Origin of the sequence: Micrococcus sp. TCR-5 (assembly GCF_052220525.1) — a bacterium.
Lineage (GTDB): Bacteria > Actinomycetota > Actinomycetes > Actinomycetales > Micrococcaceae > Micrococcus > Micrococcus luteus.
Genome location: NZ_JBQPDO010000013.1, coordinates 1 through 56413, shown reverse-complemented (window position 1 = coordinate 56413; position 56413 = coordinate 1). Strand labels below are relative to the sequence as shown.

At 73.0% G+C, this 56413-nt stretch carries 49 protein-coding genes and 1 pseudogene (1 of these 50 cut by a window edge); 33 read left to right on the top strand and 17 right to left on the bottom strand.

Features of this window, described 5'->3' with window-relative positions:
• On the bottom strand, nt 1-650 hold the 5' portion of the coding sequence (locus tag ACTSKS_RS08520; protein ID WP_036315334.1) for an IMPACT family protein. Its footprint begins 52 nt before the window's first position; the window shows 650 of its 702 coding nt (coding positions 1-650); its start codon is at nt 648-650; the stop codon falls past the left edge of the window.
• A gap of 154 nt (nt 651-804) precedes the next feature.
• On the opposite strand from ACTSKS_RS08520, the gene coaE (ACTSKS_RS08515) reads away from it, so the two are divergent.
• The 7 genes and pseudogenes from coaE (ACTSKS_RS08515) (at nt 805) to ACTSKS_RS08485 (ending at nt 9627) form a co-directional block, all read left to right on the top strand.
• Nucleotides 805-3174: a dephospho-CoA kinase gene (gene coaE, locus ACTSKS_RS08515; RefSeq protein ID WP_041102705.1), complete on the top strand. Its 2370-nt coding sequence runs from the start codon at nt 805-807 to the stop codon at nt 3172-3174.
• On the top strand, nt 3171-3818 hold the full coding sequence (gene coaE / locus ACTSKS_RS08510) for a dephospho-CoA kinase (RefSeq protein WP_036315330.1): 648 nt from the start codon (nt 3171-3173) through the stop codon (nt 3816-3818). Before coaE (ACTSKS_RS08515) ends, coaE (ACTSKS_RS08510) begins: the two co-directional genes overlap by 4 nt.
• A gap of 37 nt (nt 3819-3855) precedes the next feature.
• On the top strand, nt 3856-5985 hold the full coding sequence (uvrB, locus tag ACTSKS_RS08505; protein WP_036315328.1) for an excinuclease ABC subunit UvrB: 2130 nt from the start codon (nt 3856-3858) through the stop codon (nt 5983-5985).
• Nucleotides 5986-6062: 77 nt separating this feature from the next.
• Nucleotides 6063-6701, top strand: coding sequence for a SatD family protein (locus ACTSKS_RS08500; protein ID WP_437367149.1), 639 nt, complete (start codon nt 6063-6065; stop codon nt 6699-6701).
• A complete protein-coding gene (locus ACTSKS_RS08495; RefSeq protein ID WP_036315322.1) occupies nt 6698-7462 on the top strand; it encodes a hypothetical protein in 765 nt (254 codons plus the stop codon). Before ACTSKS_RS08500 ends, ACTSKS_RS08495 begins: the two co-directional genes overlap by 4 nt.
• Before the next feature lie 49 nt (nt 7463-7511).
• A pseudogene (locus tag ACTSKS_RS08490) lies at nt 7512-8351 on the top strand (TerC/Alx family metal homeostasis membrane protein); the annotation flags it as partial.
• A gap of 16 nt (nt 8352-8367) precedes the next feature.
• Complete coding sequence (locus tag ACTSKS_RS08485) at nt 8368-9627, top strand: TerC family protein (RefSeq protein WP_049147868.1); 1260 nt, start codon at nt 8368-8370, stop codon at nt 9625-9627.
• Between the two features lie 52 nt (nt 9628-9679).
• Here the strand turns inward: ACTSKS_RS08485 and ACTSKS_RS08480 are convergent, their stop codons facing one another.
• Both ACTSKS_RS08480 and ACTSKS_RS08475 read right to left on the bottom strand, forming a co-directional pair.
• Nucleotides 9680-11146, bottom strand: a complete 1467-nt coding sequence (locus ACTSKS_RS08480; RefSeq protein WP_063189259.1) for an alpha/beta fold hydrolase — start codon at nt 11144-11146, stop codon at nt 9680-9682.
• Between the two features lie 32 nt (nt 11147-11178).
• Nucleotides 11179-13812 carry a DEAD/DEAH box helicase gene (locus tag ACTSKS_RS08475; protein ID WP_101967467.1) on the bottom strand — a complete coding sequence of 878 codons (2634 nt, stop codon included), beginning with the start codon at nt 13810-13812 and terminating at the stop codon, nt 11179-11181.
• Between the two features lie 42 nt (nt 13813-13854).
• Here ACTSKS_RS08475 and ACTSKS_RS08470 point away from each other — a divergent pair, with 42 nt between their 5' ends.
• A complete protein-coding gene (locus tag ACTSKS_RS08470; RefSeq protein ID WP_036382741.1) occupies nt 13855-14778 on the top strand; it encodes a methyltransferase domain-containing protein in 924 nt (307 codons plus the stop codon).
• 30 nt (nt 14779-14808) lie between these two features.
• On the opposite strand, the gene ACTSKS_RS08465 is transcribed toward ACTSKS_RS08470, so the two are convergent.
• Nucleotides 14809-15489: an MBL fold metallo-hydrolase gene (locus ACTSKS_RS08465; RefSeq protein ID WP_036315309.1), complete on the bottom strand. Its 681-nt coding sequence runs from the start codon at nt 15487-15489 to the stop codon at nt 14809-14811.
• A gap of 114 nt (nt 15490-15603) precedes the next feature.
• On the opposite strand from ACTSKS_RS08465, the gene uvrA reads away from it, so the two are divergent.
• The 11 genes from uvrA (at nt 15604) to secG (ending at nt 28605) form a co-directional block, all read left to right on the top strand.
• The gene (gene uvrA, locus ACTSKS_RS08460; RefSeq protein WP_036315307.1) at nt 15604-18588 is read left to right on the top strand and encodes an excinuclease ABC subunit UvrA; all 2985 of its coding nucleotides are present in this window, start codon (nt 15604-15606) and stop codon (nt 18586-18588) included.
• Between the two features lie 40 nt (nt 18589-18628).
• On the top strand, nt 18629-19300 hold the full coding sequence (locus ACTSKS_RS08455; RefSeq protein ID WP_095346652.1) for a lysophospholipid acyltransferase family protein: 672 nt from the start codon (nt 18629-18631) through the stop codon (nt 19298-19300).
• Entirely contained in the window at nt 19293-21218 is a 1926-nt protein-coding gene (gene uvrC / locus ACTSKS_RS08450; RefSeq protein WP_170747622.1) for an excinuclease ABC subunit UvrC, read from the top strand. The genes ACTSKS_RS08455 and uvrC overlap by 8 nt, the downstream gene beginning before the upstream one ends.
• Nucleotides 21215-22111 (top strand): RNase adapter RapZ, encoded by an 897-nt coding sequence (rapZ, locus tag ACTSKS_RS08445; protein ID WP_070709578.1) that lies wholly within the window; start codon nt 21215-21217, stop codon nt 22109-22111. Before uvrC ends, rapZ begins: the two co-directional genes overlap by 4 nt.
• Nucleotides 22108-23154: a gluconeogenesis factor YvcK family protein gene (locus tag ACTSKS_RS08440; RefSeq protein ID WP_049147872.1), complete on the top strand. Its 1047-nt coding sequence runs from the start codon at nt 22108-22110 to the stop codon at nt 23152-23154. The genes rapZ and ACTSKS_RS08440 overlap by 4 nt, the downstream gene beginning before the upstream one ends.
• Nucleotides 23155-23185: 31 nt before the next feature.
• A complete protein-coding gene (gene whiA, locus ACTSKS_RS08435; protein ID WP_036315298.1) occupies nt 23186-24151 on the top strand; it encodes a DNA-binding protein WhiA in 966 nt (321 codons plus the stop codon).
• Nucleotides 24152-24300: 149 nt separating this feature from the next.
• On the top strand, nt 24301-24927 hold the full coding sequence (locus tag ACTSKS_RS08430; RefSeq protein WP_036315296.1) for a superoxide dismutase: 627 nt from the start codon (nt 24301-24303) through the stop codon (nt 24925-24927).
• Between the two features lie 185 nt (nt 24928-25112).
• Nucleotides 25113-26123, top strand: coding sequence for a type I glyceraldehyde-3-phosphate dehydrogenase (gene gap / locus ACTSKS_RS08425; protein WP_041105191.1), 1011 nt, complete (start codon nt 25113-25115; stop codon nt 26121-26123).
• Nucleotides 26124-26230: 107 nt separating this feature from the next.
• Nucleotides 26231-27478 carry a phosphoglycerate kinase gene (locus ACTSKS_RS08420; RefSeq protein ID WP_049147874.1) on the top strand — a complete coding sequence of 416 codons (1248 nt, stop codon included), beginning with the start codon at nt 26231-26233 and terminating at the stop codon, nt 27476-27478.
• Between the two features lie 2 nt (nt 27479-27480).
• On the top strand, nt 27481-28272 hold the full coding sequence (gene tpiA, locus ACTSKS_RS08415; RefSeq protein ID WP_036315288.1) for a triose-phosphate isomerase: 792 nt from the start codon (nt 27481-27483) through the stop codon (nt 28270-28272).
• 81 nt (nt 28273-28353) lie between these two features.
• Complete coding sequence (secG, locus tag ACTSKS_RS08410; protein ID WP_036315286.1) at nt 28354-28605, top strand: preprotein translocase subunit SecG; 252 nt, start codon at nt 28354-28356, stop codon at nt 28603-28605.
• A gap of 93 nt (nt 28606-28698) precedes the next feature.
• Here secG and ACTSKS_RS08405 read toward each other — a convergent pair whose 3' ends face one another.
• Genes ACTSKS_RS08405 through tkt form a run of 5 tightly spaced genes read right to left on the bottom strand, consistent with a single transcriptional unit; the run spans nt 28699 to nt 36199 of the window.
• A complete protein-coding gene (locus tag ACTSKS_RS08405; RefSeq protein ID WP_036315284.1) occupies nt 28699-29640 on the bottom strand; it encodes a glucose-6-phosphate dehydrogenase assembly protein OpcA in 942 nt (313 codons plus the stop codon).
• The gene (zwf, locus tag ACTSKS_RS08400; protein ID WP_036315281.1) at nt 29637-31199 is read right to left on the bottom strand and encodes a glucose-6-phosphate dehydrogenase; all 1563 of its coding nucleotides are present in this window, start codon (nt 31197-31199) and stop codon (nt 29637-29639) included. Before zwf ends, ACTSKS_RS08405 begins: the two co-directional genes overlap by 4 nt.
• Nucleotides 31189-32790, bottom strand: a complete 1602-nt coding sequence (locus ACTSKS_RS08395; protein WP_036315278.1) for a glucose-6-phosphate isomerase — start codon at nt 32788-32790, stop codon at nt 31189-31191. The genes zwf and ACTSKS_RS08395 overlap by 11 nt, the downstream gene beginning before the upstream one ends.
• Before the next feature lie 56 nt (nt 32791-32846).
• Entirely contained in the window at nt 32847-33965 is a 1119-nt protein-coding gene (gene tal / locus ACTSKS_RS08390) for a transaldolase (RefSeq protein ID WP_063189246.1), read from the bottom strand.
• 59 nt (nt 33966-34024) lie between these two features.
• Nucleotides 34025-36199 (bottom strand): transketolase, encoded by a 2175-nt coding sequence (gene tkt / locus ACTSKS_RS08385; protein ID WP_036315272.1) that lies wholly within the window; start codon nt 36197-36199, stop codon nt 34025-34027.
• Between the two features lie 262 nt (nt 36200-36461).
• Between tkt and ACTSKS_RS08380 the strand changes: the two genes are divergently transcribed.
• Complete coding sequence (locus tag ACTSKS_RS08380; RefSeq protein WP_060973634.1) at nt 36462-37445, top strand: heme o synthase; 984 nt, start codon at nt 36462-36464, stop codon at nt 37443-37445.
• 87 nt (nt 37446-37532) lie between these two features.
• Here ACTSKS_RS08380 and ACTSKS_RS08375 read toward each other — a convergent pair whose 3' ends face one another.
• From ACTSKS_RS08375 to ACTSKS_RS08365, 3 genes are read right to left on the bottom strand one after another with little or no spacing between them, the layout of a single operon-like run.
• Nucleotides 37533-38549 carry a COX15/CtaA family protein gene (locus ACTSKS_RS08375; protein ID WP_036338548.1) on the bottom strand — a complete coding sequence of 339 codons (1017 nt, stop codon included), beginning with the start codon at nt 38547-38549 and terminating at the stop codon, nt 37533-37535.
• 42 nt (nt 38550-38591) lie between these two features.
• On the bottom strand, nt 38592-39368 hold the full coding sequence (locus ACTSKS_RS08370) for an ABC transporter permease (RefSeq protein ID WP_123243854.1): 777 nt from the start codon (nt 39366-39368) through the stop codon (nt 38592-38594).
• Entirely contained in the window at nt 39365-40330 is a 966-nt protein-coding gene (locus ACTSKS_RS08365) for an ABC transporter ATP-binding protein (protein WP_233569896.1), read from the bottom strand. The genes ACTSKS_RS08370 and ACTSKS_RS08365 overlap by 4 nt, the downstream gene beginning before the upstream one ends.
• A gap of 139 nt (nt 40331-40469) precedes the next feature.
• Here ACTSKS_RS08365 and ACTSKS_RS08360 point away from each other — a divergent pair, with 139 nt between their 5' ends.
• The 5 genes from ACTSKS_RS08360 to ACTSKS_RS08340 all read left to right on the top strand — a co-directional run bounded on the left by ACTSKS_RS08360 (nt 40470) and on the right by ACTSKS_RS08340 (nt 45093).
• Nucleotides 40470-41165 (top strand): helix-turn-helix transcriptional regulator, encoded by a 696-nt coding sequence (locus ACTSKS_RS08360; RefSeq protein WP_101962887.1) that lies wholly within the window; start codon nt 40470-40472, stop codon nt 41163-41165.
• Between the two features lie 76 nt (nt 41166-41241).
• Nucleotides 41242-42714, top strand: a complete 1473-nt coding sequence (gene sufB, locus ACTSKS_RS08355; protein WP_442927462.1) for a Fe-S cluster assembly protein SufB — start codon at nt 41242-41244, stop codon at nt 42712-42714.
• 1 nt (nt 42715) lies between these two features.
• A complete protein-coding gene (gene sufD, locus ACTSKS_RS08350) occupies nt 42716-43954 on the top strand; it encodes a Fe-S cluster assembly protein SufD (protein ID WP_123243851.1) in 1239 nt (412 codons plus the stop codon).
• Nucleotides 43955-44000: 46 nt separating this feature from the next.
• Entirely contained in the window at nt 44001-44765 is a 765-nt protein-coding gene (sufC, locus tag ACTSKS_RS08345) for a Fe-S cluster assembly ATPase SufC (RefSeq protein ID WP_036315253.1), read from the top strand.
• A gap of 1 nt (nt 44766) precedes the next feature.
• Nucleotides 44767-45093, top strand: coding sequence for a metal-sulfur cluster assembly factor (locus ACTSKS_RS08340; RefSeq protein WP_002855327.1), 327 nt, complete (start codon nt 44767-44769; stop codon nt 45091-45093).
• A 108-nt stretch (nt 45094-45201) separates the two neighbouring features.
• Here ACTSKS_RS08340 and ypfJ read toward each other — a convergent pair whose 3' ends face one another.
• The gene (ypfJ, locus tag ACTSKS_RS08335; RefSeq protein ID WP_442927461.1) at nt 45202-46149 is read right to left on the bottom strand and encodes a KPN_02809 family neutral zinc metallopeptidase; all 948 of its coding nucleotides are present in this window, start codon (nt 46147-46149) and stop codon (nt 45202-45204) included.
• Between the two features lie 122 nt (nt 46150-46271).
• On the opposite strand from ypfJ, the gene abc-f reads away from it, so the two are divergent.
• The gene (gene abc-f, locus ACTSKS_RS08330; RefSeq protein WP_144825459.1) at nt 46272-47870 is read left to right on the top strand and encodes a ribosomal protection-like ABC-F family protein; all 1599 of its coding nucleotides are present in this window, start codon (nt 46272-46274) and stop codon (nt 47868-47870) included.
• A 30-nt stretch (nt 47871-47900) separates the two neighbouring features.
• Here abc-f and ACTSKS_RS08325 read toward each other — a convergent pair whose 3' ends face one another.
• The 3 genes from ACTSKS_RS08325 to ACTSKS_RS08315 are packed head-to-tail and all read right to left on the bottom strand — an operon-like array spanning nt 47901 to nt 49650.
• A complete protein-coding gene (locus ACTSKS_RS08325) occupies nt 47901-48818 on the bottom strand; it encodes an SURF1 family cytochrome oxidase biogenesis protein (protein WP_063189228.1) in 918 nt (305 codons plus the stop codon).
• Nucleotides 48815-49186: a hypothetical protein gene (locus ACTSKS_RS08320; RefSeq protein ID WP_095695711.1), complete on the bottom strand. Its 372-nt coding sequence runs from the start codon at nt 49184-49186 to the stop codon at nt 48815-48817. Before ACTSKS_RS08320 ends, ACTSKS_RS08325 begins: the two co-directional genes overlap by 4 nt.
• Nucleotides 49183-49650 carry a DUF3099 domain-containing protein gene (locus tag ACTSKS_RS08315; RefSeq protein ID WP_095695712.1) on the bottom strand — a complete coding sequence of 156 codons (468 nt, stop codon included), beginning with the start codon at nt 49648-49650 and terminating at the stop codon, nt 49183-49185. Before ACTSKS_RS08315 ends, ACTSKS_RS08320 begins: the two co-directional genes overlap by 4 nt.
• Before the next feature lie 171 nt (nt 49651-49821).
• Between ACTSKS_RS08315 and ACTSKS_RS08310 the strand changes: the two genes are divergently transcribed.
• Together ACTSKS_RS08310 and ACTSKS_RS08305 are read left to right on the top strand one after the other, a co-directional pair.
• Nucleotides 49822-50568, top strand: a complete 747-nt coding sequence (locus ACTSKS_RS08310; protein WP_123243848.1) for a beta-ketoacyl-ACP reductase — start codon at nt 49822-49824, stop codon at nt 50566-50568.
• Between the two features lie 37 nt (nt 50569-50605).
• Nucleotides 50606-51364: an SDR family oxidoreductase gene (locus ACTSKS_RS08305; RefSeq protein WP_442927460.1), complete on the top strand. Its 759-nt coding sequence runs from the start codon at nt 50606-50608 to the stop codon at nt 51362-51364.
• A gap of 73 nt (nt 51365-51437) precedes the next feature.
• On the opposite strand, the gene serB is transcribed toward ACTSKS_RS08305, so the two are convergent.
• On the bottom strand, nt 51438-52274 hold the full coding sequence (gene serB / locus ACTSKS_RS08300) for a phosphoserine phosphatase SerB (RefSeq protein WP_442927459.1): 837 nt from the start codon (nt 52272-52274) through the stop codon (nt 51438-51440).
• Nucleotides 52275-52360: 86 nt separating this feature from the next.
• On the opposite strand from serB, the gene ACTSKS_RS08295 reads away from it, so the two are divergent.
• The 5 genes from ACTSKS_RS08295 (at nt 52361) to ACTSKS_RS08275 (ending at nt 56391) form a co-directional block, all read left to right on the top strand.
• Nucleotides 52361-53185 (top strand): ABC transporter ATP-binding protein, encoded by an 825-nt coding sequence (locus tag ACTSKS_RS08295; RefSeq protein ID WP_052520061.1) that lies wholly within the window; start codon nt 52361-52363, stop codon nt 53183-53185.
• On the top strand, nt 53182-54027 hold the full coding sequence (locus tag ACTSKS_RS08290) for a sulfite exporter TauE/SafE family protein (protein ID WP_387043901.1): 846 nt from the start codon (nt 53182-53184) through the stop codon (nt 54025-54027). Before ACTSKS_RS08295 ends, ACTSKS_RS08290 begins: the two co-directional genes overlap by 4 nt.
• Nucleotides 54020-54862 (top strand): TrmH family RNA methyltransferase, encoded by an 843-nt coding sequence (locus ACTSKS_RS08285; RefSeq protein ID WP_269295491.1) that lies wholly within the window; start codon nt 54020-54022, stop codon nt 54860-54862. The genes ACTSKS_RS08290 and ACTSKS_RS08285 overlap by 8 nt, the downstream gene beginning before the upstream one ends.
• Nucleotides 54863-54971: 109 nt before the next feature.
• Nucleotides 54972-55229, top strand: coding sequence for a type B 50S ribosomal protein L31 (locus tag ACTSKS_RS08280; RefSeq protein WP_002855042.1), 258 nt, complete (start codon nt 54972-54974; stop codon nt 55227-55229).
• 103 nt (nt 55230-55332) lie between these two features.
• Entirely contained in the window at nt 55333-56391 is a 1059-nt protein-coding gene (locus ACTSKS_RS08275; RefSeq protein ID WP_119217284.1) for a lipoate--protein ligase family protein, read from the top strand.
• Nucleotides 56392-56413 lie beyond the last annotated feature (22 nt).

Below are 56413 nucleotides of genomic sequence, written 5' to 3'. Positions count from 1 at the left end.
GCCGTGACGTCCGCGAGCCGCGCCGCGAACGCCGCGCGGGCCTCCTCGGTGTCCGGCACGCCGACCGTCAGGCGGACCCCCGCGGCGCCGTAGCTCGCCTCCAGCACGGACACGCCCGCCGCGCGCAGCTCGTTCTCCCACCGGCCGGCGTCGGTGTGGGGCGCCTCCACCGCGAGCAGGGCCAGCCGGGAGCGGGTGCGCAGCGGGGCGGCGTCGAGTGCCCCGGACACCGAGTCCGAGTAGGCGCGCACCAGGCCCCCGGCGCCCAGCTTGATCCCCCCGAACCAGCGCACGACGACGGCGCACACGTCCGTCAGGTCGGTCCGGCCCGGCGCGGTCTCGCGCTGGAGGACGGCCTCGAGCATGGGGACGCCGGCCGTGCCGGCGGGCTCGCCGTCGTCGCTGGAGCGCATCCGGTCCCGGGCGGGGCCGAGGACGAACGCGCTGCACACGTGCCGCGCGTCGTGGTGCCGGCGCCGCAGGACGGCGACCATCTCGCGCGCCTGCGCCTCGTCCTCGACGCGCCCGAGGTAGGTGAGGAAGCGGCTGCGGCGGATCTCCACCTCCCGTTCCAGCCAGCCGTCGGGGTCGCGGGCGGACGCCGGCAGGACCGTGCAGCGCGCGGTCGGGGCGGGGGCGGGATCGGGCATGACCCCACCCTAGGGGCTGGCCGAGGACGGGCACGCCGTCGAGCCCCGACGTGAGCTTCGGTACAGTGGAAGACCGTGCCACCCGGCACCGGCCCACCGGTGAGCGAGCACGCGTGCCGCCGCGGGCCTCCCATGACCCTGTCCCGGGAGACTCATGACTTCCCCGCTCACTCGCCTGCACGACACGTTGGGGCTCCGCACGAGTCCGGCGATCTTCTTCGGCTCGGCCGCCGCGGTCGTGCTCTTCACCGCCGCGATGGGCCTGTTCCCTGGCCCGGTCCAGGCGGCCTTCGGCGTGGTCTCGAGCTGGCTGCGCTACGACGTCGGCTGGATCTACACCCTCAGCCTGACCCTGCTGGTGGCGTTCCTGTTCATCCTCGCCGTGACCCGGTACGGCCGGGTCAAGCTCGGCGACGACGACGCGGTGCCGGAGTACTCCGGCCTGACCTGGTTCGGCATGATGTTCGCCGCCGGCGTCGGCGCGGTGCTGATGTTCTGGGGCATCGCGGAGCCGATGAACCACTACGCCAACCCGCCCATGGCGGGGACGGAGCCGTTCTCCGACCGCGCGGCCTCGGAGGCCATGGCGATCGCGAACTTCCACTTCGGCATCCACATGTGGGCGATCCTGCTCGTCCCGGGCCTGTGCTTCGGCTACTTCACGTACAAGCGCAAGCTGCCCCCGCGCGTGTCCTCCGCCTTCCAGCCCCTCCTCGGCGATCGCATCCACGGCCCCATCGGCAAGACGATCGACATCATCGCCGTGGTCTCCACCGTGTTCGGCCTCGGCGTGTCCGTGGGCCTGGGCGCCCTGCAGATCAACGCGGGCATGAACTACGTGCTGGGCACCCCCGTGGCCGGCTGGGTCCAGGCGCTCATCCTGGCCGTCGTCACCGCCGTGGGCACGGCCTCCGTGCTGGTCGGCATGGACAAGGGCGTCAAGCGGCTGTCCTACGCCAACATCCTGCTGGCGATCGCCCTGCTCGTGTACGTCCTGATGTGGGCCGTCTCCAGCATGGACGTCATCCGCGGCACCGTGCAGGCGATCGGCGAGTACGCCTCCATGCTGCCCGTGCTCTCCACCTACAACGACACGTACAACTCGGGCCAGTGGTCCGGTGACTGGACCGTTTTCTACTGGGCCTGGACCGTGACGTGGGCGCCCTTCGTGGGGATGTTCTTCGCCCGCATCTCACGCGGCCGCACCATCCGCTCCTTCATCATGGCCGGCCTCGGCCTGCCCACGGCGTTCGTCATCATCTGGATGGGCATCTACGGCTACTCCGCGTTCCAGTCGGACCGCGCCACCGCGCCGGCGCCGGGCCAGGGCGGTGACCTCACGCAGACGATCGTCACCGACGGCAACGTCCAGGCCGCCCTGTTCCAGCACCTGCAGGGCACGCCGCTCTACACGGTGGCCGCGGTCGTGGCGCTCGTGGTCATCACGCTGTTCTTCATCACCTCGATCGACTCGGGCGCGCTCGTGATGGACGCGATGGCCAATGGCCACGAGGATGCCGCGCCCCGCCGCCAGTCCGTGTTCTGGGCCGTGTCCATCGGCGCGGTCTGCGCGGCCATCATCCTCACCGCGGGCGAGAACGGCCTGGCGGCGCTGCAGGAGGTCATCATCGTGATCGGCCTGCCCATCCTGCTCATCACCGTCACGCAGGCCGCACTGCTGCTGCAGGCCCTGCGCGAGGACGCGGGTGCCGCGCGGCCCATGCGGACCCGCCAGTGGAAGCAGGTGCTGCCGGTCGAGGAGTACCGCCGCCGCGCCACCGAGGACGGCGTGGACGTCTCGGACTTCGTGATCCGCCCCGAGTTCGAGGTCGGCACCGAGCCGGAGAACGACACGCACACCCCGAAGACGTGGCACCAGCAGCGCATCGACGCGGCCAAGGCCCTCGTCACCGTCGGCCTGACCGGCGGCATCGCCGCGGGCCGCACCGAGGTCGGCGCGGAGCTCGAGCGGCTGGGCGCCGTCGTCGTGGAGTTCGACGACCTGATGGGGGAGATCCTCGTGCCCGGCAACCCCGTGCTCGAGGAGCTCCGCTCGGTCTTCGGCGAGGACATCGTCCGCGCGGACGGCACCCTGGACGCGCGCACCCTCAACCGGCTCACCACCGAGAGCTCGACCGCCCGGACGCGCATGTACGAGATCGTCTCCCCGGCGGTGCGCGACGAGGCGAACCGCCGGGCCCGCGAGATCGGCGAGGACTCCGTGCTGGTGGTCGACCTGGCCCTGCTGGCCGAGACCGGCTCCGGACAGGACTTCGACCAGGTGCTGGCCGTCTCCGCTCCCGCCGAGGTGCGCGTCGCCCGGCTCATGGAGTCCCACGACATGACCCGCGAGCGGGCCTGGGCCTTCATCGACGAGGAGGCGGCGGACGAGGAGCGGGCCGAGATCGCGGACACCGTGATCGAGAACGACGGCTCGCTCGAGGACCTGCAGGAGGCCGTCCGGGCATACTGGGAGGCCAAGATCCAGCCTCAGCTCGAGGCCGCCCGAGGAGAGCGCGTATGACCGAGACCGACCCGGTGGCCGAACGGCCGCGCGTCCATGTGGGCCTGACCGGCGGGATCGCCGCCGGCAAGTCCGCGGTGGCCCGTGTCCTGCAGGAGCGTGGCGCGCTCCTGGTGGACTCGGACGCCCTCGCCCGGCTGGTCCTCGAGAAGGGCACCGACGGGCTGGCCGCCGTCCAGGACGAGTTCGGGGACCGCGTCATCACCGCGGACGGTGAGCTCGACCGCGTCGAGATGGCCCGCATCGTCTTCGGGGACGAGGGCGCCCGACAGCGCCTGAACCGCATCGTGCACCCCCGGATCCGGGCTGCGGCCCGGCGCATCGTCGCCGAGGCCGGGCCGGACGCCGTCGTGGTCCAGGACGTGCCGCTGCTGGTGGAGACCGGGCAGGCGGACGCGTTCGACCTCGTGATCGTGGTGGAGGCCCCGCTCGAGGAGCGCCTGCGCCGGATGGTGGAGGACCGCGGCATGAGCCGCGCGGACGCCGAGGCGCGGATCGCGGCCCAGGCCACGGACGAGCAGCGGCGCGCCGTCGCGGACGTGGTCATCGTCAACGACGCCGACCTCGAGCGGCTCGCGTCCGTGGCGAACCAGGTGTGGGACCGGTTCCTCGCCCCCGGCGCGGCTGAGCCCTCGGCGGACTGACCGCCGGGGTGTCCGGGGCGCGACGTAGGGTTCTGCCATGAGCCTGGCCCAGAAGATCAACCGCGTCGTCGCCCCGTTCGAGGTCATCTCCCCCTACCAGCCCTCCGGTGACCAGCCGAAGGCCATCGCCGAGCTCGCCGAGCGCGTGGAGGCGGGGGAGAAGGACGTCGTCCTGATGGGCGCCACCGGCACGGGCAAGTCGGCGACGACGGCGTGGCTCGTCGAGCGCCTCCAGCGGCCCACGCTGGTGATGGTGCAGAACAAGACGCTCGCGGCGCAGCTGGCCAACGAGTTCCGGGAGCTGCTGCCCAACAACGCGGTCGAGTACTTCGTCTCCTACTACGACTACTACCAGCCCGAGGCGTACGTCCCGCAGACGGACACCTTCATCGAGAAGGACTCCTCCATCAACGAGGAGGTCGAGCGGCTGCGCCACTCGGCCACGAACGCGCTGCTGACCCGGCGGGACGTGATCGTGGTGGCCACCGTCTCCTGCATCTACGGCCTCGGCACGCCCGAGGAGTACATCGAGCAGATGGTCACCCTGCGCCGCGGTGCGGAGATGGACCGGGACGTGCTCCTGCGGCGGTTCGTGCAGATGCAGTACGTGCGCAACGACGTCGACTTCCACCGCGGCACCTTCCGGGTGCGGGGGGACACCGTGGAGATCATCCCCATGTACGAGGAGCTCGCGGTGCGCATCGAGTTCTTCGGGGACGAGATCGAGTCCATCCAGACCCTGCACCCGCTCACCGGCCAGGTGGTGCGCGAGGAGGAGGAGATGTACATCTTCCCGGCCTCGCACTACGTGGCCGGCGACGAGCGCATGGGCCGGGCGATCACCACCATCGAGGACGAGCTGCGGGAGCGGCTGCAGGAGCTGGAGTCCCAGGACAGGCTCCTCGAGGCGCAGCGGCTGCGCATGCGCACCACGTACGACCTCGAGATGATGCAGCAGATGGGCTACTGCAACGGCATCGAGAACTACTCGCGCCACATCGACGGCCGTCCCGCCGGCTCCGCCCCGCACTGCCTGCTGGACTACTTCCCGGACGACTTCCTGCTCGTGGTGGACGAGTCCCACGTGACCATCCCGCAGATCGGCGCGATGTACGAGGGGGACATGTCCCGCAAGCGCACCCTCGTGGAGCACGGCTTCCGCCTGCCCTCGGCCATGGACAACCGCCCGCTGAAGTGGGATGAGTTCCTCGAACGGATCGGGCAGACCGTGTACCTCTCCGCGACGCCGGGCGCCTACGAGCTCGGCCAGGCGGACGGCTACGTCGAGCAGATCATCCGGCCCACCGGGCTGGTGGACCCGCAGGTGGTGGTCAAGCCGACCGAGGGCCAGATCGACGACCTGCTCGAGCAGATCCGGGTGCGCACGGCCAAGGACGAGCGCGTCCTGGTGACCACGCTGACCAAGCGCATGGCCGAGGACCTCACGGACTACCTGCTCGAGGCGGGGGTGAAGGTCGAGTACCTCCACTCGGATGTGGACACGCTGCGCCGCGTGGAGCTGCTGCGGGAGCTGCGCAAGGGCACCTTCGACGTGCTGGTGGGCATCAACCTGCTGCGCGAGGGCCTGGACCTGCCCGAGGTCTCGCTCGTGGCGATCCTGGACGCGGACAAGGAGGGCTTCCTGCGCTCCACCACCTCCCTCATCCAGACCATCGGCCGCGCCGCCCGCAACGTCTCCGGCGAGGTCCACATGTACGCCGACAACGTCACGGACTCCATGCGGCGGGCGATCGACGAGACCGAGCGGCGCCGGGCCGTGCAGATCGCGTACAACGAGGAGCACGGGATCGACCCCCAGCCGCTGCGCAAGCGCATCGCGGACATCACGGACCAGCTGGCCCGGGAGGACGCGGACACCGCCGACTTCCTCAAGGGCATGGGGGGCGTGAAGTCCGGGTTCGACTTCGGCATGGGCCACCGCGGCCTCAGCTCACTGGACCGGGCCCCGGCCACGGGGGAGGGTGCCGAGGCCCCGGCGGTGGACCCGGCGTCGCTGCCCGCCAAGGACCTGGCCGATCTGATCGAGCAGATGTCGCAGCAGATGCACCAGGCGGCGGCGGACCTGCAGTTCGAGCTCGCGGCCCGCCTGCGCGATGAGGTCGGCGAGCTCAAGAAGGAGCTGCGGCAGATGAAGCGGGAGCAGTGACCGCCCGGCGCGTTCCGCGCCCCGGGGTGTTATGAAAACACTGATGAATATCTTCATATCAGTGATAGTGTGACGCCATGAGCGCAGCACCCCCGGTCGCGGCCGTGATCGCGGACATCGTCGGCTCCCGCGCCCTCCCGGACCGGGACCGCGCGCAGGAGCAGATCCTGGCCGCCTTCGCGGCCGCGGAACAGGACGTCCCGCCGCTGCGCCCCGCCTGGGCCAGCGTCGGCGACGAGTTCCAGGCGCTGCACCGCACCTGGCCGGACGCGCTCCGGCTGACCGTCCGCGTCACGCTCGCCCTGCCCCCGGGCCTCGACCTGCGCTTCGGGATCGGCCTGGGGCAGCGGCGGGCCCTGGACGCCGGCGGAGACGGCATCGAGGACGGCACGGCCTGGTATCGGGCCCGCGAGGCCGTCGAGCACGCGCACGAGCGGGCCGCCGGCGCCGCGACCGCCTTCCGTGCCGCGGACCCGTCCCTCACCGCCGCCGTGGACGGGCTCGCCCTGCTGCGCGACCACGTCCTCGGCCGGCTCAAGGCCCGCGAACGCCGGATCGCCGCAGCCCTGCTGGGCGGGGCGACCCAGGCGGAGGCCGCACGGGCGGAGCGGATCACGCAGTCCGCGGTGTCGCAGGCCGTCGCGCGGTCCGGGATCGGCCGGCTGCTCGAGCTGGACGCCGAGCTCGCCGCCGCGGCGACGGAGGTCGCGCCGTGACCGCCCTCGCACTGCTCGCCCTGGGGCTGCACGACCTGCTCGACGCCGTCCTGCCCGGCGCCTGGCCCACCCCCCGGCGGCGGTGGCTGGCCCGGGCCGGCGCGGCGGTGGCCGCCGTCCTCGCCGCGGTGCTGGTGGCCGTCCTGGCGCCGACCGGCATCTCCGTCGCGGTGGGCGGCGGCCTGGTGGCCCTCGGCCTGCTGATGGGCTGGACGTGGCTGCACCCGGACCGGCCGCTCGGGGTGGTCGCGGTGGCGGCCGCGGTCGGCCTGGTGGCCGTGCTCGAGTCGACCCTGGCGCCCGCGGGTCTGCGCTCCGCGCCCCCGGCACTCACGCTGCTGGCGGTGACGGTGGCGCTGACCGAGACCGGCAACCGGGTCACCCGCGCGGTCCTCGCCCTGGCGGGCCGGTCCGCCGACGGGGGCGACGAGGAGGCGGAGGACCCCGCGGCGGAGCCCACGACCGTGCCGTCCGCCGCGCCCACGGACCCCGCGGCCGACGGCCTGCGCGGCGGTCGCTACATCGGGCCCATGGAGCGACTGCTCATGGTCGTCCTGGGGCTCGCGCAGGCCTATCCGGTGATCGCGGCCCTGATGGCGGCCAAGGGCATCGTGCGCTTCCCGGAGATCTCGGCGGACCGCGGAGCCGGCTCGCGCGCGGAGGAGTTCCTCATCGGCTCCCTCGCCAGCTGGGGCCTGGCCGCCGCCGGCGCCGTCGTCGTCTGGCTCGCCCTCGGCTTGACCGCCCCCGGCGCAGCCTGAGACCGGGCCCACCCGCATCCGCGCGCGGGACCGCACCCGTCTAGACTGGCGCGGCCCCCACGAGCCCTCCATGAAGGAGGCCGGCCTGTGGATCGGGTTCTACGTGGCGCTGGCGCTGGTCTTCGCGGGGCTGCTCTTCGCCCTGGGCGATGCGCAGCACGGCACCGAGTTCCTCGCCGGCTGGGTCACCGAGTACAGCCTCAGCGTGGACAACCTGTTCGTGTTCCTCATCATCATGGCCAAGTTCCAGGTGCCCCGCCGCTACCAGCAGGAGGTGCTGATGGTGGGCATCATCATCGCGCTGATCGCCCGCGCGGTGTTCATCGCGGTCGGCGCCGTCGCCATCGAGCACCTGACGTGGGAGTTCTACATCTTCGGCGCCTTCCTGCTCTGGACCGCCTGGCAGCAGCTCAAGGACGACGGCGGGGACGAGGAGTCCGAGCCGGGCGTCGTGGCCCGCCTGACCCGCCGCCTCAACGTGGCGCCGGACTACGACGGCAACCGACTGCGCACCACCGTGGACGGCCGGCGCATGTTCACCCCCATGGTGGTCGTGTTCATCACGATCGGCCTGACGGACGTGATGTTCGCGGTGGACTCCATCCCGGCGATCTTCGGCCTCACCCAGAACTGGTTCATCGTCCTGACCGCCAATATCTTCGCCCTCATGGGCCTGCGCCAGCGGGCCCGACGACGCCCCGCTCCGCCCGCCGCGGGTCGGGGCGTCGTCGTGCGACCGGGTAGACTGACCGGCGACGTAGGGGAGTATCCCGAACACTGTGGACGTCAGCACGCCGCGGCCGCCGAGAGCGCGCCGCCGGCCGGACACAGGGGCCCGGGCCGCGGCCGCGGCGGGCGGAGAGACTTGCGGCACCGTCCTGACCCCTGACGCCGAGAGGTGACCCGTGGAAATCAACGGCCTGACCTGGGGCCTGACGATCGCGCTGATCGTCGGGCTCCTCGCGTTCGACTACTTCGCCCATGTCCGCAAGGCGCACACGCCGTCGATCCGGGAGGCCGCGATCTGGTCCGGCGTCTACGTCGGCCTCGCGCTCGTCTTCGGCCTCGTGTTCTTCGCCTTCGGCGACACCCAGCACGCGGTCGAGTACTACACCGGCTACCTGCTGGAGAAGGCGCTCAGCGTCGACAACCTGTTCGTCTTCCTGGTCATCATGGCCAGCTTTCGGGTGCCGCGCGAGTACCAGCAGAAGGTGCTGCTGTTCGGCATCACGTTCGCGCTGATCTCGCGCACCCTGTTCATCCTGCTGGGCGCCGCCGTCATCGCCGCGTGGTCGGACGTGTTCTACCTCTTCGGCCTGTTCCTGCTGATCATCGCCGGCGGCCAGCTCAAGGGCGAGATGTCCGGCGACGCCGAGGGCGCCCAGGACGAGGCGGACAACGTGATGGTCCGCCTCGTCAAGCGGTTCCTGCCCGCCTCCGAGCAGTTCGACGGCGACCGCCTCTTCACGACGGTGGACGGCAAGCGCCTCATGACGCCGATGCTCCTCGTGATGATCGCGATCGGCGCCACGGACATCCTCTTCGCCTTCGACTCCATCCCCGCGATCTTCGGCGTGACCCAGGAGGCGTACATCGTCTTCACCGCCACGGCGTTCTCGCTCATGGGCCTGCGCCAGCTGTACTTCCTGATCGACGGCCTGCTCGACCGCCTCGTCTACCTGGCCTACGGGCTCTCCGCGCTGCTGGCGTTCATCGGCGTGAAGCTGATCCTGCACGCCCTGCACGAGAACAACCTGCCGTTCATCAACGGCGGCGAGAACGTGCCCGTCGTCGAGATCCCCACGACGCTGTCCCTCGTGGTCGTCGTCGTGATCCTGGCGATCACCGTGGCGATCTCCCTGGCCTCGCCGAAGGGCCAGGCCCTGCGGGCGCTGCAGAACGCCGAGAAGTACTCGTACCGGTACTCGAAGCTGCCCGAGGACGCCGACCCGGCCGAGCGCGAGCGCGCCGCCGCCCTGATGGATCGCTGGACGGCCCGGGCCGAGGCCGTGGACCAGCGCTGGCGCGACCAGCTGCTCGAGCACAAGGACGCGTGGTCGGCCATCATCCGCACGGCCCACGAGACCCGGCTCGCCGATCCCCGTGACGACGACGCGCGCGGGGTCTCCGAGCAGATCGTGCGGCAGGACGGGCCCACCGTCTGAGCCGATCACGGCGCCGGGGAGCCCTCCGCCGGCGCCCGGGCCCCCGGGCCGGTCAGTCGACCGGGTCGGGGGCCGTCGTCGTCCCGGCGCCGTCCGGCGCGGTCATCGCCAGGAGCCGCTCGAGGATCGCCGGTCCGTCGTCGGCGATGCCGTCGTGGTGGAAGGCGTCGGTCTCCCACACCTGCAGGCCGCGGACGCGCCGCGCCGTCTCGAGCGAGAGGTCCCGGTCCACGTACACGTCGTCGGCGTAGACCGCGGCGGCCACGGGGACGGTGTTCTGCGCCAGGGCAGCCACGTCGTAGAGCGGGCCCCACTGCGTGCGCTCGGCGAGCAGCCGCGCCGTGCCGGCCAGGGGCCGCAGCCGGGGGTCGACCTCGACGGACCAGGGCATGACGTGTTCGCCCGTGGGCAGCGGGACCGTGGTCGCCTCCGGGTCGAAGTCCGGGTGCTCGGCGAGCATCCGGGACGCCGACCAGCCGGTGTCCGCCCGGCCGCCGGCCAGGTCCGCCGGCTGCGCGTAGATCGCCTCGTGCAGCACGGTGTAGAGCGGGTTGACGAGGCGGTCGTCCTGGTCGGCGACGGCGGCCAGGAACGTCTCGGACAGGCGCGGCGCGGGTCCGGTGCGGTCCACGGCCTCGGCGAGGACCCAGTGCAGGCGGTCCACGCGGGTGTTGCCGCCCAGCAGCATGCCCAGACCCTGGGCCCGTCCCACGGTGAGCGGCCCGCCGCCGGGCAGGGGGATCGGGGCGCCCGCGGCCTCGGCGGCGCGGATCAGCCCCACGGCCTCCGACCACGCGTCGCGGTCGGCCGGGTGCCGGTCGAAGAACTCCTCGGTGCGGGCGCGCATCCGGGCGTAGGTGGCCCGGTAGACCCGGTCGGCGTGGCCGGTGAGCGGGGCGAGGCCGCCGGTCACCAGGCTGCGCTGCAGGCCCTCCGGGTGGAAGGAGAGATAGCTCAGCGTGCAGAACCCGCCGAAGCTCTGGCCCAGTGTGGTCCACGGCCCGGCGCCGAGGGCGAGGCGCAGCATCTCGGCGTCCCGCACGATCGAGGGCGCCCGCAGGTGCACCAGGTGCTCGGCGCGCGCCTCGTCCGTGGCGAAGGCGCCCGGGGCGGTCAGGGTCGCCACAGTGGCCGGGGTCGAACGCCCCGTGCCGCGCTGGTCCAGCAGCAGCACGCGGTGGCTCTCGGCCAGCGCGCCGAGCCAGCCGCTCAGGCGCGCCGGGCGGGGCCCGGCACTGCCGGGGCCACCCTGGAGGTACAGGGCCCAGGGGCGCTCGCCCTCGGGGTCGTCCTTCGCCCGGATCTCGCGGGCGAAGACGGTCAGCGTGCCGCGCCCGTGCGGCCCGACGCCGGTGCCCGCCGCGTCCTGCGCCTCGGCCTCGGCGAGGCCCAGCGCGTGGTCGATCGGCACCGAGAACCAGTGGTCCACCGTGACGGTGCCGTCGTAGAGCTCGGTGCGCTCGCCCACGCGGTGGCGGGCCGGCTCGAGGGGAGCGAAGCCGCGCGGGTCGCCCGCCACGGGCCGTCCTGCCGCCCGAGCGTCCCCGGCGCTCACAGGCCCCACCCGGACTCGGGCGCGCCCACGGAGACCACCCGGATCACGGGATGGCCCGCCTCGTCGGAGGCGTCCAGGTCGACCACGGCGTTGATCCCGTGGTCCAGGTCCCCGTCCGGGTCCTTCAGGACCTGCCGCACCGCCCACCAGCGCGGGCCGGCCAGCTCCAGCGGGGCGGCGACGTCGGGGGCCGCGGCCACGCGGAACAGCTCGGGGCCGCGCGCGGCGGGGCCGTCGTCGATGTCCTCGTGGTCGTCGAAGTAGGCGTCGAGGGCGTCGGCCCAGTCGTCGGCGGACAGCTCGCCGGACAGGCGCGCGAGCGCCTCGTCCCGCTCGTCGCCGAACAGGCGCACCCGCTGGAACATCGCGTTGCGGACCATCACCCGGAACACGGGCTCGTTGTCCGTCAGGCGAGGCGGGGCCGGCGGCTCGAGCGCCTCCATGTCCCGGCGCAGCTCGTCGATGTCCCCGGCCACCAGGTCCTCCCACTCCTCCAGGAGGGACGAGTCGGTCTGCTTCACCATCTCGTCGAGCCAGTCCAGCAGCACCTGGAGCTCCTCGGTGCGGGCCGCCTCGGGGACGGTGTGGCGCAGTGCCTTGACCGCGTCCGTGAGGTAGCGCAGCAGCACGCCCTCGGACCGGGCGATCCCGTAGAACCGCACGTAGTCGCCGAAGCCCATGGCCCGCTCGAACATGTCGCGCACCACGGACTTGGGGGTCAGCTCGAACTCCGCGAGCCACGGGGCGTCCTGCCGGTAGAGCTCGAACTGCTGCTCGAGGAGCTCGGCCAGCGGCCGCGGGTGGGTGATCTCGTCGAGGGCCCGCATGCGGTCGTTGTAGTCCATGCCCTCGGCCTTCATGGCGGCCACGGCCTCGCCCTTGGCGTGCTTGACCTGGGCGGAGAGCACCTGGCGCGGCGGGTCGAGGGTCGCCTCGATCACGGAGACCACGTCGAGCGCGTGGTCGGGATCGGCCGGGTCCAGCAGGTCGAGCGCGGCGAGGGCGAAGGGGGAGAGCGGCTGGTTGAGCGCGAAGTCCGGCTGCAGGTCCACCGTGAGGTCCACGGTGCGGCCCTCGGCGTCCGGTTCGGGCAGACGCTCGACGACGCCCGTGGCCAGCAGCTCCCGGAAGATCCCGAGCGCGCGGCGCATGAGCACCGCCTGGCGGGCCGGGGTCTCGTGGGTGCCGCGCAGCAGGCGCCGGACCGCGATCACCGGGTCGCCGGGCCGGTCGAGGATGTTCAGCAGCATGGAGTGCGTGATCCGCATGCGGGAGACCAGCGGCTCCGGCTCGGCGGAGACGAGGCGCTCGAACGTCGCCGGCCCCCACGAGACGAAGCCGGCCGGCGGGGTCTTGCGCTTGCCGGACTTCACGGACTGCTTCATGCGCTTGGCCCGCTCGGCCTCGTCCTTGACGTTCGCGAACTTCGCCGCGGCCTTGCGCTCGGCCGCCTTGTTCTCGATCACGTGCTCGGGGGCCTGGACCACCACGGTGCCGGAGGTGTCGAAGCCGGCCCGGCCCGCCCGGCCGGCGATCTGGTGGAACTCGCGGGCCTGGAGCAGGCGGGTCTTCTCGCCGTCGAACTTGGAGAGCGCGGTGAGCAGCACGGTGCGGATCGGCACGTTGATCCCGACGCCCAGCGTGTCCGTGCCGCAGATGACCTTGAGCAGCCCGTCCTGGGCCAGCTTCTCCACGAGGCGGCGGTACTTGGGCAGCATGCCCGCGTGGTGCACGCCGATGCCCGCCCGGACGAGGCGGTTCAGGGTGTGCCCGAAGCCCGCGGAGAAGCGGAAGCCGGCGATCCGCGCGGCGATCGCCTCCTTCTCCTCCCTGGACGTCACCGAGATCGAGGACAGACCCTGGGCCGTCTCCACAGCGTCCAGCTGCGAGAAGTGCACGATGTACACCGGTGCCTGGTGGGTGCCCACGAGCTCCTCGACCTTCTCCTGCAGCGGCACCTCGGACCACTCGAACGTCAGCGGGATGGGGCGCTGCGCGTGGGCGACGACGGCGACCTCGCGCCCGGTGCGCTCGGTCAGGTCCGCCTCGAGGCGGGTCGTGTCGCCGAGGGTGGCCGACATCAGCAGGAACCGGGCCTGCGGCAGCTCGAGGAGGGGCACCTGCCAGGCCCAGCCGCGGGAGGGGTCCGCGTAGTAGTGGAACTCGTCCATCACCACGGTGCCGATCTCCATGCCCGAGCCCTCGCGCAGCGCGCGGTTGGCGAGGATCTCGGCCGTGCAGCAGATGATCGGCGCGTCACCGTTGACGGTGGAGTCACCCGTGACCATGCCCACGTTCTCCGCGCCGAACACGTCCACCAGCGCGAAGAACTTCTCCGAGACGAGCGCCTTGATCGGCGCCGTGTAGTAGGAGACGGCGTCGTGGGCGAGCGCGTCGGCGTGCGCGGCCAGCGCCACCAGGGACTTGCCGGAGCCGGTGGGCGTCGCCAGGATCACGTGCCGGCCCTGGACGAGCTCGAGGGCGGCCTCCTCCTGGGCGGGGTAGAGCGAGATCCTGCGGTCCTCGGTCCAGGCCGCGAAGGCCCCGAAGACGTCGTCGGCGTCCGGGGCCGGCGGGAGCGCGTCGATGCGGTCGGTCAGCGAGGGCGGGTTCGTGGCGGCAGAAGTCATCGCCCCCAGGGTATCGGCCGCTCCGCGCGATACGGTGCCGCCATGAGTCAGATCGCGCCCGAGAGCCCGCACCCGGACACCGACGCCGTCGTGGGGGACGTGACCGGCCGACAGGGCGGGGGGTTCACCTGGGATCCCGCGCAGTACGAGGGCTTCGCCGAACACCGCGCCCGCCCCTTCCACGACCTGGTGGGGCGCGTGCGCGCCGAGGCCCCGCGCGTCGTGGTGGACCTGGGCTGCGGCCCGGGGACCCTGACCCGGACGCTGGCCGAGCGCTGGCCGGACGCCGAGGTGATCGGTCTGGACGACTCGCCCGCCATGCTGGAGCGGGCCCGGGAGCAGGCGGCCCGCACGGGCGCCCCCGCCAACCTGCGCTTCGAGGCGGTCGACGCCTCGCAGTGGCGCCCGTCGGGGGCGACGGACGTCGTGGTGTCCAACGCGATGCTCCAGTGGATCCCGACGCACCGTCGCCTGATCCGGCGCTGGCTCGGGGACCTCACGCCGGGGGCGTGGTTCGCGGCGCAGATCCCGCGGCCCTACGAGCAGCCCTCCCACGCGGCGATCGTGGCGCTGGCGGAGGACCCGGCCTTCTCCGAGCCGCTGCACGGGGTGGCGACGACCCGCACCGTGGCGCCGCCCGAGGAGTACACGCGGCTATTCCTCGAGGCGGGGTGGTCCCCGGTCGTCTGGGAGACGGAGTACCAGCAGGTGCTGACGGGCGAGGACCCGGTGTTCCGGTGGACCTCCGGCGCGGCCCTGCGACCGAGCCTGCAGGCCCTGGCCCGCTGGGACGCCGAGGAGGGCGCCGCCGAGGGCGCCGGGCTGCTCGAGGCGTTCGTGGACCGGTACCGCGCCGCCATGCGCGAGGCGTACCCGCCGGTGCCCGGTGTCACGGCCGACGACGGCGGCCCGGTCACGATCTTCCCGGCCCGGCGCCTGTTCATGGCGGGGCAGAAGCCGGCCTGACGCTGGGCCCGGGACCGCCCGGGCGCACCGTCACCAGCCGCGCTCGGCCCACTCCGGCAGGTGGGGGCGCTCGGCGCCCAGGGTCGTGGAGGCGCCGTGGCCGGGGTGGACCACCACGTCGTCGTCGAACGCGTCGAAGATCCGATCGCTCACGTCCGTGAACAGCTGACGGAACCGGCCGTCGTCGCCCTCGGTGTTGCCCACCCCGCCCGGGAAGAGGGAGTCGCCGGTGAAGAGCACGGCCGGCTCGTCCGCCTCGGGGCGGCACACCAGCGCGATGGACCCGGGCGTGTGGCCGCGCAGGGCCACCACCTCGAGCCGGAGCCCGTCCGCCCCCACGGTGTCCCCGTGGCGCAGGCGCACGTCGGGGGCGACCCCCGTGGCCTCGGCGATCGCGTCGGCGTCGTCCTCGCCGGCCGCCGTGCGGGCCCCGGTCAGGGAGGCCAGCGCCGGCAACGCGCGCACGTGGTCCCAGTGTCGATGCGTGGTGACGATCATCTCGAGGCGCGGCTCGCACGGGGTGTCGTCCGCGGCCGAGGCGATGAGGTCGCGGATGGCCTCGGCCTCGGCGGCGGCGTCGATCAGCACCTGCGCCCCCGTGGTCTTGGAGGTGAGCAGGTACACGTTGTTGTCCATCTCCGACACGGAGCAGGTGCGCACCGTGACGGCGGGCAGATCGTGCAGGAGGCGGTTCCGGGCGGTCTCGGGCATGCGCAACAGTGTACGGACGGGGCGGTGAGGCGCCAGGGCGGGCCCGGCCCGCGGTGGGTTCGCCCACAGGCGAGACCCCGGTGTCGTGTCCGTACCCGCCCCTATGCTGGCCGCGTGCCCAAGAACTCCTCCACCACCGTCTCCTCCGCCGTCGAGGCCCACCCCGGCGGCCTCGCCTCCGGCCCCGGCGGCGCGCGCTCGGGCGAGCGGGACCGCATCGTCGTCCAGGGCGCCCGCGAGCACAACCTGAAGGACGTGGACGTCAGCTTCCCGCGGGACGCCATGGTCGTGTTCACGGGTCTGTCCGGCTCGGGCAAGTCCTCCCTGGCCTTCGACACGATCTTCGCCGAGGGCCAGCGACGCTACGTCGAGTCGCTCTCCTCCTACGCCCGCATGTTCCTGGGCCGGGTGGACAAGCCGGACGTGGACTTCATCGAGGGCCTGTCTCCGGCCGTGTCCATCGACCAGAAGTCGACCAACCGCAACCCGCGCTCCACGGTGGGGACCATCACCGAGATCTACGACTACATGCGCCTGCTCTGGGCGCGTGTCGGGGTGCCGCACTGCCCGCAGTGCGGCGAGCCGGTGAGCCGGCAGACCCCGCAGCAGATCGTGGACCAGCTCGAGGAGCTGCCCGAGCGCACCCGCTTCCAGGTGCTCGCGCCCGTGGTCCGCGGCCGCAAGGGCGAGTTCGTGGACCTGTTCAAGGACCTGTCCACGCAGGGCTTCGCCCGCGCCGTCGTGGACGGGGAGACCGTCCAGCTCTCGGACCCGCCCGTGCTGAAGAAGCAGGTCAAGCACACCATCGCCGTCGTCGTGGACCGCCTCGCCATGAAGGAGGGCATCCGCCAGCGCCTCACCGACTCGGTGGAGACCGCCCTGAAGCTGGCGGACGGCCTCGTCGTGGCCGAGTTCGTGGACGTGGAGCCGGTCGCCGAGAAGGGCAGGAAGAACACCGCGGAGTTCGGCGGGCGGGACGCCGAGGGCAACCCCCGGTACCGCTCGTTCTCCGAGAAGCTCTCCTGCCCCAACGGGCACGAGCAGACCGTGGACGAGATCGAGCCGCGCTCGTTCTCCTTCAACAACCCGTTCGGCGCGTGCCCCGAGTGCACCGGCATCGGCTCCCGTCTGCAGGTGGACCCGGACCTCGTCGTCGCCAACGACGAGCTGTCCCTGCGCGAGGGCGCCGTCGTGCCGTGGTCGCTCGGCAAGTCCACCTCGGACTACTGGCTGCGCGTGCTCGGCGGGCTGGGCAAGGAGATGGGCTTCTCCCTGGACACCCCGTGGAAGGACCTGACGGAGGCGGAGCGCGACGCCGTCCTGCACGGCAAGGACTTCAAGGTGGAGGTGACGTTCCGCAACCGGTTCGGCCGCGAGCGCCGCTACACCACGGGCTTCGAGGGCGTCATCCCCTACGTGATGCGCAAGCACGGGGAGACCGAGTCGGACGGCGCCCGCGAGCGCTACGAGTCGTTCATGCGGGAGATCCCGTGCCCGGCGTGCCACGGGGCCCGCCTCAACCCCACGGTCCTGAACGTGCTCGTGGGCGGCCTGTCCATCGCGGACGCCACCCGCCTGCCCATGCGGGAGGCCATGGAGTTCTTCTCGGGGCTGCGGCTGACGGACCGGGAGCGGCAGATCGCGGACCAGGTGCTCAAGGAGATCCTGGCCCGGCTGGCGTTCCTGCTGGACGTCGGCCTGGAGTACCTCAACCTGGAGCGGCCGGCCGGCACCCTCTCTGGAGGCGAGGCCCAGCGCATCCGCCTGGCCACGCAGATCGGCTCCGGGCTGGTCGGCGTCCTCTACGTGCTCGACGAGCCGTCCATCGGCCTGCACCAGCGGGACAACCGCCGCCTCATCGAGACCCTCCTGCGCCTGCGGGACCTCGGCAACACCCTCATCGTCGTCGAGCACGACGAGGACACGATCGCCGAGGCGGACTGGATCGTGGACATCGGTCCTCGCGCGGGCGAGCACGGGGGCGAGGTCGTGCACTCGGGCTCCCTGGCGGATCTCAAGGCGAACACGCGGTCCGTCACCGGCGACTACCTCTCCGGGCGCCGCTCCATCGCGGTGCCGGAGCGGCGTCGCGTCCCGGAGAAGGGGCGCGTGCTGACGGTCCGCGGCGCCCAGGAGAACAACCTGAAGGACGTCTCGGTGGAGGTCCCGCTCGGGGTCCTCACGGCCGTGACGGGTGTGTCCGGCTCGGGCAAGTCCACGCTGATCAACGAGATCCTCTACAAGGTCCTGGCCAACCGGCTCAACGGCGCCAAGCTCGTGCCCGGCCGGCACCGGTCCGTGGAGGGGCTCGAGCACCTGGACAAGGTGGTCCACGTGGACCAGAGCCCCATCGGGCGCACGCCGCGCTCCAACCCCGCCACCTACACCGGCGTGTTCGACGCGATCCGCAAGCTCTTCGCAGAGACCCCCGAGGCGAAGGTCCGGGGCTACCAGCAGGGCCGGTTCTCCTTCAACATCAAGGGCGGGCGCTGCGAGGCGTGCGCGGGGGACGGCACGCTGAAGATCGAGATGAACTTCCTGCCGGACGTCTACGTGCCGTGCGAGGTGTGCCACGGGGCCCGGTACAACCGGGAGACGCTCGAGGTCACCTACAAGGGCAAGAACATCGCCGAGGTCCTCGACATGCCGATCGAGGAGGCCGCGGACTTCTTCAGCGCGTACACCCGCATCTCGCGGTACCTGGACACGCTCGTCGACGTCGGTCTGGGCTACGTCCGCCTGGGCCAGCCCGCCACCACGCTCTCGGGCGGCGAGGCCCAGCGCGTGAAGCTGGCGGCCGAGCTCCAGAAGCGCTCCAACGGCCGCACCATCTACGTGCTGGACGAGCCGACCACGGGGCTGCACTTCGACGACATCCGCAAGCTCCTGCACGTGCTCCAGTCCCTCGTGGACAAGGGCAACACGGTGCTCACCATCGAGCACAACCTCGACGTGATCAAGAGTGCCGACCACGTGATCGACCTCGGCCCCGAGGGCGGCTCCGGGGGCGGCACGATCGTGGCCGCGGGCACGCCGGAGGAGGTCGCACACGTCGCGGAGAGCCACACGGGCCGGTTCCTCGCGGAACTGCTCGCGTAGCATGGACCCCGCCCACGCAGGACGCGGACGAAGGAGAGCCATGGCGACGTCGGAGCCCGTGCGCAGGAGCGCCGCCGCGCTCCTGCGGCTCACCTGCCGCCCCGAGGTCGTCGGCATGGAGCACGTCCCTGCGCGGGGCCCCTTCGTCATGGCCTCCAACCACCTGTCCTTCGTCGACTCGGTGATCCTCCAGGCCCTCGCCCCCCGCCCGGTCCACTTCTTCGCCAAGGAGGAGTACTTCACGGGCGCGGGCCTGCGGGGCCGCGTCCGGCGGCGGTTCTTCGAGTCCGTGGGCTCCGTCCCCGTCCGCCGGGGCGAGCAGGCCGCCTCCGTGGCCGCGCTCGAGTCCCTCGTGGGCCTGCTCGAGTCCGGCCAGGGCGTCGGCATCTACCCGGAGGGCACCCGCAGCCGCGACGGCCGCCTCTACCGCGGCCGCACCGGTGCGGCCTGGCTGGCCCTGGCCACCGGCGCACCCGTGGTGCCCGTGGGCCTCGTCGGCACGCAGCACCTCCAGCCGCCGGACACGAACGGCTTCCGTCCCCACCGGTTCTCCGTGCGCGTGGGCGCGCCCCTGGACTTCGGCCACCCCGGGCGTCGACACACCCTGCCGCAGCGCCGCGACGCGACGGCGGCGATCATGGACGCCATCGGCGCGCTCTCGGGGCAGGAGCGGGTGGACGCCTACAACGCCGCCCCGGGTGCCCGTGGCTGATCCGGCCTCCTACCGCCCGGCTCCGGGCGAGATCTCCACGTCGCCCGGCGTCTACCGCTTCCGCGACGCGGACGGACGCGTCGTCTACGTCGGCAAGGCGAAGAACCTGCGCGCCCGCCTGAGCTCCTATTTCCAGGACCCCGCCCGGCTGGCCACCAAGACCCGGACCATGGTGTTCACGGCGGCCGCGGTCGAGTGGACCGTCGTCGGCTCCGAGCTGGAGGCGCTCCAGCTCGAGTACACGTGGATCAAGGAGTACCGCCCCCGGTTCAACATCATGTACCGGGACGACAAGTCGTACCCGTACCTGGCCGTGACCATGAACGAGCAGTTCCCGCGCGTCCAGGTGATGCGCGGCGACCGGAAGCCCGGCGTGAAGTACTTCGGCCCGTTCCACCCGGCCAAGGCGATCCGCGAGACCGTGGACCTGATGCTGCGCGTCTTCCCGGTCCGCACGTGCTCGGCCGGCGTGTTCAAGCGGGCCCGCGCCCAGGACCGGCCGTGCCTGCTCGGCTACATCGGCAAGTGCTCGGCGCCCTGCGTGGGCCGGATCAGCCCGGCGGACCATCGCGCGCTGGCCCAGGACTTCTGCGACTTCATGGCCGGGGACGCGAACCGGTTCATCCGCGAGCTGGAGAAGGCCATGGCCCGTGCCGTCGAGGAGCTGCGCTACGAGGACGCGGCCCGGCTGCGGGACGACATCGCCGCGCTGCGCCGCGTGTTCGAGCGCAACGCCGTGGTGCTGCCGGAGAACACGGAGGCGGACATCTTCGCCCTGCACGCGGACGAGCTGGAGGTCGCGGTGCAGGTGTTCCACGTCCGGCAGGGACGCATCCGCGGCCAGCGCGGCTGGGTCATGGAGCGCGTGGAGGACGTCGCCGAGCCGGAGATGGTCGCGCACCTGCTCCAGCAGGTCTACGGCGACCTCGAGGGGCCGGAGCGCATCCCGCACGAGATCCTCGTCCCGGTCGAGCCCGGCGACGCCGCACAGCTCACCGAGTGGCTCTCGGGCCTGCGCGGGTCCCGGGTCGCCGTGCGCGTGCCCCGGCGGGGCTCGAAGGCGGACCTCATGGAGACCGTCCGGGAGAACGCGGAGATGGCCCTCAAGCTGCACAAGTCGCGGCGGTCCGGGGACCTCACCACCCGCTCCGCCGCCCTGCGGGAGCTGCAGGAGGCCCTGGAGATCACCGAGCCCCTGCTGCGCATCGAGTGCTACGACATCTCCCACTCCCAGGGCACCAACGTGGTCGGCTCGATGGTCGTCATGGAGGACGGGCTGCCGAAGAAGAAGGACTACCGCCGCTTCAACGTCACGGGGGAGGCCGCCCGGGACGACACGGCGTCCCTGCGCGACGTCCTGCGGCGTCGTTTCGCCCGCCTGGCCAAGGAGCGCGCGGAGGGCGCCCCGCTCTCCGGTCAGGTCGAGGGGGACGATCAGGAGGCGGGGCGCCGCTTCGCGTACCCGCCCTCGCTCGTGGTGGTCGACGGCGGCCCGCCCCAGGTGGCCGCGGCCGCGGCGGTCCTCGAGGAGCTGGGCCTGGACGACCTGCCCGTGGTCGGGCTGGCCAAGCGGCTCGAGGAGGTGTGGCTGCCGGGCGACGAGTTCCCGGTGGTCCTGCCGCGCACCTCGGAGGGCCTGTACCTGCTCCAGCGCATCCGTGACGAGTCGCACCGGTTCGCGATCGCGGGCCACCGCAGCCGGCGGTCCAAGGCGATGACCGTCTCCGCCCTGGATGGGATCCCGGGCCTGGGCCCGGCCAAGCGCACCGCGCTGCTGAACCACTTCGGCTCCGTCGCCGAGATCCGGGCCGCCGGCGTGGACCGGCTGACCGAGGTCGCCGGCATCGGGCCGCGGCTGGCCGAGGCCGTCCACACGGCGCTCACGGCCGACACGCCCGCGGATACAGTGGAGTCATGATCGAGGAGACCCTCCAGCCGGAGAAGCCGCCGACATCCGAGGTGCTCGTGATCGCCGGGATGTCCGGCGCCGGACGGACCACCGCCGCGCACGCGCTCGAGGACCACGGCTGGGACGTGGTGGAGAACATGCCGCCGGCCCTGTTCGGCACGCTGGCCGAGCTCATCGCCCGCTCGCCGGAGGCGTTCCCGCGCCTGGCGATCGTGGTGGACGTGCGCTCGCGCTCCTACTTCGAGGAGCTGTACGCCGCCCTGCAGCACCTGGCCAACAGCGGAGTGGAGTATCGCACCGTGTTCCTCGATGCGGAGGACCACGTCCTCCTGCAACGCTTCGAGGCCGGCCGCCGCCCCCACCCGATGCAGGGCAACGCCCGGCTGCTGGACGGCATCCGCGCGGAGCGGGACGTCGTCGAGCCGCTCAAGGCGCGTGCCGACGTCGTGGTGGACACCACCGAGCTGAACGTGCACGGCCTGGCCACGGAGATCACCGAGCTGTTCTCGGAGTCCGGCCCCGTCACGCTGCGCCTGACCATCATGAGCTTCGGGTTCAAGTACGGCGTCCCGGCGGACGCGAACTTCGTGGCGGACATGCGCTTCATCCCCAACCCCCACTGGGTGCCGGCGCTGCGTCCGCACACGGGCACGGAGGCCGCGGTCGCGGACTACGTGCTCTCCCGCCCCGGTGTCGAGGACTTCCTGCGCGCGTACGTCGCCATGCTGGGGCCGGTGTTCGAGGGCTACCGGCGGGAGAACAAGCACTACGCCACGCTCGCCATCGGCTGCACGGGCGGCAAGCACCGCTCCGTGGCCGTCGCCGAGGAGCTGGCCCGGCGTCTGGCCCAGGTGCCCCACGTGACGGTGCACGTCCAGCACCGGGACATGGGGCGCGAATGACGTCCCCGCTCACCGGCCAGCTGCCCCTGCCGCCCGGGATGGGTTCGGAAGGGCGCGGGGTGGGCGCCGGCATGTCCCGCCCCACGGCCCGGGTCACCGCCCTCGGCGGCGGCCACGGCCTCTCCGCGTCCCTCGCGGCCCTGCGGCACGTGGCCGGGCACCTCACGGCCGTCGTCACGGTGGCGGACGACGGTGGCTCCTCCGGCACCATCCGCCGGGAGATGGCGGTGCTGCCGCCCGGCGACCTCCGCATGGCGCTGGCCGCCCTGTGCGACGACACCGACTGGGGTCGGACCTGGGCCCACGTCATGCAGCACCGCTTCCGCTCCACCGAGGTGCCCGCCGACCAGGCCACCCTGGACAACCACGCGCTCGGGAACCTCCTGATCGTCGCCCTCTGGGAGCTGCTGGGCGACCCGGTGGACGGGCTGCGCTGGGCCGGCGCCCTGCTGCGGGCGCACGGTGAGGTCCTGCCGGTCTCGCGGGTGCCGCTGACCATCGGCGGGGACGTGCTCAGCGCCGGCCCGGACGGCCGCCTGCGCACCCGATGCGTGGAGGGCCAGGTGGCCCTCGCGGTCGCCGCGTTCGAGGGGCGCGTCACCGACGTCCGCCTGAGCCCGTCCGACGCCCCCGCCACCCCGGAGGCGCTCTCGGCGATCGAGCTGGCCGACTGGGTGGTGCTCGGACCCGGCTCGCTGTACACGTCGGTGCTGCCGCACCTGCTGATGCCGGACGTGCGCGCGGCCCTCGCCGCCACCACCGCCCGGCGCCTCATGGTGCTGAACCTGCGCACGGGAGACCAGGAGACCACCGGCCTCACCCACGCCGACCACCTCAAGGTGCTGCGCTCCTATGCGCCGGACCTCCGGCTGGACGTGGTGATCGCCGACGTGGACGCGGTCACCGACCGGGCGGCGGTGGAGGCCGAGGCGGCCCGGATGGGCGCGCGCGTGGCGTTCAGTAGAGTGAGCAGTGCCCAGGATCCCCAGGTCCACGACCCGCTGCGCCTGGCCGTCGCGATCGACGAGGCGATGACCCACTGACGCGCGCACCTCGCCGAGAAGGAGCACGAGCATGGCGCTGACCATGACCCTCAAGGAGGAGCTGGCCCGTGTGCCGGTCGCCGCGACCCCGGAGCGGCGGGCGGAGACCGCGGCGATGCTGCGGTTCGCCGGGGGGTTGCACCTCGTGGCCGGCCGCGTCGTCGTGGAGGTTGAACTGGACCACGGCGCCAGTGCGCGCCGCCTGCGCGCCGCCATCACCGAGCTGTACGGCCTGGCCCCGGAGATCGTGGTGGTCTCCGGCGGCAACCTGCGCCGTGGTCAGCGGTACGTGCTCCGGGTCGTGCGCGGGGGAGAGGACCTCGCCCGGCAGACCGGGCTCATCGACCAGCGGGGACGGCCCGTGCGTGGCCTCGCGCCGGTCCTCGTCAGCGGGACGACGGCGGCCACCGCCGCCGTGTGGCGCGGGGCCCTGCTGGCCCACGGCTCCCTCACCGAGCCCGGCCGCTCGGCGGCCCTCGAGGTGACCACGCCGGGCCCGGAGGCCGCGCTCGCGCTGGTGGGGGCCGCGCGTCGGCTCCGCGTGGCGGCGAAGGCGCGCGAGGTGCGTCAGTCGGACCGCGTCGTGGTCCGCGACGGCGAGGCGATCGCCACGCTGCTCGCCGCCGTCGGCGCGGAGCAGACCGCGACCCTCTGGCGCGAGCGGCGCGAGCGCAAAGAGGTCCGGGCCACCGCCAACCGCCTGGCGAACTTCGACGACGCCAACCTGCGCCGTTCCGCCCAGGCCGCTGTCACGGCCGGGGCGAAGGTGGAGCGGGCCCTCGAGATCCTCGGGGACGAGGTGCCCGACCACCTTCGCTACGCGGGACGGCTGCGCCTCGAGCACAAGCAGGCCTCCCTCGACGAGCTCGGCCGCCTCGCGGACCCGCCGATGACCAAGGACGCCGTCGCCGGGCGCATCCGCCGGCTACTGGCCATGGCGGACAAGCGGGCCGCCGAGCGGGGCATCCCCGGGACGGACGCGGCCTCCGAAGGCTGAGCGCGGGATCACCGTCGACGGGATCTGGCCCCGGCGCTCCGCCCCCGATCACAATGGAGACGGACGGAATACGCCGCCGAGACGCGAGGTTGCCCGAGGTGGAGGCCGAGGGCGTCCTGCCCGCAGCCTCGCCTGACCAAGGAGGAAGCATGACCGAATACACCCTTCCGGAGCTGGACTACGACTACGCCGCGCTGGAGCCGCACATCTCGGCCCGCATCATGGAGCTGCACCACTCCAAGCACCACGCCACGTACGTCAAGGGCGCGAACACCGCCCTGGAGAAGCTGGCCGCCGCGCGTGAGGCCGGCGACTTCGGCTCCGTGAACCAGCTGTCGAAGGACCTCGCCTTCAACCTGGGCGGGCACACGAACCACTCGATCTTCTGGAAGAACCTCTCGCCGGAGGGCGGCGACAAGCCGACCGGCGAGCTGGCCGCCGCCATCGACGAGTACTTCGGCTCGTTCGACCAGTTCCAGGCCCACTTCACCGCCGCCGCCCTCGGCATCCAGGGCTCCGGCTGGGCCGTGCTGGCCTACGAGCCCATCGGCGGCAACCTGGTGATCGAGCAGTTCTACGACCAGCAGAACGGCGTGCCGGTCGCCACCATCCCGCTGTTCCAGCTGGACATGTGGGAGCACGCCTTCTACCTCGACTACCAGAACGTCAAGGCGGACTACGTCAAGGCGATCTGGAACATCGTGAACTGGGCCGACGTGCAGGCCCGCTTCGAGGCCGCCCGCGCCGGCGCCTCCGGCCTGATCCTCCCGGCCTGATCCACACCGCGCACCGGGGCGCTGACGTCGTGGCCCCACGACGTCAGCGCCCCGATGCGGGGAGGGGCTCGGCGCTCCGGCCCTGTCCCCACCGCGCGCCCGGACCGGGCGCGACCGCTCGACCGTACCGCCCCGGACCCACCGCCACGGGGACCACGCAACGCGAACTAACGAGAGAGACCACCATGACCAAGATCGCCATCAACGGCTACGGCCGCATCGGACGCAACATCGTGCGCGTGCTCAGGGACCGCGGCCACGAGAACCTCGAGCTGGTCGCGGTGAACGACCTCGCCGACCCCGAGGACCTGTTCTGGCTGACCCAGTACGACACCATCCTGGGCCGCTACCCGGGCGAGCTGGAGCGGACCGAGAAGGGGTTCCGCATCGACGGCCGCGACGTCGCGTTCTTCCAGGAGGCCGACCCGACGAAGCTGCCGTGGGGTGAGCTCGGCGTGGACCTGGTCATCGAGTGCACCGGCATCTTCACGACCGGCCCCAAGGCGCAGGCCCACCTCGACGCCGGGGCCAAGAAGGTCCTCATCTCCGCTCCCGCCAAGGAGGTCGACGGCACCTTCGTGATGGGTGTGAACGAGCACACCTACGACGCGGAGACGATGCACATCGTCTCGAACGCCTCGTGCACCACGAACTGCCTGGCCCCGATGGCGAAGGTCCTCAACGACGAGTTCGGCATCGTGGACGGCATCATGACCACGATCCACGCGTACACCGGCGACCAGAACCTGCACGACAACGTGCACAAGAAGGATCGCCGTCGGGCGCGCGCCGCCGCCCAGAACATGGTGCCCACCTCCACGGGCGCGGCCAAGGCCATCGGCGAGGTCATCCCGGAGCTGAAGGGCAAGCTCGACGGCTTCGCCATGCGGGTGCCCACCATCACCGGCTCGGCCACCGACCTGACCGTGGAGCTGACGCGCCACGTGGAGGTCGAGGAGATCAACGCGGCGTTCAAGAAGGCCGCGGAGTCCGGTCCGCTGCAGGGCCGCCTGGTCTACTCGGAGGACCCGATCGTGTCCTCGGACATCATCACCTCCCCGGCGGCGTGCACCTTCGACGCCCCGCTGACCAAGTCCATCGGCCAGACCGTGAAGATCATCGGCTGGTACGACAACGAGTACGGCTACACCTCCCAGCTCATGGACTTCGCAGACCTCATCGGCTCGAAGCTCTGAGCCCGCACGGCGCCCGACGGCCCGGGCCGACGGTTCCTCCGTCGGCCCGGGCCGTCCGCCTAGACTGCACCGTGAACCGACCCCGCTCCGGCACCCCAGGAGGCATCATGCCCGCACCGACCCTCACCGATCTGCTCGAGGCCGGCGTCGCCGGCCGCACCGTGCTCATCCGGTCCGACCTGAACGTCCCGCTGGACGGGGACACCGTCACCGACGACGGCCGCATCCGGGCCTCGCTGCCCGCGATCCGGGACCTGGCCGAGGCCGGTGCGCGCGTGATCGTCATGGCCCACCTGGGCCGCCCCAAGGGTGAGCCGGACCCCGCGTACTCCCTCCGTCCGGTCGCCGCGCGCATGGCCGAGCTGCTGGGCGCCGACGTCGCCCTGGCCGCGGACGTGACCGGGGACGACGCGCGCGCGAAGGCCGCCGCCCTGCAGGACGGCCAGGTGCTGTTGCTGGAGAACGTGCGCTTCGACGCCCGCGAGACCTCCAAGGACGATGCCGAGCGCGCCGCACTGGCCGGCGAGATGGCGGCGCTGGCCGGCGACGACGGCGCCTACGTGGGCGACGCCTTCGGCGCGGTCCACCGCAAGCACGCCTCCGTGTTCGACGTCGCGGCACAGCTGCCGGCCCACCAGGGCCCGCTGGTCGCCGCCGAGCTCGAGGTGCTCACCCGTCTGACCGAGTCCCCGGAGCGGCCTTACGTCGTCGTGCTGGGCGGGTCGAAGGTCTCGGACAAGCTGGCCGTGATCGACAACCTGCTGGACAAGGCCGACACGCTGCTGATCGGCGGCGGCATGCTCTTCACGTTCCTCAAGGCGCAGGGCCACGAGGTGGGCGCCTCCCTGCTCGAGGAGGACCAGCTCGACACCGTCCGCGAGTACCTGCGCCGCTCCGAGGCCGGGGCCGCCCGCATCGTGCTCCCCACGGACATCGTCATGGCCTCCGGCTTCGCGGCCGACGCCGAGCACGAGGTCCTGGCCGTGGACGCCCTCACCTCGGGCGCGCACGGCGCGTCCGCCATGGGCTTGGACATCGGCCCCGAGACGGCCCGGGCGTTCGCGGAGCAGATCCGCGGCGCCCAGACCGTGTTCTGGAACGGCCCCATGGGCGTGTTCGAGTTCCCGGCCTTCGCGGAGGGCACCCGGGCGGTGGCCCGGGCCCTCACCGAGGCCTCCGCGGCCGGCGGCCTGTCGGTGGTCGGCGGCGGCGACTCCGCGGCGGCCGTGCGCACGCTCGGCTTCGCCGACGACGCGTTCGGCCACATCTCCACCGGCGGCGGCGCCTCCCTCGAATACCTCGAGGGCAAGGAGCTCCCGGGCGTCACCGCCCTGGCCGGCGAGGGGCGGGCGTGAGCATGGCGGAGCAGACCACACGCGTGCCGCTGATCGCGGGCAACTGGAAGATGAACCTGGACCACCTCGAGGCCGTCACCCTGGTGCAGCGCCTCACGTGGCTCCTCACGGACGCGGACCATGACCAGGAGGCCGTGGAGGTCGCGGTGTTCCCGCCCTTCACGGGCCTGCGGGCCGTGCAGACGCTCGTCACCGGCGACCGCCTGGACCTCGCCTACGGCGCGCAGGACCTCTCGCCCGAGGACGCCGGCGCCTACACGGGCGACGTCTCCGGCGCGTTCCTGGCCGCGCTGGGGTGCCGCTACGCGATCGTGGGCCACTCCGAGCGTCGCACCCTCCACGGGGAGGACGACGCGCTCGTCGCGCGCAAGGCCGCCGCGGCCCTGCGCCACGGCCTCACCCCGGTGATCTGCGTGGGCGAGGGCCTGGAGGTGCGCCAGGCCGGCCGGCACGTCGAGCACACGCTCGCCCAGCTGGAGGGCTCGATCGCGGGCCTGTCGGCGCAGGACGTGGCCGGCGTCGTCGTCGCCTACGAGCCCGTGTGGGCGATCGGCACGGGCGAGGTCGCCGGCCCCGAGGACGCGCAGCAGATGTGCGCGGCCCTGCGCGCCCGCGTGGCCGCACTGCACGGCGACGACGTCGCCGCCGGACTGCGGATCCTCTACGGCGGCTCCGTGAAGTCCTCCAGCGCGCCGGCGCTGCTGGCGCAGCCAGACGTGGACGGCGCCCTCGTGGGCGGCGCCAGCCTCGACGCGGACGAGTTTGCTAAGATCGTCCGGTTCGACCAGGCCTGATCCGTCCGGCCCGACCGACCGCATTCTCCGTGACGGCCCCGGCGCGCGCCGGGGCCGCACCTCGACCCGAGGAGCCCTCCCGTGGACGTCCTGACCCTGGCCCTGCAGATCCTCGTGGTCGTGCTCAGCGTGGTCATCGTGCTGCTCATCCTGCTGCACAAGGGCCGCGGCGGCGGCGTCTCGGACATGTTCGGCGGCGGCGTGACCAGCTCGATGAGCTCCTCGGGCTCCGCCCAGCGTCTGCTCACCCGCCTGACCGTCGGCTCCGTGGTCGCCTGGGGTGTCGTGATCGCCCTGCTCGGCGTCCTGCCGCGTCTGACCATGGAGTCCTGAGGCCGCCCCGCCGGGCCCCGACGCGAACGCCCCGCACGGAAGATCCGTGCGGGGCGTTCGCGCGTCCCGGACCGGTGGGGCGCCGGGGGCCCCTCAGCGTTCGGAGGCCTGCACGGGGGAGAGGTCCGTGCGCGGCAGGCCCTGGTGGAGCACGGCGCCGAAGACCTCGTCCGGGTCCAGGCGGCGCAGCTCCTCGGCCAGGCAGTCCTGGATCGTCCGGCGTGGCAGGGAGATGCGCTGCACCGGCCGGCCCTGCTGATAGAGCCGGGCCACCTGCGACTGCGAGCGGGAGAGCACCACGTCCCCGTCCGTGCACCGCAGGCGCACCGCACGGATCCCGTGGCCGACCTTCGAGTGCGCGATCGTCACGGGCACCTTCAGGGTCAGGGTGAGCCACGCCGCGAGCAGCATGGTGCTGGGGGAGTCCGGCGCCCCGTCCACCGTCACCGAGCGCAGGGTGGCCACGTCGAGCGTGTCGAAGATCCCGGCCACCTGGATCCGCCACAGCGTCAGGCGCGTCCAGGCCAGGTCGGTGTCCCCCTCATGGTGGCCCGCGCGCAGAGCCCACAGGGCGGGCTCGGCCGCGGACGCCGAGGCCGTGTCCGTGATCCGGCGGTGGGCCAGGCGACCGAGCGCCGTCGCCGAGGGGACCCCGGGTGGCACCCCGGGCCACCACACGACGATGGGCGCATCGGGCAGGAGCAGCCCGGAGACGAGCGACTCGTCGGCGTGGGCGTTCTCCCCGGCGCACCACAGCACCACGACGTCGGAGGCGCCGGCGTCGCCCCCGACCCGGATCTCGGCGTCCAGGCGGGTGGGGGCCGCGGGGTCGCCCAGGGCCAGGACGACGATGCGGCACGGGTGTTCGAGCGAGGCCGCGTTGGCGGCCTGGACGGCGGACTCGATGCCGGCGTCGTCCGTGCTGATCACGAGCGTGAGGACGCGGCCGAGGGCCACGACCCCGCTCTTCTCGCGCAGCTGCGTGATGCGCTTGGCCACCTGGGAGGTGGTGGTGTCGTGCATGCGGATCTTCACGGGCGCCTCCAGCTTCGTCCGTCGCGGGCCATGAGGGCGTCGGCCGAGGGCGGTCCCCACGTGCCCGGGGCGTAGGGCTCGGGCTGGGTGCCCAGGCTCGCCCAGTGCTCCTCGAACGGGTCCACGATCCGCCAGGACAGCTCCACCTCGGCCTGGCGCGGGAACAGCGGCGGCTCCCCGAGGAGCACGTCGAGGATGAGACGCTCGTACGCCTCGGGGGAGTCCTCGGTGAAGGCGTGGCCGTAGCCGAAGTCCATCGTGACGTCGCGGATCTCGGTCTGCGTGCCGGGCACCTTGGACGCGAAGCGGATGGTGACGCCCTCGTCCGGCTGCACCCGGATGACGATGATGTTCTGCCCGAACTCGTCCCCGTCGTGGACGGGGAACAGCAGGTGCGGGGGCTTCTTGAAGACGACGGCGATCTCCGTCACCCGCCGGCCGAGGCGTTTGCCGGCCCGCAGGTAGAACGGCACGCCCTGCCAGCGCCGCGTGCGGATGCCCACCTTGAGCGCGGCGTACGTCTCCGTGACGGACGCCGGGTTGAAGCCCTCCTCGTCGAGGAATCCCGTGACCCGCTCGCCGCCCTGCCAGCCGGAGGTGTACTGGCCGCGGGCGGAGGCCGCCGCGAGTCCCTCGGGCGTGTCCGGGACGGTCACGGCCTCGAGGACCTTCTCCTTCTCCGCGCGCAGATGGTCCGCGTCGAACGAGATCGGCTCCTCCATCGCGGTGAACGCGAGCAGCTGCAGGAGGTGGTTCTGGATGACGTCGCGCGCCGCGCCCACGCCGTCGTAGTAGCTCGCCCGTCCACCGATGCCGATGTCCTCGGCCATCGTGATCTGGACGTGGTCCACGTGCTCCGCGTTCCAGAGCGGCTCGAACATCCGGTTGGCGAACCGGAACGCGAGGATGTTCTGCACCGTCTCCTTGCCGAGGTAGTGGTCGATGCGGAACACCGCGTCCGAGGGGAAAACGCGCTCGATCACAGCATTGAGCTCCTGCGCGCTGGCCAGGTCGTGGCCGAAGGGCTTCTCGATGACCACGCGGCGCCACGGGCCCTCGGCCGGCTGCGACCGGTCGGCCAGGCCCTGGTCGGCCAGGTGGCGGGAGACGGCCTCGAACCAGTCCGGCGGGATGGAGAGGTAGAACGCGGTGTTCCCCCGCGTGCCGCGTGAGGTCTCGAGCTCGGCGAGCACCTCGTCGAGACGGACGTAGGCAGCCTCGTCGTCGAACGCGCCGGAGACGAAGCGCAGACCGCCCTGGAACTGGTCCCACACGGTCTCGTCGAACGTGGTCCGGGAGGAGGCCTCGACGGCGGCGCGCACGTAGTCGGCGAACTCCTCGTCGGACCAGCTGCGGCGACCGAAGCCGACGAGGGAGAACGCCGGCGGCAGCAGGCCGCGTTGGGCCAGGTCGTACATGGCCGGCAGGAGCTTCTTCTTCGCCAGGTCGCCCGTCACGCCGAACAGCACGAGCGCCGACGGGCCCGCGATGCGGGTCAGGCGCCGGTCACGGGGGTCGCGCAGCGGGTTGCGGGGGGCGGTCCGGGACTCACCGGCCACGGACGGCGCTCCTCAGGGCCTCGATGCCCGCGTCGCGGCGGCGCAGGTGCAGGGTGACCACGGGGCGGCCGAGATCGCCCAGCACCCGGGCGTCGCCCGCTGCCTGCGCGGCGATGAGCCTGCCCAGGGAGAACGGGCGGCCGGGCACCTCGAGGTCCAGGCCGGCGTCGCCGGTGATCTGCAGGAACACGCCGACGGCCGGGCCGCCCTTGTGGAACTGTCCGGTGGAGTGCAGGAACCGCGGACCCCAGCCGAACGTGACCGGGCGGCCGACCAGGTCCGCCAGGTCCGCGCGCAGCTCCTCGAGCTCGGCGTCGTCATGACGGGAGAGGTAGGCGTGGACCGCCAGGTAGCCGCCCTCGGGCACCAGTGCCGCCGTGGCGCGCAGCACGCCGGCCAGGTCCGGGGCAGAGGTCACGGACGCCGGGCCGGAGACCTCGACACCCTCCACCTCGCCGTCGGCCGGCCGCTCGGCGGCGGGGCCGTCCAGCAGGGTGCGGGCGGCGGCCTTGGCGGCCTCCACGTCCGGCTGGTCGAAGGGGTTGATCCCGAGCAGGCGGCCGGCCACCGCGGTGGCCACCTCCCACAGCAGCAGCTGGGCGCCGAGCGAGCCGGCGACCTGCACGCCGTGGCCCGGGGCCGCGACGTCGTCCTCGCCGACGAGCTGCACCTGCAGCAGGTCGGGGGCGTCCCACACGGTCTCGGGGTCGCCGGGGGCGACGACGACGGGCAGCAGCCCGGTGCCGTCCTTGCCCGTGGACTCGGCGATCAGCTGCTCGATCCAGGCCGGCAGTCCGGCGATGCCGGACCCGTGGTCGGCGAAGACGAGCTTGTCGCGCAGCGGGCGGGTGCCGCCCAGGGCCGCGCCGAGCTGCAGGCCCGGGTTGTCCTCGTCGTCGGCGATCAGCAGGTCGAGCACGGCCTCCGCGTCGTCCAGCAGGGCCGCGACGTCCACGCCGGCCAGGCCGGTGGGGACCAGGCCGAACGCGGTGAGGGCCGAGAAACGCCCGCCCACGGTCGGGTCCGCGGTGAAGACGGCGCGCCAGCCGGCGGACTCGCACGCGGCGTGCAGCGGTGAGCCCGGGTCCGTGACGGCGACCAGGCGGGTGCGGGGGTCGATCCCGGCGTCGCGGAACGCGGCCTCGACGACGCGGCGCTGCGAGTCGGTCTCCACGGTGGAGCCGGACTTGGAGGAGACCACCAGCACGGTTCGCTCGAGGTCGCGCTCGAGGGCGCGGGAGACCTGGAGCGGGTCCGTGGAGTCCAGGACCTCGAGCTCGACGCCGGCCGTCGCCGCGATCACCTCGGGGGCCAGGGACGAGCCGCCCATGCCCGCCAGGACCACGCGGTCCACGCCCTCGGCGCGCAGCTCCCGGGTCAGCTGGGCGATGTGCGGGACGAGGGCGCGGGAGTCCTCGAACAGGTCGATCCAGCCGAGCCGCTTGGCGGCCTCGTCGCGGGCCGGCGCCCCCCACAGGTCGGCGTCCTGCGCCCCGAGGCGGGAGGCGACGCGGTCCTGGAGGAGGGCGGGCAGATGGCGGTCGATCGCCTCGAGGGCGGCTCCGGTGGCGGTGAGGCCGAGGGTGCTCATGGGGGGTCCTTCCGTGCGCGTGGCGAGCGGGCGGCGGGGTCGGGGGGCGGGTGCGGTCAGCGATGGGCGTCGAGCCCGGAGCGGACCGAGCCGAGCAGCTCGTCCCACGCGGCCTCGAACTTCTCCAGGCCCTCAGTCTCCAGCACGTCCACGACGTCCTGGTAGGACACGCCTGCCGCGCCGACCGCGTCGAGCAGGGCATCGGCCTCGGCGTAGGCGCCCGTGACGGTGTCCGCCGCAATCACCCCGTGGTCGGCGACCGCCTCGAGGGTCTTCTCCGGCAGGGTGGTCACGGTGTGCGGTGCCACGAGTTCGGTGACGTACAGCGTGTCCGGCAGGGCGGGGTCCTTGACGCCGGTGGAGGCCCACAGGGGCCGCTGCACGGGGGCGCCGGCCGCCTCGAGCAGGCGCCAGCGCTCCGAGTCCAGGGCCTGCTCGAAGGCTCGGTAGGCCAGGCGCGCGTTGGCGACGGCGGCCCGGCCGGTCAGCGCCTCGGCCTCGGGGGTGCCGATCGCGCGCAGCCGCGCGTCGACCTCCGTGTCCACACGGGAGACGAAGAAGGAGGCCACCGAGTGGAGGCGGCGGACGTCGTGCCCGTTCGCCCGGGCCTTCTCCAGGCCGGTGAGCCAGGCGTTGAGCACCCGGCGGTAGCGGGGCAGGGAGAAGATCAGGGTCACGTTCACGCTGATGCCCGCGCCGAGCACGTCCGCGATGGCGGACAGGCCCTCCACGGTCGCGGGGATCTTCACCATGAGGTTGGGACGGTCGACGGCCGCCGCCAGCTCGCGAGCCTGCGCCACGGTGCCGGCGGCGTCGCGGGCCAGGCGCGGATCGACCTCAAGGGAGACGAAGCCGTCCGCCCCGCCGGTGCGCTCGTGGACGGGCGCGAGCACGTCGGCGGCGCGGCGCACGTCCTCGGTCGTCAGGGCGACGACGGCCTCGTCCACCGAGGCGCCGGCCGCGGCGAGGTCGCGCAGCTGTCCCTGGTAGGCGCCCGCGTCCGCGAGGGCGACCGCGAAGATGGACGGGTTCGTGGTGACGCCGGTGACCGAGCGGGTGGCGATCAGCTCTTCGAGCGTGCCCTCGTCCAGCCGCGTGCGGGAGAGGTCGTCGAGCCAGATCGACACACCGGCCTGGGCCAGCGCGGCGGTGTTCGGGTTCTGCGGGGTGCTCATGGTCTGCGGGTGCCTTCCCTTCGGGGTGGACGTGCTCGGGGCGCCGTGGGCGCCGGGCCTCAGAGGAGGCCGCGGGTCACCTCGGCGACGTGCTCGCCAGTGAATCCGTACTTCTCCATCAGGCGGGCGCCGTCGGCCGACTCGCCGTAGTGCTCGAGGCTCACGCGGGCGCCCGGGGAGGAGGCCGTCACCGTGTGCTCGAACCACGGCATCGCGATGCCGGCCTCGACGGAGACGCGGACCGGGGCGTCGGGGCCGTCGGGCAGGACCTCGGCCCGGTAGGCCTCGTCCTGCTCGGCGAACCACTCGAGGCAGGGGGCGGAGACGACGCGGGTCGGGACGCCGTCGGCCTGCAGCAGCGCGCGGGCCCGCACGGCCACGGAGACCTCGGAGCCGGTCGCGATCAGCAGCGCGCGGGCCGGCGTCGGCGCGCCGTCGGCATCCGTGGCGTCGATGAGGACGTAGGCGCCGCGGGCCACGCCCGAGGCGGGGGCGAAGCCGTCCGTGTCCCGGGGGAGCACGGGCAGGCTCTGCCGGGACAGGACGAGCCCGGCCGGGCGGTCCCGGTGCTCGAGCACCGTCCGCCACGCCCACGCGGTCTCGTTGGCGTCGGCCGGGCGGACGACGTCGAGCCCGGGGATGGCCCGCAGGGCGGCCAGGTGCTCCACCGGCTGGTGCGTGGGGCCGTCCTCGCCGAGGCCGATGGAGTCGTGCGTCCACACGTACGTGCTCGGGGTGCCCATGAGGGCGGCCAGGCGGACGGCGGGGCGCATGTAGTCGGAGAACGTCAGGAACGTGCCCACGTACGCGCGGGTCAGGCCGCCGATCGTGATGCCGTTGACGATCGCCCCGGCCGCGAACTCGCGGACGCCGAAGTGCAGGGTGCGGCCGTACTCGTGGCCCTGCCACGTGGCGGTGGAGCGGCGGGCCGGGATGAAGGAGGGCTCGCCCTTCATGGTGGTGTTGTTCGACCCGGCGAGGTCGGCCGAGCCGCCCCAGAGCTCGGGCATGACCGGCGCGAGGGCCGTGAGCACCTCTCCGGAGGCCGCGCGCGTGGCCAGGCCCTTCTCGTCCGCGTCCCAGGACGGGAACGCGTCCGCGAAGCCAGCGGGCAGCTCTCGTCCGGCCAGTCGGTCGTACAGCCGCGCGTTCTCCGGGTTCGCCTCGCGCCAGGCCTGGAACGCCACCTCCCAGCCGCGGCGGTACTCTGCCGAGCGCTCGGCGATGGACCGGGCGCGGGCCAGGAGCTCGGGGTCGACGTCGAAGGTCTTGGTCGGGTCCAGCCCGAGGCTCTCCTTGAGGCCGGCGACCTCGTCCGTGCCGAGCTTGGAGCCGTGGATGCCGCCGGTGTTCTGCTTCGTGGGGGAGGGCCAGCCGATCACGGTGCGCAGCTTGATCAGCGAGGGCCGGCCGGTCTCGGCCTTGGCCGCGACGAGGGCGTCGTACAGGGCCTCCACGTCCTCCGTGTACTCGGTCACGGCGTGGCCCTGGGCGCCGTTGGTCCAGTCGACCTCCTGCACGTGCCAGCCGTAGGCCTCGTAGCGGCGGACCACGTCCTCGGTGAACGCGATGTCCGTGTCGTCCTCGATCGAGATGCGGTTCGCGTCGTAGACGACGACCAGGTTCCCGAGCTCCTGGTGCCCGGCCAGCGAGGAGGCCTCGGCGGCGACGCCCTCCTGGATGTCCCCGTCGGAGGCGAGCACGAACACGTGGTGGTCGAACGGGGAGGTGCCGGGGGCGGCGTCGGGGTCCATCAGCCCGCGCACGCGGCGCTGCTCGTACGCGAAGCCGACGCCCATCGCCAGGCCCTGGCCCAGCGGACCCGTGGTCACCTCGACGCCGTGGGTGTGGCCGTACTCCGGGTGGCCCGGGGTCCTGGATCCCTCGGTGCGCAGCCCCTGGATGTCCTCGATCTCGAGCCCGGCGCCCGCGGCGAACAACTGCAGGTACTGGATGAGCGAGGCGTGGCCCGCGGAGAGGATGAAGCGATCCCGGCCCTCCCAGCGGTCGTCCGTGGGGTCCAGGTGCATGACGTTCTGGTACAGCTGCCACGCCACGGGGGCCAGCGAGATCGCGGTGCCGGGGTGGCCGTGCCCGGCCTTCTCCACGGCGTCCGCCGAGAGCGCCTTGAGCGTGTCCACCATCCGGCGGTCCTGCTCCGAGTAGACGAACCCGCGGGCCGGGGCCACCCGGTCCAGGGTCGGGGGGGTGGACGGCTGCGCGGCGTCGGTCACGGGTTCTCTCCTGGCGGATCGGGAGCGTCGGGGTGCGGCCCCGGCCGACGCCGGGGCGTCGCGGCGCGGGGCCGTCGTCCCAGCCTAGCCGCGCGACGGCGGGGCGGGCCCGACCGGGCGCCTCATGACATGCTTCGCCCCCGGGCGAACAGCCGTTGACACGAGTAGACTGGGTCAAGGCCTGACCGCAGGCGGACCGCCCGAGTGGCCGATCCGAACCCCGGGACGGGCACGCCCACCGTCCCCTCACCGTGAGAAGCAGATGTCATCCTCCCTGGAGTCGCCGTCCGCCGCCCGCGTCGCCGCCGCCGAGCCCGGCGTCGTCGACCGGTCCCCGCTGCCCCTGCGCCGCAAGGTCCGGGCGTACGTCGAGCTGACGAAGCCCCGGGTGATCGAGCTGCTGCTGGTGACCACGCTGCCGACCATGATCTTCGCGCAGCGCGGCTTCCCGGACGTGCTCACCATGATCGCCACGCTCGTCGGCGGTGCGCTCGCCGCCGGCGCCTCCGGCACCTTCAACTGCTACATCGACCGCGACATCGACCGGGTCATGAAGCGCACCGAGAACCGGCCGCTCGTCACCGGCGAGGTCACCCCGCGCGAGGCCCTCGTGTTCGCGTGGGTGCAGACGGTCGTGTCCATCCTGATCCTCGGGTTCGGCGCCAACTGGCTGGCGGCCGGCCTGGGTGTGGCCGCCATCTTCTTCTACGTGGTCGTGTACTCGCTCGTGCTCAAGCGCCGCACGGAGCAGAACATCGTGTGGGGCGGCATCGCCGGCTGCTTCCCCGTGCTGATCGGCTGGGCGGCCGTGCGCGGGACCGTCGAGTGGCCGGCCATCGTGCTGTTCCTCGTGGTCTTCCTGTGGACGCCCCCGCACTACTGGCCGCTGTCCATGAAGTACAAGCGCGACTACCAGCAGGCCGACGTGCCGATGCTCGGCGCCATCGCCTCCGCGCGCCACGTCTCCAACCAGGTCGTGCTCTACGCGTGGGCCACCGTGGCGTGCTCCCTCCTGCTCGTGCCGATGGGCTGGGCCGGCATCGTCTACACCGCGGTCGCGCTCGTCGTCGGAGCCTGGTTCATCTGGGAGTCCCATGTGCTGCAGGTGCAGGCCCAGCGCGAGGACTTCGAGGACCGCAAGGCCATGAAGGTCTTCCACCTCTCCATCACCTATCTGACGCTGCTGTTCATCGCCCTGGCCGTGGACCCGTTCGTGGGCGCGCCGCTGATGCACTTCGGCGCCTGAGCGCCGGTCCGCCCCCAGCGCTCCCCGGGACGCCGACGACGACGGCCCCGCACCAGCCGGTGCGGGGCCGTTCGCGTGCGCGGGGCGTCAGCCCGCGGCGACGGTGCGCGTGGGGGCGGCGGCCTCGACCGGGACACCCGGCCCGGCCGTGACGTAGCGGGCGACCTGGCGGTCCCAGGTCTCCGTCGCGGCGGCCACGAGCAGGGCAGAGCCCAGCATGTGCAGCAGGACCACGCCGATCGGCAGGCCCGTGAAGTGCTGGGTGTAGCCCACGGCGGCCTGGAACACGAGGGCGAGCAGGAGCCGCAGCACGGCGGCGCGCTGCAGGCGGGAGGCGCCGGCCGCGCGGCGCACCGTGAAGAACAGGACGAGGGTGGCCGCCAGGAGCAGGTACACCGGGACCACGTGGGCACGCGTGACCAACAGCGGGTCGAACTCGTGGCGCGGCGAGCCGGGGTCGCCGGAGTGCGGGCCCGTGCCGGTCACCACGGTGCCCAGGTACACGGCGGCCCACGTCAGCGCGAACGCCGCCCAGGCGGCGGCACGGGACCGGCCGGTGGTGGCGCCGTCCACGAGGGGCACCCCCGCCCGGCCGGCACGGCGCTCGGCGGCGATGCGCACCACGAGCAGGGTCGCCACGGCCACCATGATCGAGGACACGATGAAGTGGCCGGCCACCCACCACGGGTTCAGATTCGTCAGGACCACGACGCCGCCCACGAGGGCCTGCGCGGGAATGCCGGCCAGCAGGCCCACGGAGAGCCAGAAGGGGCTCCGGTGGGTGCCGCGCAGGTTCCACAGGGACAGGAACATGGCGGCGGCGATGACCACCAGGACGAACGTCAGCGTCCGGTTGCCGAATTCGATGTAGCCGTGGATGCCCATCTCCGGGGTGTTGGTGAGGGACTCGGGCGAGCACTTGGGCCACGTGGGGCAGCCCAGGCCGGAGCCGGTGAGGCGCACGGCGCCGCCGGTGACGATGATGCCGATCTCGGACGCCAGGGACGCCACGGCGAGGGCCATGGTGGCCTTCGAGAGGCGCTGCGGCAGACGGGCGGCGAGTCCGGCCGGGGCGGTCCGGGCCGCGGGGGTGGTGGTGGACACGGTGTCCTTCCGATCGTTCGATGCAGGGGGACGGGGAACGGTTCAGGGCCGCCAGCGGAACCAGCGGAGCGCGGCCGCGACGGCCACGGCGCCCCACAGGGTGAGCACGAGCAGGGGGACGGGCGACCAGGACCCGTCCAGGAGGGCGGCCCGCAGGGCCGTGCCCAGCGCGCCGGAGGGGAGCAGGTCCACGCCGGGGACCCGGGCGGGGAACACCGTGCCGCCGACGGCGCCGAACAGCACCCACAGCAGGTTGGCGACGGCGAGGGTCGCCTCCGGCCGGGCCGTGCCGGCGAGCAGCAGCCCGAGGGCCGTGAAGGCGGCGGCCCCCAGTGCGAGGGCGACCAGGGCCGGCAGGATCCCCTCGGGGTCCGGACGCCACCCGAGCGCCAGGCCGACGCCCCCGATCACGCTCACCTGCACCAGCAGGAGGGCCACCACCGCCAGGGCCTTGCCGGCGACGAGGCCGAGCGTGCCCAGCGGGGTGGTGGCCAGGGCGGCGAGCACGTCGTAGCGACGCTCGAAGCCCGTGGCGATCGCGGTGGCCGTGAACGCGGAGCTGATCACGGCCAAGGCGAGCACGCCGGGCACGGCCACGTCCAGGCCCGATCGGCCCGGGGCGTCGAGCAGGCCGGTGACGTGCACGCCCACGAGCGCGAGCAGGGGCAGCACCACGGTCACGAGCAGCTGCTCGCCGTTGCGCAGCGCGGTGCCGGTCTCGTAGCCGGCCTGACGCAGGACGCGGGCGGCCAGCGGGGCGGCGCCCGCGTGGGCTCCGGTGCGGGCCGGGGCGCGGTGGTCGACGACGGGCGTGCTCATGCGGCGGTCTCCCGGAGGATCTGCTCGAGGCGCAGTCCGGCGCGCTCGAATCGGGTGGGCATCAGGGCGTGCTCCCGCCAGCTCGCCGCGAGGACGGCCAGGTCGTCCGGGCCGCGGACGCCGGCCACGCGCAGGCGGGCGGACTCGCCGAGGCCGGCCGCGCGCAGCGGCGCGGGCAGGGTGTCCGCCCAGGCGCGGACGGCGTCGGGGGAGGCGTCGCCGAAGTCCACGTCGACGACGTCGCCCTCGGCCACGCGCGTGAGCTCGGACAGCGGGCCGGAGCGCACCACGCGGCCGGCGCGCAGGATGGCGACGTCGTCCGCGAGCCGCTCGGCGTCGTCGAGCAGGTGCGTGGTCAGCAGCACGGCGGCGCCGCGGTCGGTCTGTTCCCGCACGACGTCGTGCACGACGGGCCGGGTCTCCGGGTCGAGGCCCGCGGTGGGCTCGTCGAGGAACAGCATGTCCGGCCGGCCGACGAGGGCGGCCGCGAGCGCGACGCGTTGGCGCTGGCCACCGGAGAGGCGGCGCAGGGGGCGGCCGGCGACGTCGGCGATCAGCAGGCGCTCCAGCAGCGGCTCGACGGGCAGCGGGTCGCGGTACAGGGACGCCACATGGCCGATGAAGCGGCGGGCGGGGATCGCGGGCGGCAGGCCGCCCTCCTGCCACATCACGCCGATGCGGGCGCGCAGGTCGGCGGAGGCCCGCCACGGGTCTGCGCCGAACACGCGCACGGTGCCGGCGTCGGGCCGGTCCATGCCGTGGCAGAGGCCGAGGGTGGTGGACTTGCCGGCCCCGTTGGGGCCGAGCAGCACCGTGACGGCGCCGGCACGGGCGGTGAGGTCGACGCCCCGCAGGACGGGGGTGCGGGACCGGCCGCGGCCGAGGCTCCGGTGGACGTCGCTCAGGCGCAGGACGGGCTCGTCGCGCGGCACGGGATCCGGGGTCAGGGGAGGTCGGGGCACTGTGCCAGTCTAGTCCTCGGGCCCTGCGACCCCGGCTCGTGGGGCCGGGGGCGCCCGGTCTGACGCGCGTTCCGCCGCGGGCGTCATCAAGCCAGGCGAGCCTCACTTGAACCGTTCCAGATCAATAGGTCATGATGGCGTGGTGTATTCGGATCAGTCTGCGTCGCCCCCCGCTCCGGCCCCGGCCGAGGGCACGCGCGAGCGTGTGCTGCAGCTGGTCCTGACGCGTGGACCCGTGAGCGCGGCCGAGATCGGTCGCGAGCTGGAGCTGACCGCCGCTGCCGTGCGCCGCCACCTGGACGCGCTCGAGGAGGACTCGCTCGTCGAGGTCAAGCGGGTCACCGCGGCCCGCGGCGCGGGACGGCCCTCCCGCCGCTACGTGGTCACCTCGCACGCGCAGGAGCACCTGCCCAAGGACCACCTCGCCGTCGCCCTGGACACCCTGGCCCGCCTCGAGGAGCTCGGCGGGGAGGAGGAGGTGCGCCGCGCCGCGCGCCACGCCTTCCGTGAGATCGAGGAGCGCTTCACGGCCGCCGTCGGCGGCCGGGAGACCGCGCTGCAGGACCGCACCCGGATCCTCGCCCGGGTCCTCGACGAGGCCGGCTACGCCGGCACGCTGCGCCACTTCGGCGCGGGCCTGGCGCCCACCCTCCGCGCGGACCAGGTCTGCCAGGGGCACTGCCCGTTCCAGGGAATTCCCGCCCGCCATCCGGAGTTCTGTGAAGAGGAGACCGCGCTGTTCGCCCGCCTGCTCGAGGTGGACGTGCGCCGGCTCTCGACCCTCGCCGCCGGCGCCCACGTGTGCACCACACATGTGCCGCTGGGCCGCGACTGAGCCGTGCGGGCCTCGCCCCGGCTCCCGCCGACCACCCGACCGACCCCGACCGCAGTGACTAGTGAGAGAGGCTGAGATGACCGACCAGATCGTCCAGCGGGACTCCGCGGAGACCGCCGACCCCGGCGTGATCCAGGAGATCCTCGACAAGAACCCCGAGCTCAACGCCATCGGCGCCTACCAGTACGGCTGGGCCGACTCCGACGCGGCCGGCGAGAAGGCCGTCCGTGGTCTGAACGAGGACGTCGTGCGCGACATCTCCGGCAAGAAGGACGAGCCGGAGTGGATGCGCGACCTGCGCCTCAAGGCCCTCAAGTACTTCGAGCGCAAGCCGATGCCGGCGTGGGGCGCGGACCTGTCGGGCATCGACTTCGACAACATCAAGTACTTCGTGCGCTCCACCGAGGGCCAGGCCAAGACCTGGGAGGACCTGCCCGAGGACATCCGCAACACCTACGAGCGCCTGGGCATCCCCGAGGCCGAGCGCGAGCGTCTCGTGGCCGGCGTCGCCGCCCAGTACGAGTCCGAGGTCGTCTACCACCAGATCCGCGAGGACCTGGAGGAGCAGGGCGTCGTGTTCCTCGACACCGACACCGCGCTCAAGGAGCACCCGGAGATCTTCGAGGAGTACTTCGGCACCGTGATCCCGGTCGGCGACAACAAGTTCGCCTCCCTGAACACGGCCGTGTGGTCCGGCGGCTCCTTCGTGTACGTGCCCAAGGGCGTGCACGTGGAGATCCCGCTGCAGGCCTACTTCCGCATCAACACGGAGAACATGGGCCAGTTCGAGCGGACGCTGATCATCGCGGACGAGGACTCGTACGTGCACTACATCGAGGGCTGCACCGCCCCGATCTACCAGTCCGACTCGCTGCACTCGGCCGTCGTGGAGATCGTGGTGAAGAAGAACGCCCGCGTGCGCTACACCACCATCCAGAACTGGTCCACGAACGTGTACAACCTCGTGACCAAGCGCGCCGTGGTCGAGGCCGGCGGCACCATGGAGTGGATCGACGGCAACATCGGCTCCAAGGTGACCATGAAGTACCCGGCCGTGTACCTGACCGGCGAGCACGCCACCGGCGAGACCCTCTCCGTCGCGTTCGCGGGCAAGGACCAGCACCAGGACACCGGCTCCAAGATGGTGCACATGGCCCCGCACACGAACTCCTCGATCGTGTCCAAGTCCGTGGCCCGCAGCGGCGGCCGCGCCGCCTATCGCGGCCTGGTGCAGATCGCCGAGGGCGCGAACGGCTCCGCGAACTCGGTGGTGTGCGACGCCCTGCTCGTGGACACGGTCTCCCGCTCCGACACGTACCCGTACATCGACATCCGGGAGGACGACGTGACCCTCGGCCACGAGGCGACCGTCTCGAAGGTGTCCGAGGAGCAGCTCTTCTACCTCATGAGCCGCGGGATGTCCGAGGACGAGGCCATGGCCATGATCGTGCGCGGCTTCATCGAGCCGATCGCCCGCGAGCTGCCCATGGAGTACGCGCTCGAGCTCAACAAGCTGATCGAACTGCAGATGGAAGGATCGGTGGGCTGACATGACCGACACCGTGGAGAACACCCAGCGGACCATGATCCCGGGCATGGGCGAGGAGGGCGAGAAGCTCACCGTCGCACAGAACCCGGCTGCCCGGGCCGGGGGCCGGGAGCGCAACGCCGCGGGCTCGCGCGCCGATCGCCTCAGCTCCTTCGAGCTGTCCGACTTCCCCGTGCTCACGGGGCGCGAGGAGGACTGGCGCTTCACCCCGCTCAAGCGCCTGGGCGGGCTGCACCTGCCCGAGGGCGACGACGCGCGCCTGACCGGTGCCGCCCCCGCCGTGACCGTGGCCGAGCAGGCCGGCGTCACGGTGGAGACCGTGGCCCGCGACGACGCCCGCGTCGGCTCCGTCCTGACCCCGGACGACCGCGTGTCCGCCGCGGCCTGGAACTCGGTCTCCGAGGCCACCGTCGTGACGATCTCCGGCGAGGTCGCCGAGCCGGTGCGCATCGACGTCGTCGGCTCCTCCTCCGACCCGGCCGCGATGCACCTGACCGTGCTCGTGGAGGAGAACGCGCAGGCCGACGTCGTGATCGCCCACCGCGGCACCGCCGTGCTGGCCCAGAACGTCGAGTTCGACGTGCGCCGCGACGCCCGCCTGAACGTGGTCGCGCTGCAGGCCTGGGAGGGCGATGCCGTGCACGTCTCGGCCCAGCAGGCCTCGGTCGCCACGAACGCGCACTTCAAGCACGTGGCCGTGTCCTACGGCGGCGGCGTGGTGCGGCTGACCCCGACCGCGCGGTTCGCCGCCGAGCGCGGCGAGGCCGAGATGTACGGCCTGTACTTCGCCGACGCCGGTCAGCACCTCGAGAACCGCCTGTTCGTGGACCACAACCAGCCGGACTGCGTCTCGAACGTGCTCTACAAGGGCGCCCTGCAGGGCACGGACGCGCGCACCGTGTGGGTGGGCGACGTGCTGATCCGCAAGGAGGCCGAGGGCACGGACACGTACGAGAAGAACCAGAACCTGCTGCTCTCCGACGGGGCGCGCGCGGACTCGGTGCCGAACCTGGAGATCGAGACCGGCGTGATCGAGGGTGCGGGCCACGCGTCCGCGACCGGCCGCTTCGACGAGACCCAGCTGTTCTACCTGATGGCCCGCGGCATCTCCGAGACCGAGGCCCGCCGCCTGATCGTGCGCGGCTTCCTCAACGAGATCATCCAGAAGATCGGCATCGGCGACGTCGAGGACGAGCTGACCGCCGTCATGGAGGACGAGCTCCGCATCGCGCAGCTCTGACCGACGCCCCGCAGACCCCACCGCCTTCCACCCGAGGAGAACCACCATGGCAACCCTGCAGATCACCGACCTGCACGTGCAGATCGCGACCGAGAACGGCCCCAAGGAGATCCTGAAGGGCCTCTCCCTGACCATCGAGACGGGCGAGACCCACGCGATCATGGGCCCGAACGGCTCCGGCAAGTCCACCCTGGCCTCGACCATCGCCGGCCACCCGCGCTACGAGGTCACCTCCGGCTCCATCACCCTCGACGGCGAGGATGTGCTGGAGATGAGCGTCGACGAGCGCGCGCAGGCCGGCCTCTTCCTGGCCATGCAGTACCCCGTGGAGATCCCGGGCGTCACCATGACCAACTTCCTGCGCACCGCCAAGACCGCGCTCGACGGCCAGGCCCCCTCGCTGCGCACCTGGACCAAGGACGTCAAGGGCGCCTTCGAGGCCCTGCAGATCGACCCGGCGTTCATGAACCGCAACGTCAACGAGGGCTTCTCCGGCGGCGAGAAGAAGCGCGCCGAGATCCTCCAGCTCGAGCTGTTCAAGCCCACGTTCGCGATCCTCGACGAGACCGACTCCGGCCTCGACGTCGACGCGCTGCGCATCGTCTCCGAGGGCGTCAACCGCGCCCAGGCGCAGAACGAGATGGGCACCCTGCTGATCACCCACTACACGCGGATCCTCAACTACATCAAGCCGGATCACGTGCACGTGCTGGTGGACGGCCGCGTCGCCGAGTCCGGCGGCCCGGAGCTCGCCGAGCAGCTCGAGGCCGAGGGCTACGCCCGCTTCGAGAAGGCCGCGGCGGGGGCCTGAGATGACGGAGACCACGAACCAGGCGCCCACGGAGGACATCCGTGAGGCCCTCAAGGACGTGATCGATCCGGAGCTGGGCGTCAACGTCGTGGACCTGGGCCTGCTCTACGGGCTGCACTACGCCGACGACGGCGCGCTGCTCGTGGACATGACCCTGACCACCGCGGCCTGCCCGCTCACGGACGAGATCGAGGACCAGGTCTCCCGCGCGATCGGCACCATGGTGGACGAGTGGCGGCTGAACTGGGTCTGGATGCCCCCGTGGGGCCCCGAGCGGATCACCGAGGACGGTCGCGACCAGATGCGCGCCCTCGGCTTCAACATCTGATCCGGCCCGGACCACGACGGCGGCCCGTCACCTTCTGCGTGAAGGTGACGGGCCGCCGTCGTGGTGGGGGAGTGCGGACGGGCCCGCAGGCGCCCCGGGGCTCCCGGCTCAGATGTCCAGGGAGGAGGCCCGGAACGTGTCGCACTGACGGATGTCCGGCTCCTGCTGGGAGCTCTGGTAGCCGCGCATGAACCAGGCCATGCGCTGCTCGGAGGTGCCGTGCGTGAACGCCTCGGGGTTCACCCGGCCGGTGTGGGTGGACTGGATGCGGTCATCGCCCACGGCGGAGACCGCGTCGATGGCCTGGCGCAGCTGGTCCTGCGAGATCGGCTTCAGGAACGGCGCGCCGGACTCGGGGTCCACGGTGGAAGCGGCGTGCCCGGCCCACATGCCGGCGAAGCAGTCGGCCTGCAGCTCCGCGCGCACGGCGCCGGAGGTGGGGCCGGTGGTCCCGTCCTTGGAGTGCTGCAGGTAGCCGGTGACCTGCTGGACGTGGTGGCCGTACTCGTGCGCCACGATGTACTCCTCCGCCAGCGGCCCGCCCTCGGCGCCGAAGTCGGTCTGCAGCGTCTCGAAGAACGCGGTGTCGAAGTACATGGACTCGTCCGCCGGGCAGTAGAACGGGCCCGTGGCCGAGGAGGCGCTGCCGCAGCCGGTGCTCACGCCGCCCCGGAACAGGGTGAGCTGCGGCTGGCGCCACTGGATGTCCGAGAACTGGGCGAGGTACTCGCCCCAGAACTCGTCCGCGGCCTCGGTGGTCGCGATGACGCGGCAGTCCGTGTTCTGGTTGGCGTCCGCACCGCTGGCGCACGCCTCGTCCGAGATGGGCTGGCCCTGGCCGCCCGAGCCCGTCTGCTGCTGGTACTGGCTCTGTCCGGCGGATCCGCCGCCCGTGTCGATGCCGAGCTGCTCGGCCAGCCCGGGCGCGAAGATCGCGAGCAGCAACGCGAGCAGGCCGCCGCCACCGCCGATGGCGATGCCCCGGCCCCCCAGCCCGCCGCCACCGCCCGATCGGGCCCGGCCGGCGTCGATCTGCACGTTCTCGTTGAAGCTCATGGGGCCAGAGTGTAGACGGACTAGACTGGCCCGGCACCGCACTGGCCCCCGCCCGTCGAGATCGGCCGGGCCCCGCCGATGCACCCCTGTTCTTCCCTCGACCCCTGGAGTCTGACACCCCCATGCTGACCGTCACCGATGTCGAACTGCGCGTGGGCGCCCGTCTCCTCATGGACGAGGTGAACTTCCGCGTGGACAAGGGGGACAAGGTCGGCCTCGTGGGGCGCAACGGCGCCGGCAAGACGACGCTGACCAAGGTCCTGGCCGGCGGCGGGCAGCCCACGGCGGGCACCGTGACCCGGACCGGGCGCATCGGCTACCTGCCCCAGGACCCCAAGGTCGAGGACATGGACCAGTCCGGCCGCGACCGCATCCTCTCCGCCCGCGACCTGGACCAGACCATCCGCCGCATGCGCGAGGCCGAGGCCGGCATGGCCGCCGTCGACGACGCCGAGCGGGAGCGGGCGATGAACCGCTACTCCCGCCTGGAGGCGGAGTTCGAGGCCCGCGGCGGCTACGCGGCCGAGTCCGAGGCCGCCCGGATCACGTCCAACCTCGGCCTGCCGGACCGCGTCCTGGACCAGCCGCTGCACACCCTCTCCGGCGGCCAGCGCCGCCGCGTGGAGCTCGCCCGCATCCTCTTCTCCGACGCGGACATCCTGCTGCTGGACGAGCCCACCAACCACCTCGACCACGACTCGATCGTGTGGCTGCGCGACTACCTGAAGACCTACTCCGGCGGCCTCCTGATGATCTCGCACGACGTCGAGCTCATGGAGATGACCGTGAACAAGGTCCTCTACCTGGACGCGAACCGGCAGACCATGGACGTCTACAACATGACGTGGAAGAACTACCTCGCCCAGCGCCAGCAGGACGAGGCGCGCCGCCGCCGGGAGTTCGCCAACGCGGAGAAGAAGGCCTCAGCCCTCATGGCCCAGGCCGAGAAGATGCGCGCCAAGGCGACCAAGGCCACCGCCGCGCAGAACATGATCAAGCGCGCCGAGCGGCTCATGCGCGGCGTCGAGGGCGAGCGCGCGGTCGACCGCGTGGCCGCGATCCGCTTCCCCACCCCGCAGGCCTCCGGCAAGACGCCGCTGCGCGCCGAGAACCTCTCCAAGTCCTACGGCTCGCTCGAGATCTTCACGGGAGTGGACCTGGCGATCGACCGCGGCTCGCGCGTGGTGATCCTGGGCTACAACGGCGCCGGCAAGACGACGCTGCTGCGCATGCTCGCCCGGGAGGAGACCCCGGACACCGGCGAGGTCCAGGCGGGCCACGGGCTCAAGCTGGGCTACTTCGCCCAGGAGCACGACACCCTGGACCAGGACGCGTCCGTCCTGGACAACATGCGCCACGCCGCCCCGCAGCTCGGCGACACCCAGGCGCGCACGCTGCTCGGCTCGTTCCTCTTCCAGGGCGACGACGTCGACAAGCCCGCCCGCGTCCTCTCCGGCGGCGAGAAGACCCGCCTGGCGCTGGCCACGCTCGTGGCCTCGAGCGCGAACGTGCTGCTGCTGGACGAGCCCACGAACAACCTCGACCCCGCCAGCCGTGAGGAGATCCTCCACGCACTGCGCCAGTACGAGGGCGCCGTGGTGCTCGTGACCCACGACGAGGGCGCCGTCGAGGCGCTCGACCCCGAGCGCGTGGTGGTGCTGCCGGACGGGGTCGAGGACCTCTGGAACGACGACTACAGGGACCTCATCACCCTCGCCTGAGTCCGCGGGCCGCCGAGGCGGAGGGCCGGCTCAGTCGAAGAGCGCGTCCTCGGCCTCCTCGTCCGTGAGCCGCCCGTCGCGCCGCCGCCGGGCCGGCTTGGCGCGGGGGACCCGGTGCGCGGAGAGCAGCCCGTCGTCCGCGGCGTCGTCGAGGGCGTCGGCCCGGTCGTTGCGCGCGCGCATCCACGCGGAGTACCCCCACACCCCGAAGCCCATGGCCGCGAACAGGTACCACTGGATCGCGTAGGACAGGTGCGGGCCCTCGTCCAGGGTGGGCTCGACGAGCTTCTGCGGCATCGACTCCACCGCCGGGTCCTCCGTGACCATGATCCCGTAGGCCGTCCCGGCCACGGGCCCGCCCACGGTGTCGGCGATCTCGGTGAGGTCGATCGAGGGCACCTGGCCGTCCGGGGCGTCGCGGTCCAGGGCCGGCTCCCCGGGCTTGACCCGCACCACGACCTCGGCGTGGCCGGCGGGCGGGGCCGGCACGGCGTCCGGCTGACCCGGGGTGTTGCCCACCGGGAGCCAGCCGCGGTCCACCACGACGACGGGGCCCTCGTCCGTCCGGAACGGCACGAGCACCTCGTAGCCGGGCTGGCCGGCGCGGGGACGGTTGCGGACGATGAGCGTCTCGTCGACGAGGTACTCGCCGGTCAGTGTCACAGGCGTCCACTCGTCCTCGGTCTGGAACGCGGTGAACAGCCGGGAGGCCTCGGCGAACGGGACCGGGTCGTCGTCGTAGTTCTCCAGGACGCGGTTGACGCGGTGCTGGACCTCCACGCGGCGGTCCCACTGCCACTGGGCGAGCGCGTGGCACAGGAACGCGAAGAGGATGCACACCACGAAGCCGAGGATCCACGGGCCGGTGGCGAGGAAGCCGAAGCGCAGGGGAGGCAGGCGTTCGGCGTCGCGGGCGGTCGGGGCCGTCATGGGGGCGGGGGTGCTCATGGGCGCGGGGGCTCCTGCGGGGTCTCGGGCGTCTCGACCTCGGGCGCCTCCGTGGCGGGCGGGTCGAGTGGGCGGGAGCGCCGCAGGAAGCCGCGGGCGCTCAGGAAGTCGTCCAGGAAGGGCCGATGGTCCGCGCAGGCCAGCCAGGTCTTCACCCGGTCCGGGGCGTGGACGCGCGGGTTGTTCCACTCCAGGGCCCAGGCGGCCTCCGCGGTGCAGCCGCGACGCGAGCAGACCGGCCGCTCGGGCCCGTCCGCGGCGGCGTGCGGGGATCGGGTGGCGGAGGCACCCGCGGCGGGGTCGAGGCGGCCGGCCGCGAGGGCGCCCAGCAGGTCCACGTCCGGCTCGCCCGGGCCCGCCCCGATCACGCGGCGCCCCGTCCGGGCAGGCCGGGACCGCCGGCGGACGAGGACCCTCGGCCCAGCGCCCGGGGCGCACGGTCGCGCGGGTCGTCCACGAGGTCGCCGGTGAGCACGACCGGCTCGGGCGCCGCCGTGTCGTCGGGGCGGGGGGCCAGGGCCGGTCCCTGGGTGGGCACGGCGCGCAGGGTGCCGGCCTGCTGCGGGCCGGTGTTGTTCACGCGCACGACGGCGACGTAGGGCAGCACGACCGCGCCGAGGATGAACCCGAGCTGCCACCAGCCGTGGGTGAAGAGCGCGGCGACGAAGCAGGCGGTGCGGAGCAGCATCTGGACCAGGTAGACCTTCATGCGCGCCTCCCGGTCCGCGCTGCGGCCGGCGGCGGCGGTGGTGACCCCCTGGACCTCCGGTGTCGTCCCGCGCCCGGCGCGGGCGGGACGGCCGGCTCGGGAGCTGGCGGCGGAGCTGGTCATGGCGCATCCTCCTGGCACGTCGCGCCCTGCGGAGGGCCCCCGCGCGGCCGCGGACGTAGAGTGGTGGTTCACATGCCGGCGCGCCCGCCCTCGGCGGCGTCCCGCAGGACGGCGTCGACGGCGCCGCGCCGGTGCTCCAGTCTAGTCCCGTCCCGTCCGGAAGGTGTTCCCATGGCCGATCAGACCACCACGCCCGCAGCGGACGCACAGGCCGCCGGCCGCAGCGTCCTCGTCACGGGGGGCAATCGCGGCATCGGCCTGGCCATCGCCCGGGCGTTCGCCGCGAACGGCGACCGGGTGGCCATCACCTCCCGCTCGGGGGAGGGGCCGGAGGGGGTCCGCGCGGTCCGGGCCGACGTGACGGACGCGGCCTCCGTGGACGCGGCCTTCCGCGAGGTCGAGGAGGCCCACGGCCCGGTCGAGGTGCTCGTGGCCAACGCCGGCATCACCCACGACCAGCTGCTGCTGCGCATGTCCGAGGACGACTTCACCTCGGTGATCGACACGAACCTCACCGGCGCCTTCCGCGTGGTGCAGCGCGCCACCAAGGGCATGATGCGCCTGAAGCGCGGACGCATCGTCCTGGTTTCCTCCGTGGTGGGCCTGCTCGGCTCGCCCGGCCAGGTCAACTACGCCGCCTCCAAGTCCGGCCTCGTCGGGATGGCCCGCTCGATCACGCGCGAGCTCGGCGCGCGCGGCGTGACCGCGAACGTCGTGGCCCCCGGCTACATCGACACCGAGATGACGCAGTCCCTCGACGACGAGCTCAAGGCCCAGTACAAGACGTCCATCCCGGCCGGCCGCTTCGCCGCCCCGGAGGAGGTGGCCGGCGTCGTGCGCTGGCTGGCCTCGGACGAGGCCGCGTACATCTCCGGGGCCGTGATCCCCGTGGACGGCGGCCTGGGCATGGGCCACTGACGACCACCGACCGCTGAGCAGACAGGAAGCACAGAACATGACCGAGCAGGACCTGGCCGGACGCGGCGTCGTCGTCACCGGCTCCTCCCGCGGCATCGGAGCCGCCACCGCCGAGCTGCTGGCCGCCCGCGGCGCGGGCGTCGTGGTGAACTACCGCCAGAAGGCGCCGCGCGCGAACAAGGTGGTGCAGAGGATCGAGGACGCCGGCGGCCGCGCCGTGGCCGTGGGCGGCGACGTGACCGTCGCCGAGGACCGGGCCGCGCTGCTGGACGCCGCCGTGGAGCACTTCGGCTCGCTCGACGTGCTCGTGCTCAACGCCTCGGGCGGCATGGAGTCCCAGTTCGGCGAGGACTACGCCCTGAAGCTCAACCGTGACGCCCAGGCCGCGCTGGCCGACGCCGCGCTCGAGCGCATGGGCGCCGGCGGGCAGATCGTGTTCGTGACCTCCCACCAGGCGCACTTCATCGACGAGGTCGCCACGATGGACTCCTACGAGCCCGTGGCCCGCTCCAAGCGCGCCGGCGAGGACGCCCTGCGCGAGCGCATCCCCGCCTTCACCGAGAAGGGCGTGGGCTTCGTGGTGGTCTCCGGCGACATGATCGAGGGCACCATCACCGCCACCCTGCTCGACCGCGCCGAGCCCGGTGCCATCGAGGCCCGTCGCGAGGCCGCCGGCAAGCTCTACTCCGTGGAGGAGTTCGCCGCCGAGATCGCCTCCCTCGTGGGCCGCCAGGACCTCGAGGTCGGCCACACCGAGCTCGTGGGCGGCGCCGAGGACTTCCTCGGGCAGGACTGAACCGCAGCACACCCCTGACGACGAGGGCCGGATCCGCGGGATCCGGCCCTCGTGACCTCCGGGAGCGGGCGCCTCAGAGACCGAGGAGCCACCGCAGGGGGCTGAAGGAGGGCACGTCGACGACGACGTCCGCGTGCTCCCGGAGGATCGGCTTCGCGCACAGGGCCACGCCGCAGCCGGCCGCCTCGAGCAGACCGATGTCGTTGGCGCCGTCGCCCACGCCGACGGCCTGCTCGGGGGTGAGCCCCGCGTCCTCGGCCCAGGCGCGCAGCATGGCGGCCTTCGCCGCGCGGTCCACGACGTCGCCGAGCACCTTCCCCGTCAGGTGCCCGTCCCGCACCTCGAGCTCGTTGGCGCAGTAGGCGTGCACGCCCCATGCCTCGGCCAGCGGGGCGAGCACCTGGGTGAAGCCGCCGGAGACCGCGCACACCCGGCCGCCGGCCGCGGTGACGGCCTCGATCAGCGCGAGGGCTCCGTCGGTGGGCCGGATGGCCCGCACCACGTCCGCCACGACGCCCACGGGCAGCCCCGCGAGCGCCTCGACGCGCGCGTGCAGCGAGGCGGCGAAGTCGAGCTCACCGCGCATCGCCCGCTCCGTCACCTCGGCGACCTCGGCCTCGCGGCCGGCATGGGCGGCGAGCAGCTCGATGACCTCCTGCCGGATCAGCGTGGAGTCCACGTCCGTCACCACGAGGGGCGCCGGTGCGGCGGCGACCGTCGCCGGCAGCGTGAGCACGTCCCACCCGGAGCCCGGCTCCGGGGCCGCCGCCCACTCGTCCGCGGCGAAGCGCCAGCCCAGCAGGCCGTCGTCGGTGAGCCGCTCGGCGTCGTCGGGCACGCCGGCCGGGGGCGCGTCCGTGACGAGGAGGGCGGGGTCGGCGGTGACGACGAGGCGGCGCAGGGTGCTCATGCGCGGCATCCTAGGCGGGGGTGCGGGCGCGGCCGGGCGTGCGTCGCATCGGCGACGCGCCGGCCGGCCGGACTAGGCTGGCCCCCATGACCACCCCCGCGCCTCCCGACGACTGGTTCCTCCCGGATGAGGACGCCGTGCTGCAGATGCGCCGCGTGCGCGTGCGCCGCGGCACCACCGACATCCTCGGCCCCCTGGACTGGACGGTCCGCGCGGGGCAGCGGTGGATCGTGATGGGCCCGAACGGCGCCGGCAAGTCCACGCTGCTCCAGCTGGCCGCGGCCCGCCTGCACCCGACCGCCGGCGACGTCGGCGTGCTGGACGAGGTGCTCGGCGCCGTCGACGTGTTCGAGCTGCGCCCGCGCATCGGCCTGTCCTCCGCCCAGCTCGCCGCCCAGGTGCCCGCGAACGAGACCGTGCAGGACGCCGTCGTCACCGCCGCCTACGGGATCACCGGCACGTGGCGCGAGCGGTACGAGACGGAGGATCGCGCCCGCGCGCTCGGCCTCGTGGCGACCTGGGGGCTCTCCCGCCTCGCGCACCGCGCGTTCGGCACCCTCTCCGACGGTGAGCGCAAGCGCGTGCTCATCGCCCGTGCCCTGATGACCGACCCCGAGCTGCTCCTGCTGGACGAGCCCGCCGCGGGCCTGGACCTCGCCGGGCGGGAGGACCTCGTGCGCCAGCTGACGGCGCTCGCCACGGACGAGGACGCGCCCGCGCTGGTCCTCGTCACGCACCACCTCGAGGAGGTGCCCCCGGGCTTCACGCATGCCCTGCTGCTGCGGGACGGCGGCGTCGTGGCGGCCGGGCCCATCGAGTCGACGCTCACCGAGGAGCACCTCTCCGCGGCGTTCGGCACGGACCTGAAGGTGACCCGCACCGGCGGTCGGTACACCGCCGTGGCCCGGTGACGGGGCTGCTGACCGTGCAGCTGCTGGGCATGGACCTGTGGCAGGTCCTGCTCGTGCTGCTCGCGGGGTTCTGGGCCGGCACGATCAACTCGGTGATCGGCTCGGGCACGCTCGTCACCTTTCCGACGCTTGTGGCGGTCGGCTTCCCGCCCGTGACGGCCCAGGTCTCCAACGCGATGGGCCTGGTGGCCTCGGGCTTCTCCGGCACGTACGGGTACCGCCGCGAGCTGGCCCAGTCCCGGGCGCTCCTGCCGAAGCTGACCGTCGCGTCCCTGCTCGGCGGGGTCATCGGCGCCGCCCTGCTCACCACGCTGCCCCCGGCCGTGTTCGGCTACGTCGCGCCGGTGCTGCTCGTGGTGGCCCTGACGGTCGTCGTGCTGCAGCCGCGCATCCAGCGGTGGGTCCGGCGTCGGGCGGAGGACCAGGGACCGACCCCCGGCGCGGACTCTCCTGTGCCGGTGGGCCCCGTGACCCCGACGCTGTGGACGCTCGTGTTCCTGACCGGCATCTACGGCGGCTACTTCGTGGCCGCCCAGGGCGTCATGCTCATGGCGATCTTCGGTGTGCTGCTGGTGGGCGGCACCCTCGTGCACGCCAACGCGGTGAAGACGTGGCTGTCGCTGGTGGTCAACCTCACCGCCGCCGCGTTCTACCTGGTCTTCGCCTTCGACCGCATCGACTGGCGGGCCGTCCTGTTGATCGCGCTCTCCTCGCTCGTGGGCGGGCTCGTGGGCGCGCGGATCGGGCGGCGCATCTCGCCGACGGCGCTGCGCGTCACCATCGTGATCGTGGGCCTGGCGGGGCTGGTGGTCATGGTGATGCGGCAGGTCTCGGGTGGGTGAGGGCGGGGCTCGCGAGGTGCGCCTGGAGCGGATCGAGGACCTCGCCGACCCCCGCCTGGCCCCCTACACGACCATGACGGACGCGGCCCTGCGCCGTCGCGTCGACGCGGAGCACGGCGTCTTCCTCGCCGAGTCCTCCCAGGTGGTCCGCCGCGCGCTGGACGCCGGACACACCCCGCGCTCCTTCCTGCTGGGGGACCGCTACCGCGGTTCCTTCGCGGACGTGCTCGCCGCCCATCCGGACGTCCCGGTCTTCACCGGACCCGACGATGTGCTCGAGGCCCTCACCGGGTTCCACCTGCACCGCGGCGCCCTGGCCGCGATGGACCGCCCCGCGCCCCGGCCGCTCGCCGACGTCCTCGCGGGCGCGCGACGCGTGCTCATCGCCGAGGACCTCGTGGACCACACGAACCTGGGCGCCGTGGTGCGCTCCGCCGTCGCCCTCGGCTGGGACGCGCTGCTGCTCACCCCGCAGGCCGCCGACCCGCTGTACCGGCGCGCCATCCGCGTCTCGATGGGCACGGTGTTCCGCCTGCCGTGGGCGCGCCTGCCCGGTCCGGTCGCCGAGTCGCTGCCCGCGCTGCGGGCGGCCGGGTTCGCGGTGGCCGCCCTCGAGGTGACGGAGCGGGCCGTGGGCCTGGACTCCGCTCGGATCGAGCCGCTGCGGACCGCCGAGCGTCTGGCCCTCGTCCTCGGCCAGGAGGGGCCGGGGGTCCGGCCCGAGACCCTCGCCCAGACCGACGCCGACGTCGTCATCCCCATGCCCGCCGGCGTCGACTCGCTGAACGTGGCCGCGGCCGCGGCGGTCGCGCTGTGGGAGCTGCGCGCGCGCTGACCGGCCCGGGTGCGGTAGAGTGGGCGGCTGGCCCGCCCTCCGGCGGACCCCCTGACCACACCTCTCGCGCCCCTGGTCCCAATCAGGCGGCTGAAACGAAGGATGCACCATGAAGTCTGAGATCCACCCGGATTACCGCTACGTCATCTTCAACGACCTCGCCTCCGGTGAGAAGATCCTCACCCGCACCACCGCGAACTCCGACAAGACCGCGGAGTGGACCGATGGCAACACCTACCCGGTGATCGACGTCGAGATCTCGGCCGCCTCGCACCCGTTCTACACGGGCAAGCAGCGCATCATGGACACCGCCGGCCGCGTCGAGCGCTTCAACGCCCGCTTCAAGGGCTTCGGCGGCAAGAAGTGACCGCGGCGGCCTGAGCCGCACGCCCACCACGACGACGGGCCCCGCGCCCCCGGAGCGATCCGGGCGGTGTGGGGCCCGTCGCGTCGCCCGTAGGCTGACGGGCATGAGGACTCTCCACGGTGAATACAAGGTGATCGGCGGCAAGCTGGTCGCGGCGGACCTGAGCCTCGCGGACGGCCGGATCGCGACCGCGAGCATCAACGGCGACTTCTTCCTCGAGCCGGACGAGGCGCTCGAGGACCTCAACGCGGCGGTGGCCGGGCTGTCCGCGGACGCCGAGCACCGGGTCATCCGGGAGGCCGTCGAGCGGGGGCTGCGCTCCGAGGCCGAGCTGTTCGGCGTGGACGCCTTCGCGGTGGCCTCGGCCGTGCGTCGAGCCCTCGGCAAGGCGACCACGTGGGAGGACCACGAGTGGGAGGTCATCGCGCCGGAGCCGATGCCGATCGCGCTCACCGTGGCCCTGGACGAGGTGCTCACCCGGCAGGTGGCCGAGGGACGTCGCAAGCCGACCATGCGCCTGTGGCAGTGGAACGAGCCGGCCGTGGTGATCGGCGCCTTCCAGTCGCTCGCCAACGAGGTGGACCCCGAGGGGGCGCGGCGGCACGGCATCAACGTGGTGCGGCGGATCTCCGGCGGCGGCGCGATGTTCATGGAGGCGGACAACTGCGTCACGTACTCGATGCACGTGCCGTCGTCGCTGGTCGACGGGCTGGAGACGGCGGAGACCTACCCGTTCCTGGACGAGTGGACCATGGACGCGCTCTCCCGACTCGGCGTGCACGCGTTCTACCAGCCGCTCAACGACATCGCCACGGACCAGGGGAAGATCGGCGGCGCCGCGCAGAAGCGGGTGGGCGCGGCCGGGCTGCTGCACCACGTGACGATGAGCTACGACATCGACGCGGACAAGATGCTCGAGGTGCTGCGCATCGGCCGGGAGAAGCTGCGCGGCAAGGGTGTGGCCTCGGCGAAGAAGCGGGTGGATCCGCTCCGCCGCCAGACCGGCGTCTCCCGCGCCGAGATCTGGGAGACCATGATGACCACCTTCGAGGAGCGCTACGGCGCGCGTCGCGTCGAGCTGGACGAGGCCACCCGCGAGGAGGCCGAGCAGCTGGCCCGCACCAAGTTCACGACCCCCGAGTGGACCGCGCGGGTGCCCTGAGCCGCCTGACGGCGTCCCGGCA

Excerpts from the sequence above, each read along its gene's own strand:
- coaE (WP_041102705.1), top strand. The coding sequence starts at position 805 with ATGACTTCCCCGCTCACTCGCCTGCACGACACGTTGGGGCTCCGCACG.
- coaE (WP_036315330.1), top strand. The coding sequence starts at position 3,171 with ATGACCGAGACCGACCCGGTGGCCGAACGGCCGCGCGTCCATGTGGGC.
- uvrB (WP_036315328.1), top strand. The coding sequence starts at position 3,856 with ATGAGCCTGGCCCAGAAGATCAACCGCGTCGTCGCCCCGTTCGAGGTC.
- ACTSKS_RS08500 (WP_437367149.1), top strand. The coding sequence starts at position 6,063 with ATGAGCGCAGCACCCCCGGTCGCGGCCGTGATCGCGGACATCGTCGGC.
- ACTSKS_RS08475 (WP_101967467.1), bottom strand. The coding sequence starts at position 13,812 with ATGACTTCTGCCGCCACGAACCCGCCCTCGCTGACCGACCGCATCGAC.
- ACTSKS_RS08470 (WP_036382741.1), top strand. The coding sequence starts at position 13,855 with ATGAGTCAGATCGCGCCCGAGAGCCCGCACCCGGACACCGACGCCGTC.
- ACTSKS_RS08465 (WP_036315309.1), bottom strand. The coding sequence starts at position 15,489 with ATGCCCGAGACCGCCCGGAACCGCCTCCTGCACGATCTGCCCGCCGTC.
- ACTSKS_RS08455 (WP_095346652.1), top strand. The coding sequence starts at position 18,629 with ATGGCGACGTCGGAGCCCGTGCGCAGGAGCGCCGCCGCGCTCCTGCGG.
- rapZ (WP_070709578.1), top strand. The coding sequence starts at position 21,215 with ATGATCGAGGAGACCCTCCAGCCGGAGAAGCCGCCGACATCCGAGGTG.
- ACTSKS_RS08440 (WP_049147872.1), top strand. The coding sequence starts at position 22,108 with ATGACGTCCCCGCTCACCGGCCAGCTGCCCCTGCCGCCCGGGATGGGT.
- whiA (WP_036315298.1), top strand. The coding sequence starts at position 23,186 with ATGGCGCTGACCATGACCCTCAAGGAGGAGCTGGCCCGTGTGCCGGTC.
- ACTSKS_RS08430 (WP_036315296.1), top strand. The coding sequence starts at position 24,301 with ATGACCGAATACACCCTTCCGGAGCTGGACTACGACTACGCCGCGCTG.
- gap (WP_041105191.1), top strand. The coding sequence starts at position 25,113 with ATGACCAAGATCGCCATCAACGGCTACGGCCGCATCGGACGCAACATC.
- ACTSKS_RS08420 (WP_049147874.1), top strand. The coding sequence starts at position 26,231 with ATGCCCGCACCGACCCTCACCGATCTGCTCGAGGCCGGCGTCGCCGGC.
- tpiA (WP_036315288.1), top strand. The coding sequence starts at position 27,481 with ATGGCGGAGCAGACCACACGCGTGCCGCTGATCGCGGGCAACTGGAAG.
- ACTSKS_RS08395 (WP_036315278.1), bottom strand. The coding sequence starts at position 32,790 with ATGAGCACCCTCGGCCTCACCGCCACCGGAGCCGCCCTCGAGGCGATC.
- tal (WP_063189246.1), bottom strand. The coding sequence starts at position 33,965 with ATGAGCACCCCGCAGAACCCGAACACCGCCGCGCTGGCCCAGGCCGGT.
- ACTSKS_RS08380 (WP_060973634.1), top strand. The coding sequence starts at position 36,462 with ATGTCATCCTCCCTGGAGTCGCCGTCCGCCGCCCGCGTCGCCGCCGCC.
- ACTSKS_RS08370 (WP_123243854.1), bottom strand. The coding sequence starts at position 39,368 with ATGAGCACGCCCGTCGTCGACCACCGCGCCCCGGCCCGCACCGGAGCC.
- sufB (WP_442927462.1), top strand. The coding sequence starts at position 41,242 with ATGACCGACCAGATCGTCCAGCGGGACTCCGCGGAGACCGCCGACCCC.
- sufD (WP_123243851.1), top strand. The coding sequence starts at position 42,716 with ATGACCGACACCGTGGAGAACACCCAGCGGACCATGATCCCGGGCATG.
- sufC (WP_036315253.1), top strand. The coding sequence starts at position 44,001 with ATGGCAACCCTGCAGATCACCGACCTGCACGTGCAGATCGCGACCGAG.
- ACTSKS_RS08340 (WP_002855327.1), top strand. The coding sequence starts at position 44,767 with ATGACGGAGACCACGAACCAGGCGCCCACGGAGGACATCCGTGAGGCC.
- ypfJ (WP_442927461.1), bottom strand. The coding sequence starts at position 46,149 with ATGAGCTTCAACGAGAACGTGCAGATCGACGCCGGCCGGGCCCGATCG.
- abc-f (WP_144825459.1), top strand. The coding sequence starts at position 46,272 with ATGCTGACCGTCACCGATGTCGAACTGCGCGTGGGCGCCCGTCTCCTC.
- ACTSKS_RS08325 (WP_063189228.1), bottom strand. The coding sequence starts at position 48,818 with ATGAGCACCCCCGCCCCCATGACGGCCCCGACCGCCCGCGACGCCGAA.
- ACTSKS_RS08315 (WP_095695712.1), bottom strand. The coding sequence starts at position 49,650 with ATGACCAGCTCCGCCGCCAGCTCCCGAGCCGGCCGTCCCGCCCGCGCC.
- ACTSKS_RS08310 (WP_123243848.1), top strand. The coding sequence starts at position 49,822 with ATGGCCGATCAGACCACCACGCCCGCAGCGGACGCACAGGCCGCCGGC.
- ACTSKS_RS08305 (WP_442927460.1), top strand. The coding sequence starts at position 50,606 with ATGACCGAGCAGGACCTGGCCGGACGCGGCGTCGTCGTCACCGGCTCC.
- serB (WP_442927459.1), bottom strand. The coding sequence starts at position 52,274 with ATGAGCACCCTGCGCCGCCTCGTCGTCACCGCCGACCCCGCCCTCCTC.
- ACTSKS_RS08295 (WP_052520061.1), top strand. The coding sequence starts at position 52,361 with ATGACCACCCCCGCGCCTCCCGACGACTGGTTCCTCCCGGATGAGGAC.
- ACTSKS_RS08280 (WP_002855042.1), top strand. The coding sequence starts at position 54,972 with ATGAAGTCTGAGATCCACCCGGATTACCGCTACGTCATCTTCAACGAC.
- ACTSKS_RS08275 (WP_119217284.1), top strand. The coding sequence starts at position 55,333 with ATGAGGACTCTCCACGGTGAATACAAGGTGATCGGCGGCAAGCTGGTC.